General features: G+C 47.4%; 62 protein-coding genes, 1 pseudogene and 1 riboswitch (1 of these 64 cut by a window edge). Of the genes and pseudogenes, 10 read left to right on the top strand and 53 right to left on the bottom strand.

From position 1 onward, the window contains the following. The 10 genes from ACFO8Q_RS11730 to ACFO8Q_RS11685 all read right to left on the bottom strand — a co-directional run. A protein-coding gene (locus ACFO8Q_RS11730) for an HD domain-containing phosphohydrolase (RefSeq protein ID WP_380025963.1) crosses the window boundary here: on the bottom strand, positions 1–2,021 show its 5' portion. It extends 31 nt beyond the left edge of the window; 2,021 of the gene's 2,052 nt are visible here — the first part of the coding sequence; it begins with the start codon at positions 2,019–2,021; its stop codon lies off the left edge, out of view. Beyond that, entirely contained in the window at positions 2,018–2,545 is a 528-nt protein-coding gene (locus ACFO8Q_RS11725; protein WP_380026098.1) for a DUF5317 domain-containing protein, read from the bottom strand. Before ACFO8Q_RS11725 ends, ACFO8Q_RS11730 begins: the two co-directional genes overlap by 4 nt. A 169-nt stretch (positions 2,546–2,714) precedes the next feature. Next, positions 2,715–2,803, bottom strand: a riboswitch (cyclic di-GMP riboswitch). A gap of 78 nt (positions 2,804–2,881) precedes the next feature. Continuing rightward, on the bottom strand, positions 2,882–3,193 hold the full coding sequence (locus tag ACFO8Q_RS11720) for an STAS domain-containing protein (RefSeq protein WP_380025962.1): 312 nt from the start codon (positions 3,191–3,193) through the stop codon (positions 2,882–2,884). A gap of 16 nt (positions 3,194–3,209) precedes the next feature. Beyond that, positions 3,210–5,207 carry a flagellar assembly protein A gene (locus tag ACFO8Q_RS11715; RefSeq protein WP_380025961.1) on the bottom strand — a complete coding sequence of 666 codons (1,998 nt, stop codon included), beginning with the start codon at positions 5,205–5,207 and terminating at the stop codon, positions 3,210–3,212. Next, a complete protein-coding gene (locus ACFO8Q_RS11710) occupies positions 5,204–6,007 on the bottom strand; it encodes a PP2C family protein-serine/threonine phosphatase (protein WP_380025960.1) in 804 nt (267 codons plus the stop codon). Before ACFO8Q_RS11710 ends, ACFO8Q_RS11715 begins: the two co-directional genes overlap by 4 nt. 5 nt (positions 6,008–6,012) lie before the next feature. Then, positions 6,013–6,324, bottom strand: a complete 312-nt coding sequence (locus ACFO8Q_RS11705; protein WP_380025959.1) for an STAS domain-containing protein — start codon at positions 6,322–6,324, stop codon at positions 6,013–6,015. 75 nt (positions 6,325–6,399) lie between these two features. Next, positions 6,400–6,975 (bottom strand): HD-GYP domain-containing protein, encoded by a 576-nt coding sequence (locus ACFO8Q_RS11700; RefSeq protein WP_380025958.1) that lies wholly within the window; start codon positions 6,973–6,975, stop codon positions 6,400–6,402. Between the two features lie 254 nt (positions 6,976–7,229). Next, positions 7,230–9,380: a LuxR C-terminal-related transcriptional regulator gene (locus tag ACFO8Q_RS11695; protein ID WP_380025957.1), complete on the bottom strand. Its 2,151-nt coding sequence runs from the start codon at positions 9,378–9,380 to the stop codon at positions 7,230–7,232. Continuing rightward, the gene (locus ACFO8Q_RS11690; RefSeq protein ID WP_380025956.1) at positions 9,365–9,616 is read right to left on the bottom strand and encodes a hypothetical protein; all 252 of its coding nucleotides are present in this window, start codon (positions 9,614–9,616) and stop codon (positions 9,365–9,367) included. Before ACFO8Q_RS11690 ends, ACFO8Q_RS11695 begins: the two co-directional genes overlap by 16 nt. Before the next feature lie 18 nt (positions 9,617–9,634). Then, positions 9,635–10,465 (bottom strand): RAD55 family ATPase, encoded by an 831-nt coding sequence (locus tag ACFO8Q_RS11685; RefSeq protein ID WP_380025955.1) that lies wholly within the window; start codon positions 10,463–10,465, stop codon positions 9,635–9,637. A gap of 155 nt (positions 10,466–10,620) precedes the next feature. On the opposite strand from ACFO8Q_RS11685, the gene ACFO8Q_RS11680 reads away from it, so the two are divergent. Continuing rightward, a complete protein-coding gene (locus ACFO8Q_RS11680) occupies positions 10,621–10,833 on the top strand; it encodes a hypothetical protein (RefSeq protein WP_380025954.1) in 213 nt (70 codons plus the stop codon). Between the two features lie 37 nt (positions 10,834–10,870). Here ACFO8Q_RS11680 and speD read toward each other — a convergent pair whose 3' ends face one another. Then, positions 10,871–11,269 carry an adenosylmethionine decarboxylase gene (gene speD / locus ACFO8Q_RS11675; RefSeq protein ID WP_380025953.1) on the bottom strand — a complete coding sequence of 133 codons (399 nt, stop codon included), beginning with the start codon at positions 11,267–11,269 and terminating at the stop codon, positions 10,871–10,873. Between the two features lie 471 nt (positions 11,270–11,740). On the opposite strand from speD, the gene ACFO8Q_RS11670 reads away from it, so the two are divergent. Beyond that, on the top strand, positions 11,741–11,995 hold the full coding sequence (locus ACFO8Q_RS11670; RefSeq protein WP_380025952.1) for a hypothetical protein: 255 nt from the start codon (positions 11,741–11,743) through the stop codon (positions 11,993–11,995). Between the two features lie 17 nt (positions 11,996–12,012). Here ACFO8Q_RS11670 and ACFO8Q_RS11665 read toward each other — a convergent pair whose 3' ends face one another. Both ACFO8Q_RS11665 and ACFO8Q_RS11660 read right to left on the bottom strand, forming a co-directional pair. Beyond that, positions 12,013–12,558, bottom strand: a complete 546-nt coding sequence (locus tag ACFO8Q_RS11665) for a PadR family transcriptional regulator (protein ID WP_380025951.1) — start codon at positions 12,556–12,558, stop codon at positions 12,013–12,015. Between the two features lie 13 nt (positions 12,559–12,571). Continuing rightward, positions 12,572–14,101, bottom strand: a complete 1,530-nt coding sequence (locus ACFO8Q_RS11660) for an MDR family MFS transporter (RefSeq protein WP_380025950.1) — start codon at positions 14,099–14,101, stop codon at positions 12,572–12,574. Between the two features lie 210 nt (positions 14,102–14,311). Between ACFO8Q_RS11660 and ACFO8Q_RS11655 the strand changes: the two genes are divergently transcribed. Next, positions 14,312–14,509, top strand: a complete 198-nt coding sequence (locus tag ACFO8Q_RS11655; protein ID WP_380025949.1) for a cold shock domain-containing protein — start codon at positions 14,312–14,314, stop codon at positions 14,507–14,509. 48 nt (positions 14,510–14,557) lie between these two features. Here the strand turns inward: ACFO8Q_RS11655 and ACFO8Q_RS11650 are convergent, their stop codons facing one another. The 3 genes from ACFO8Q_RS11650 to ACFO8Q_RS11640 form a co-directional block, all read right to left on the bottom strand. Then, positions 14,558–15,463: a hypothetical protein gene (locus tag ACFO8Q_RS11650; protein WP_380025948.1), complete on the bottom strand. Its 906-nt coding sequence runs from the start codon at positions 15,461–15,463 to the stop codon at positions 14,558–14,560. 209 nt (positions 15,464–15,672) lie between these two features. Further along, positions 15,673–16,509: a family 1 encapsulin nanocompartment shell protein gene (locus ACFO8Q_RS11645; RefSeq protein WP_380025947.1), complete on the bottom strand. Its 837-nt coding sequence runs from the start codon at positions 16,507–16,509 to the stop codon at positions 15,673–15,675. Between the two features lie 27 nt (positions 16,510–16,536). After that, complete coding sequence (locus ACFO8Q_RS11640) at positions 16,537–16,833, bottom strand: hypothetical protein (protein WP_380025946.1); 297 nt, start codon at positions 16,831–16,833, stop codon at positions 16,537–16,539. Between the two features lie 134 nt (positions 16,834–16,967). Between ACFO8Q_RS11640 and ACFO8Q_RS11635 the strand changes: the two genes are divergently transcribed. Beyond that, positions 16,968–17,387, top strand: a complete 420-nt coding sequence (locus tag ACFO8Q_RS11635) for a hypothetical protein (protein WP_380025945.1) — start codon at positions 16,968–16,970, stop codon at positions 17,385–17,387. A 10-nt stretch (positions 17,388–17,397) separates the two neighbouring features. Here the strand turns inward: ACFO8Q_RS11635 and ACFO8Q_RS11630 are convergent, their stop codons facing one another. From ACFO8Q_RS11630 to ACFO8Q_RS11605, 6 genes are all read right to left on the bottom strand, one after another. Continuing rightward, positions 17,398–18,405, bottom strand: a complete 1,008-nt coding sequence (locus ACFO8Q_RS11630) for an extracellular catalytic domain type 1 short-chain-length polyhydroxyalkanoate depolymerase (protein WP_380025944.1) — start codon at positions 18,403–18,405, stop codon at positions 17,398–17,400. Between the two features lie 507 nt (positions 18,406–18,912). After that, the gene (locus tag ACFO8Q_RS11625) at positions 18,913–19,191 is read right to left on the bottom strand and encodes a ferredoxin family protein (RefSeq protein ID WP_380025943.1); all 279 of its coding nucleotides are present in this window, start codon (positions 19,189–19,191) and stop codon (positions 18,913–18,915) included. Next, positions 19,188–20,492, bottom strand: a complete 1,305-nt coding sequence (locus ACFO8Q_RS11620) for an FAD-dependent oxidoreductase (protein ID WP_380025942.1) — start codon at positions 20,490–20,492, stop codon at positions 19,188–19,190. The genes ACFO8Q_RS11625 and ACFO8Q_RS11620 overlap by 4 nt, the downstream gene beginning before the upstream one ends. After that, on the bottom strand, positions 20,489–21,601 hold the full coding sequence (locus ACFO8Q_RS11615; protein ID WP_380025941.1) for an electron transfer flavoprotein subunit alpha/FixB family protein: 1,113 nt from the start codon (positions 21,599–21,601) through the stop codon (positions 20,489–20,491). The genes ACFO8Q_RS11620 and ACFO8Q_RS11615 overlap by 4 nt, the downstream gene beginning before the upstream one ends. A 15-nt stretch (positions 21,602–21,616) precedes the next feature. Continuing rightward, positions 21,617–22,465 (bottom strand): electron transfer flavoprotein subunit beta/FixA family protein, encoded by an 849-nt coding sequence (locus ACFO8Q_RS11610; RefSeq protein ID WP_380025940.1) that lies wholly within the window; start codon positions 22,463–22,465, stop codon positions 21,617–21,619. Between the two features lie 108 nt (positions 22,466–22,573). Beyond that, positions 22,574–23,029, bottom strand: coding sequence for a hypothetical protein (locus ACFO8Q_RS11605; protein WP_380025939.1), 456 nt, complete (start codon positions 23,027–23,029; stop codon positions 22,574–22,576). 361 nt (positions 23,030–23,390) lie between these two features. Here ACFO8Q_RS11605 and ACFO8Q_RS11600 point away from each other — a divergent pair, with 361 nt between their 5' ends. Further along, positions 23,391–24,806, top strand: a complete 1,416-nt coding sequence (locus tag ACFO8Q_RS11600) for a PIG-L deacetylase family protein (protein WP_380025938.1) — start codon at positions 23,391–23,393, stop codon at positions 24,804–24,806. Between the two features lie 137 nt (positions 24,807–24,943). Further along, positions 24,944–25,552 (top strand): DedA family protein, encoded by a 609-nt coding sequence (locus tag ACFO8Q_RS11595; protein ID WP_380025937.1) that lies wholly within the window; start codon positions 24,944–24,946, stop codon positions 25,550–25,552. Between the two features lie 8 nt (positions 25,553–25,560). Here ACFO8Q_RS11595 and ACFO8Q_RS11590 read toward each other — a convergent pair whose 3' ends face one another. The 5 genes from ACFO8Q_RS11590 to ACFO8Q_RS11570 form a co-directional block, all read right to left on the bottom strand. Next, the gene (locus ACFO8Q_RS11590; RefSeq protein WP_380025936.1) at positions 25,561–26,937 is read right to left on the bottom strand and encodes a sensor histidine kinase; all 1,377 of its coding nucleotides are present in this window, start codon (positions 26,935–26,937) and stop codon (positions 25,561–25,563) included. A 3-nt stretch (positions 26,938–26,940) separates the two neighbouring features. Continuing rightward, on the bottom strand, positions 26,941–27,648 hold the full coding sequence (locus ACFO8Q_RS11585; protein WP_380025935.1) for a response regulator transcription factor: 708 nt from the start codon (positions 27,646–27,648) through the stop codon (positions 26,941–26,943). Between the two features lie 37 nt (positions 27,649–27,685). After that, positions 27,686–27,856 (bottom strand): twin-arginine translocase TatA/TatE family subunit, encoded by a 171-nt coding sequence (gene tatA / locus ACFO8Q_RS11580; RefSeq protein ID WP_380025934.1) that lies wholly within the window; start codon positions 27,854–27,856, stop codon positions 27,686–27,688. An 87-nt stretch (positions 27,857–27,943) separates the two neighbouring features. Continuing rightward, entirely contained in the window at positions 27,944–28,708 is a 765-nt protein-coding gene (locus tag ACFO8Q_RS11575) for a C39 family peptidase (protein ID WP_380025933.1), read from the bottom strand. A gap of 83 nt (positions 28,709–28,791) precedes the next feature. Continuing rightward, the gene (locus ACFO8Q_RS11570; protein ID WP_380025932.1) at positions 28,792–29,451 is read right to left on the bottom strand and encodes a hypothetical protein; all 660 of its coding nucleotides are present in this window, start codon (positions 29,449–29,451) and stop codon (positions 28,792–28,794) included. 110 nt (positions 29,452–29,561) lie between these two features. Here ACFO8Q_RS11570 and ACFO8Q_RS11565 point away from each other — a divergent pair, with 110 nt between their 5' ends. Then, on the top strand, positions 29,562–30,251 hold the full coding sequence (locus tag ACFO8Q_RS11565; RefSeq protein WP_380025931.1) for a DUF4931 domain-containing protein: 690 nt from the start codon (positions 29,562–29,564) through the stop codon (positions 30,249–30,251). Positions 30,252–30,291: 40 nt separating this feature from the next. Here the strand turns inward: ACFO8Q_RS11565 and ACFO8Q_RS11560 are convergent, their stop codons facing one another. The 8 genes and pseudogenes from ACFO8Q_RS11560 to ACFO8Q_RS11525 form a co-directional block, all read right to left on the bottom strand. After that, positions 30,292–31,401: a stalk domain-containing protein gene (locus ACFO8Q_RS11560; RefSeq protein ID WP_380025930.1), complete on the bottom strand. Its 1,110-nt coding sequence runs from the start codon at positions 31,399–31,401 to the stop codon at positions 30,292–30,294. A gap of 15 nt (positions 31,402–31,416) precedes the next feature. After that, entirely contained in the window at positions 31,417–32,637 is a 1,221-nt protein-coding gene (locus ACFO8Q_RS11555) for an ABC transporter permease (RefSeq protein ID WP_380025929.1), read from the bottom strand. Further along, complete coding sequence (locus ACFO8Q_RS11550) at positions 32,634–33,350, bottom strand: ABC transporter ATP-binding protein (RefSeq protein ID WP_380025928.1); 717 nt, start codon at positions 33,348–33,350, stop codon at positions 32,634–32,636. Before ACFO8Q_RS11550 ends, ACFO8Q_RS11555 begins: the two co-directional genes overlap by 4 nt. A 14-nt stretch (positions 33,351–33,364) precedes the next feature. Continuing rightward, complete coding sequence (locus ACFO8Q_RS11545; RefSeq protein ID WP_380025927.1) at positions 33,365–34,846, bottom strand: efflux RND transporter periplasmic adaptor subunit; 1,482 nt, start codon at positions 34,844–34,846, stop codon at positions 33,365–33,367. Positions 34,847–34,917: 71 nt separating this feature from the next. Continuing rightward, positions 34,918–36,300 carry a sensor histidine kinase gene (locus ACFO8Q_RS11540; RefSeq protein ID WP_380026097.1) on the bottom strand — a complete coding sequence of 461 codons (1,383 nt, stop codon included), beginning with the start codon at positions 36,298–36,300 and terminating at the stop codon, positions 34,918–34,920. Positions 36,301–36,305: 5 nt separating this feature from the next. Further along, positions 36,306–36,992 (bottom strand): response regulator transcription factor, encoded by a 687-nt coding sequence (locus tag ACFO8Q_RS11535; protein WP_380025926.1) that lies wholly within the window; start codon positions 36,990–36,992, stop codon positions 36,306–36,308. Between the two features lie 180 nt (positions 36,993–37,172). After that, positions 37,173–37,496: pseudogene (queF, locus tag ACFO8Q_RS11530) on the bottom strand (preQ(1) synthase); the annotation flags it as partial. A 90-nt stretch (positions 37,497–37,586) separates the two neighbouring features. Further along, positions 37,587–37,937: a hypothetical protein gene (locus tag ACFO8Q_RS11525; RefSeq protein ID WP_380025925.1), complete on the bottom strand. Its 351-nt coding sequence runs from the start codon at positions 37,935–37,937 to the stop codon at positions 37,587–37,589. A 137-nt stretch (positions 37,938–38,074) separates the two neighbouring features. Here ACFO8Q_RS11525 and ACFO8Q_RS11520 point away from each other — a divergent pair, with 137 nt between their 5' ends. Both ACFO8Q_RS11520 and ACFO8Q_RS11515 read left to right on the top strand, forming a co-directional pair. Beyond that, complete coding sequence (locus ACFO8Q_RS11520) at positions 38,075–38,482, top strand: hypothetical protein (RefSeq protein WP_380025924.1); 408 nt, start codon at positions 38,075–38,077, stop codon at positions 38,480–38,482. Positions 38,483–39,005: 523 nt separating this feature from the next. Continuing rightward, positions 39,006–39,179 carry a hypothetical protein gene (locus ACFO8Q_RS11515; protein ID WP_380025923.1) on the top strand — a complete coding sequence of 58 codons (174 nt, stop codon included), beginning with the start codon at positions 39,006–39,008 and terminating at the stop codon, positions 39,177–39,179. Between the two features lie 54 nt (positions 39,180–39,233). Here ACFO8Q_RS11515 and ACFO8Q_RS11510 read toward each other — a convergent pair whose 3' ends face one another. The 7 genes from ACFO8Q_RS11510 to ACFO8Q_RS11480 all read right to left on the bottom strand — a co-directional run bounded on the left by ACFO8Q_RS11510 (position 39,234) and on the right by ACFO8Q_RS11480 (position 44,813). Next, positions 39,234–39,374: a hypothetical protein gene (locus ACFO8Q_RS11510; protein ID WP_380025922.1), complete on the bottom strand. Its 141-nt coding sequence runs from the start codon at positions 39,372–39,374 to the stop codon at positions 39,234–39,236. Between the two features lie 148 nt (positions 39,375–39,522). Then, positions 39,523–41,217, bottom strand: a complete 1,695-nt coding sequence (locus ACFO8Q_RS11505) for a CocE/NonD family hydrolase (protein WP_380025921.1) — start codon at positions 41,215–41,217, stop codon at positions 39,523–39,525. Positions 41,218–41,332: 115 nt separating this feature from the next. Beyond that, a complete protein-coding gene (locus ACFO8Q_RS11500; RefSeq protein WP_380025920.1) occupies positions 41,333–42,262 on the bottom strand; it encodes a hypothetical protein in 930 nt (309 codons plus the stop codon). 60 nt (positions 42,263–42,322) lie between these two features. After that, positions 42,323–43,186, bottom strand: coding sequence for an S-layer homology domain-containing protein (locus ACFO8Q_RS11495; protein ID WP_380025919.1), 864 nt, complete (start codon positions 43,184–43,186; stop codon positions 42,323–42,325). 197 nt (positions 43,187–43,383) lie between these two features. Beyond that, positions 43,384–43,896, bottom strand: a complete 513-nt coding sequence (locus tag ACFO8Q_RS11490; RefSeq protein ID WP_380025918.1) for a hypothetical protein — start codon at positions 43,894–43,896, stop codon at positions 43,384–43,386. Positions 43,897–44,117: 221 nt separating this feature from the next. Beyond that, positions 44,118–44,612 (bottom strand): N-acetyltransferase, encoded by a 495-nt coding sequence (locus ACFO8Q_RS11485; RefSeq protein WP_380025917.1) that lies wholly within the window; start codon positions 44,610–44,612, stop codon positions 44,118–44,120. Positions 44,613–44,618: 6 nt separating this feature from the next. Continuing rightward, positions 44,619–44,813 carry a hypothetical protein gene (locus ACFO8Q_RS11480; protein ID WP_380025916.1) on the bottom strand — a complete coding sequence of 65 codons (195 nt, stop codon included), beginning with the start codon at positions 44,811–44,813 and terminating at the stop codon, positions 44,619–44,621. Between the two features lie 309 nt (positions 44,814–45,122). Between ACFO8Q_RS11480 and ACFO8Q_RS11475 the strand changes: the two genes are divergently transcribed. Beyond that, entirely contained in the window at positions 45,123–45,620 is a 498-nt protein-coding gene (locus ACFO8Q_RS11475; RefSeq protein ID WP_380025915.1) for a VanZ family protein, read from the top strand. A 77-nt stretch (positions 45,621–45,697) separates the two neighbouring features. Here ACFO8Q_RS11475 and ACFO8Q_RS11470 read toward each other — a convergent pair whose 3' ends face one another. From ACFO8Q_RS11470 to ACFO8Q_RS11420, 11 genes are all read right to left on the bottom strand, one after another. Next, positions 45,698–46,753 carry a type IV pilus twitching motility protein PilT gene (locus ACFO8Q_RS11470; protein WP_380025914.1) on the bottom strand — a complete coding sequence of 352 codons (1,056 nt, stop codon included), beginning with the start codon at positions 46,751–46,753 and terminating at the stop codon, positions 45,698–45,700. Between the two features lie 30 nt (positions 46,754–46,783). Then, positions 46,784–48,442, bottom strand: a complete 1,659-nt coding sequence (locus tag ACFO8Q_RS11465; RefSeq protein ID WP_380025913.1) for a GspE/PulE family protein — start codon at positions 48,440–48,442, stop codon at positions 46,784–46,786. A gap of 29 nt (positions 48,443–48,471) precedes the next feature. Next, on the bottom strand, positions 48,472–49,179 hold the full coding sequence (locus tag ACFO8Q_RS11460) for a hypothetical protein (RefSeq protein WP_380025912.1): 708 nt from the start codon (positions 49,177–49,179) through the stop codon (positions 48,472–48,474). 30 nt (positions 49,180–49,209) lie between these two features. Next, positions 49,210–49,722 (bottom strand): hypothetical protein, encoded by a 513-nt coding sequence (locus ACFO8Q_RS11455; RefSeq protein ID WP_380025911.1) that lies wholly within the window; start codon positions 49,720–49,722, stop codon positions 49,210–49,212. Then, positions 49,712–50,662: a type IV pilus biogenesis protein PilM gene (pilM, locus tag ACFO8Q_RS11450; protein WP_380025910.1), complete on the bottom strand. Its 951-nt coding sequence runs from the start codon at positions 50,660–50,662 to the stop codon at positions 49,712–49,714. Before pilM ends, ACFO8Q_RS11455 begins: the two co-directional genes overlap by 11 nt. Positions 50,663–50,695: 33 nt before the next feature. Continuing rightward, on the bottom strand, positions 50,696–52,168 hold the full coding sequence (locus tag ACFO8Q_RS11445; RefSeq protein ID WP_380025909.1) for a hypothetical protein: 1,473 nt from the start codon (positions 52,166–52,168) through the stop codon (positions 50,696–50,698). A 14-nt stretch (positions 52,169–52,182) separates the two neighbouring features. Continuing rightward, a complete protein-coding gene (locus ACFO8Q_RS11440; RefSeq protein WP_380025908.1) occupies positions 52,183–52,704 on the bottom strand; it encodes a PulJ/GspJ family protein in 522 nt (173 codons plus the stop codon). 30 nt (positions 52,705–52,734) lie between these two features. Then, positions 52,735–53,199: a prepilin-type N-terminal cleavage/methylation domain-containing protein gene (locus ACFO8Q_RS11435; protein WP_380025907.1), complete on the bottom strand. Its 465-nt coding sequence runs from the start codon at positions 53,197–53,199 to the stop codon at positions 52,735–52,737. 25 nt (positions 53,200–53,224) lie between these two features. Continuing rightward, positions 53,225–53,998 carry a prepilin peptidase gene (locus tag ACFO8Q_RS11430; RefSeq protein ID WP_380025906.1) on the bottom strand — a complete coding sequence of 258 codons (774 nt, stop codon included), beginning with the start codon at positions 53,996–53,998 and terminating at the stop codon, positions 53,225–53,227. 46 nt (positions 53,999–54,044) lie between these two features. Beyond that, positions 54,045–54,551, bottom strand: a complete 507-nt coding sequence (locus ACFO8Q_RS11425; protein ID WP_380025904.1) for a type II secretion system protein — start codon at positions 54,549–54,551, stop codon at positions 54,045–54,047. Positions 54,552–54,618: 67 nt separating this feature from the next. After that, entirely contained in the window at positions 54,619–55,842 is a 1,224-nt protein-coding gene (locus ACFO8Q_RS11420) for a type II secretion system F family protein (protein ID WP_380025903.1), read from the bottom strand. Positions 55,843–56,026: the final 184 nt, after the last annotated feature.

Below are 56,026 nucleotides of genomic sequence, written 5' to 3'. Positions count from 1 at the left end.
GATTCATGAGAAAACTCCATGAGTATGCTGGTCCCTCTTGTTGATGTGTACACTGTGACCTTGTGCGCGGACTTGCTCATAACCGAAAATCCCTTTCCCAACGAACGTTTACTGCTGTACCCGGAGACCAAAAGTGTCTTGGGAATTTCGTGCAAAAGGATCCCGGAGCCCTTGTCCGAAATCAATACCTGAAAAGTACTTTCTTTCGAATAAAGAGAGATCTCCCCATCTGTAGCGTGTTTGATCAAATTCGTAGCCCCTTCGCTTACAGCCAGCATAATTTTCATATGAAATTGAGGCTTCAAAAAATCCGGGATGTACTTCGATACAAAATTCCTGCTTATCGGAACGTCCGCGGCACTGTTCACCTGCATCGAATCTATATACTCGCCCAAATGTCCCTTCAACTCTGCTTCACTCGTACATAGGACGATCTTTTCGTCAGACAACGTTCGGATCACATCTTGATAAGATTCCAAGACTTTTCTGGTTGTTTTCATTCGATATTCGAGCATGGGGGTTAAATCATGCACAAAAATAAGAACTTCAGTGTTCGAAGGATAAAAGTGAATTTCCATTGTCTTTTCATTATAGGCAATTGTCTCATGAAATGTCTGTTTCGTCTCTCTTGAAAGTTTAGCCAATCTCGAAACCTCATCTATGGGCAGAGCATTGTCATGGTTGGCCAGTTGATTGTCGGAGGTATATTGCAGAAAAAATGATCTCCCAATATGACTTTTCTCCTCATTCCGGGAATCTTCATTAGTTTCAATCGATTCGTCCATTTGTGAGTGACTTTCATACGACAGATTTTCACGAATATAAGAAATGGTGGATATATCAATCTTTGCCGTCAGCAGCGGATCCAAAACCGTTCCGCTCATCTCTTGGAGCAATTGATAAACGGTAGTATCGTCCCTGTGTCGGGTCATAATATGGTCAAGTTGATTGCATAAAGAAAGTATTCGTGACTCGAATGGAATGTCGTTTTCTTTCAGTCCACTTGGAAACCCTTTCCCATCCCACTGTTCGTGGTGGTAAAGAATCCAATCAGCAAACTTGTCATTTGGGAAGGTGGACCGTACAATCTCTGCCCCTTTTTCGCAATGACTCTGATACTCTTTTTCCTCAGAGAGAGTCAGAGCTCCCCTTTTCCGAAAAACGTGTGATGGCAAGAGGGATTTACCGATATCATGGATTATTGCCATTTGAATGAGGTTATGTTTCTTGTTTTTGGGATACCCCAAATCCTCAATAAGCATGTCGCAAATTAAGCCAACTCTTGCCCCATGGCCCGCCAGGGACGGAGTTATTCGATTTTCCAGCAGGCGTATGAATTCATTTGAAGTGTGTTGCCGTATCGTAATTTGATTAATGAATTGGGTAGAAAAGAAAATAATTATTAAAAGGAAAAACGCAGTATATAGCAGTTCTACTACCAGCTGAGTTAGATCAGGGACAAACAGAAAGCGTGGTATAACGATCACACATACAAAAACCGGTACAATCAGCTCCCGTAATTTGTCCGTAAAGTGATGAAAGATAGGTGTACCCATCAAAGATTTTCCAATTCCGGCTAATAAAAGCGTGTTTAGCACGTCGAACGTACTGGCTGTAAGCCACACGGAAACAAAGATACTTAAATCATCAGTCAACTGAATAACGACTGATGATATGGATGCACAGATAAAATACATTCCGATTGTCACAAAATAACGAAACCAATTGATCTTTCGAACGGAGCGGTATCTTTTCAAAAACGCGAAAAATATGCTTATGGTTATTGAAATAATTGAAGCGGTTAAACCAATGTGATACAGAAGTAACAGACTTCCGATCGTACCCGCTGCGTATTCATCGCCACTTGGAAGTTTAATCGGAAAAAGATCTAATACAACTATCAAACCGGTAATAAGTAAAAGCACCGGCCAGTGGTCAGTTTGGTGAATATAAATCGCATGGAACAGAGCATAGATACCTATCAAAAAAAGAGAACCAGTATACCAATTCAGATCTCTCATGAGGTATAACTCCTCTTCTGCGAATTCCTTACAAGGAAGACAAAAATTCCTATCGCCACTAAAACATCACCCGGGCTCCAAACATAATTTGTGCCAACAGGTGTTAAAAATGGTATCCAGTCTCCTAACCACCAAAAAGCCGTATCTTCCATGAGGTAATGACGTGAATCAGCATCAAACCCCGCGTTGTCCAAACCTGATATTTTCATTGCAGCAGCCGATACAGGCATTAGTCCTCCGTGCAGAAGGAGTGCAAGAAAATTAAGTGATGCTCCCCCAAGTATCCACTTTATCCCGGACAGATGGCGATTCCAGAACAAACACACAAGTATTCCCAAAAAGGTAATGTTTAGAATGATCGGGTATTGTTGATTCGTTTTTGCTGCAATAATAGCCAGAAGTATTTGTACGCCTAAAATTCCGATCATTACATAACGAGCTTTTAATTCTATATGAAGAATTGTCATTGGATTTCGCTTTGATAGAAAAGCCGCAACAATTCCGGCAAGGACGACATATGTCATCTTTAACACTCCCCCTCACATAAGACAGAAAGAACTGGGGGTAATCCACCCAGTTCTCCCCGCGAGGAAAATTAGAACCAAGGCTTGCCGATAATTGTCGCAAGCGCCATCGCAGACAGTGCTGCGAGGGTTACGATAGAAGAAATCTTCTTCATCGTGATATCCTCCTTTCGGTAACTGGCTGGCATAGTAGGATCACCTACCTTAGCCCCTGTAGTTTTGCGTCCTTCGGTTTCCCGAAGTTTGCCTTTTTCGCCTTGCTCTAATTCATTTCTACATTTAATTTGTAATTCCTTCTTATAAAGTAAAATTTTTCACGGAAAATATTAATATTCTCTATTGTTCCCCATGCGCCATCAAGTCCTCTAACCCTATAATCGAAAAGATCTCACGAATGTCATCTTGGACGTTTACAATTTCATAGATCAATTCATGTTCATCCAGCATTCGAATCAGATTCAATATGGAACCGATACCGGTTGAATCAATAAAATTGACTTGATTGAAATCAATATGAACGGTAGTAACGGATGACAAATCAATTTCAGCAATCATCCTCTCGAAAATATCCACCCCGCTAACGTCCAACGCGCCCTGCAGATCGATTTGCAGATTTTTGTTTTCAATCGCCGTTTTTGCTTGAAACATTGTTTTCCCCCCTAGCCTATCTAAGAACCAGGCTGCCCTGGTCATTTATTCTCATAAATACAGATGATTCCTCATGTATAAACTTTTTGGTCAGCTGAGCGATCCGGATCATCGTATCAGGCCATACCTGGTCAGCCTGAACATACCCGTCAGAATTTGTAACCCAAACAACTGCGGAACTTCCACTGATCGATCCAATCTCTTTTACTTTTACGAAATGCCCAGCTTCAACTTGCCCTCCACGCAGTTGCTCCTTTACCCGAACTGTCCCCTTTGCCTGAATATTCGACCCATAACAAAATCGCTCCACTTCCACATCCCAAGCAGAAATCACTTTACTGTTTGTCAGACTTTGTACGTTGATGTTCATCTTTTTATTCGAGTCAAACTCAGCGGCGAAAATTATAGATTCCATTCGGGCAACAAGCGATTCCATCTGTCCCAAGTCGGAAACCAGGGGATGAAAATAGAGAAAAGCTTTTTCCAAAAAATCGACAATCAGTTGCATCTCAGAATCAAAGATTTCCTTGTCGTTTTTGGCAAACCCGCTTATTTTACGAATATGCGAAGGCAATTCTTTGAACTTGACTTCAGTGAGAAGTTTGATTAAGGGCTGCAATCCCATCTTGGCAATATCCTGGCGGGAAAACGATTTGTTTGATTCAAGTTGCCGAATCGCATTGATTAACTGAATGATTAACTCATATGTTGATTTAAAATGCGGGAGCATGTTATCCCACACAAGATTGGAGTACCCGCAAATAATTGTCGATCCTGTCACTGCTCCATTGATAACCGAATCACCGCCGGTACGAACGGTTGCATTCGAGACTCTCCCCAGTATATGCAAATTTCCCCCAGCCTCTACAATCATGCCGTCCTCCACATTCCCCAGGATGAACACATCGCCGTGAAACCGAATATTGCCTGTTCGAATATTGACGTTATCATTGTGTACATATTGTGGAATAATGCTGAAACCAAGCGTATTGTTGGGGTGTTGTGTAATTTTAATCCTGCCTGCTTCAGTCGCGACTAATTTACGATTCTCACCATGCAAAATGGTACCGGTACCGGTCAAAACCGTAAGTTCCTTAACTTCCGGGGCAGGTACTTCATGGCCAAATACATTCCATCCGTTCACGCCGGGTTTTGCAGCTACAGGATAGCCGATGACTTCACCCGCTTGTACTGACGGCAAGCTGAATCGTTCCTTCCAGTCTACTGTATCAGTGATGATAAATTGTTCCTTCTCTTCCCGCCTTTTTTGGGAAACGAGTTCAAACACGCCATCACGTCCCGGAATCGGATCATACCCTTTTGCTATCACACATTTAATGGGTTCTCGAGATCTGCATGCACGCTTTATCTCGTCATGTTCGATCCCCATCTTCACACCGATTTTCTCCAGTTCCTGATAAACCATTTCTTCTGTAATGCTTGTTTTAACAGTTCTTGTTTCCATCACTTCCAGAGTCAGTTCTCTGCTTGGCGGCATATCTTTCAGAGATCTGGTGATTGAATATCCGGGTACAATCTCAAGAAGTACTTGCATTTGGTCTTCGGAGACCGTTAGAGAAATCTTTGTTTCTCTCAAGTGATTATGCAGTTCCAAGTCAATCACATCTTCTTCAGCCACGATCGTAGTACCTGTAACAGCTTGACCATTAACAGTTAATGTGAGTCCGTCACACGGAGTAAGCATAGCATACTGATAGCTCCCGTTTTTACAGAAAATTTTCCCGTCTTTCACCCAGACTGTCCCATATTCGGACTGGATTTTTGCCTTTGACGGAGCTGACAGTATGTCGACCGTTGTTGGCGATTCCTCTTCTTTTCGGACGGATTTCCTTACAAAAACTTGAATAATGGCAGGACGTTTACGAAACAGCCCGCGATAACCTTCATCGATTACTTCAAACTGAATCTTTTGGGGAGAGATCTTCAGATGCTCGGATGCTTTCGAAACCGCCTCTTCGATCGTCTTGGCACGAATTGTGATTACATCACTCATCCAGACCCGGCTCCTTCCTCACAACGTAGCGCAACAAGTGCGACATCATCCCGCCTGTAGTCCTCCGCATAACGCTTTACATCGTCCGAAATGTATTGGATCAAGTCGGACAGGTCTTCATTCCTATTTGCTTCAATAATTTTTTTAAGCATCTCATAACCGTAATGTTTTTTATCTTTATTCATTGCTTCAAGAACACCATCGGTACAAAATACAATCAGATCTCCTTTTGACAGCGCGACCGAAAAATCATTGTAGCGGCGATTTTTTAATACCCCAATGATCGTGCCCCTTCCTTCGAGCCGTTGTGCCAATGGCTCATCTTTCTTGCTTAAAAGGGGACTCGGATGCCCGGCAGACGCATAAAAGAATTTAGAGGAATGCACATCAAACATTCCACAAAACAAGGTTGAAAATGAACGCAAACGAGTCATGTCTTTCCAAAGAAGATTATTTAACGCGTATAACAATTCACCAGGTGTCTTGTGGATTGAGGTCAGACACCGCACGGTCGAACGGACCATCACCATCATCAGCGAGGCGGGGATTCCCTTTCCCATTACATCACCAACCAGAACCCAGTAGCGCCCATTTTGTTCGTCAAATATAAAATCATAGTAATCACCGCTCAGTTGATAAGCGGGAATCGAGATACCCACACAAGACAACTTCGTGCAGACCGGTATATCATCATGCAGCAGCATCTGTTGAATCGCTTGTGCTGCCGCAACTTCTTGCGAAGCATCCTTTACACCCTGCATGTACTTTTCAAATTGATGATGGAGTTCATTCGTTCGCAAATGGGCTACCTCCCATTTAATTCGTCCAAGATTTCATAGATTCCCATTTCATCCAGGATCGCATCAATCGGCTCGGGTACGGAATCGAATGTTACATTGATTCCTTGTTCTTTTAATTCAACCATTTTACGCAACAAGAGTCCGATACCGGTTGAATCAATAAAAACAAGTCCTTCACAATTCAAAACAATAGTTTTCGCATTGCATTTCTCAATTGCGGCGAGCAGATGGTCTACAGTGAAAATATCCACTTCACCCTCCACTTTTACCACTGCCGATTGTGGAGAAGCTTGTGTAACCTGTACAGATAGACTCACTCAATTCACCTTCATTCAAACAGTTTCAAACAGTTTCAAACAGTATTGAGATGAAAAATATAACCTCTCGGTCGATCATCCAAAATATCTCTCCTGAATATACCGCTCGAATATTCCAACTGCTTCCAAATCAAAATGAACATCGCTCCACCGAAACAACTCATCTATCGCCCGATCCATACTTTTCAGCTGATTATAAGCACGCATGGTGGTCATTGCGTCGAAACTGTCGGTAATCCGTACAATACGGACAGACAGTGACAGAGCTCCTCCGGTCAATCCAAATGGATAACCTGTCCCATCCATATTTTCATGATGATAAAGAATCACCTCCGGATCGACTAAACCACTGTAACTGAATTCCTGTACAATTTCAGCGCCGTATTGTGAATGTAGCCGCAGATTCAACCATTCTTTTTCATCCAACTTGCCTTTTTTATCAAGAATTTTCCTTGGTATTTTCAACTTTCCCACATCGTGCAACAATGCAGACCGCACCAGCACATCCAGTTCCGGATCGGAAAATCCCATCATTTTCGCAAGTTCAAAACTATAGTGCGCAACACGAAGGGAATGCACATACGTATAAGGATGATGTTCTTTTAACCGCCTCATTAAAAAAGCGGACTTGTCTTCAATCGCAAAATTCATTATCTTCTTTGGAACATTATCTAATGTAAGCAGTTCCCTCAGTGTTACTCCCCTCCCCTCCTCACCACAACGCCCCCTGTGAATCTTGTTACGTTTATTCTGCCAAATAAAAACTGGAAAGAAAATCCCTGAGTCTTCCTATTTTTCGACATAACAGAACGGGAATCGACTAGGAAACCCTTCCTATTCCCGCACAACCACAACGAAAAAACCTCTCTCCTGCAACACGCAGAAGAGAGGTTTCAATTTACCTATCATTGTGTTTTGCCATATCCGCTTTGATACACCATGGCAATCACCTGAGTCCGGTCGGAAACGCCCAGTTTCTGAAACATATTCGACATATGATTCTTGACCGTATGTTCACTGATATATAACTTTTCCGCAATTTCCCGATTGCTTAACCCTTGCACAACCAGATGCAATACTTCTTGTTCACGTGAGGTGAGCGGCATTGATTCTTTCATCCGTTGCATCAGCAGAGGATCTGATTCGCCATCTGCCGTCGGCCCTTGATCACGAATCGAAACCTCACGATCGACAACTTCCCGACTGAGTAAAAAAGCCTTGAAATTTTCAAGCAACTGTCGATTCATATAGGTGATTTGATCGAGAAATTCCGGCTGTTCACCGTGACTCAAATAACGCCAGACAAGATAAAGGATCTGACTGCCAATACCGCAGGAGGCATTGCCCATCGGCTTGTTGTCCGACTCCTCTGCAAAATTCGAAAACTCTTGCAGAATATTCATTAGCTCCTGGCTCGGCAGGGTTTCGTTCAGGAAATCAAGTTCGTAACGGAAAAGCAGGGAGGCATTCGCGATATGAGTAATCTCCGTCGCAGGAAGTCCCAAATACCGGGAAAACGAAACGACCAACTCTTTAGCCCGCAACGTCAATTCATAATCCTCACGGTTCCATTGCTTCATAGCCCGATGCAACGTGATTACCAGTTGATTGATCTGATTCAAACCGGCTGCTTCTTGCACACGTTGGATCGCCATCCCCCCAATTGTCGTCAGACTGGAAAGAAGGGCTTGAAATTCGTCCATCTCTTTTTGAGAGCGTAATCCCACACATAAAAACCCCTGAATTTCATTGTTCACCTTCAGAGGGGATTCGATCACCGCTGTTCCCCAGTCGGTTTCGTGAACGCCATTCTCGCTGAAATGATTCTTCTCCGCACTTTTTGATGACAGATGCCGTCTGAACAAATCCTGGGTATAATGGTCAATCTGTTCAGAGTCGAGCCCCCTGGATACTATCTGAACTTTAGATTCTTTGTCTCGTTGTTTTAACACCACGCATGAGAACGACCCCTGTACCAAATTGAGACTCATATCAACGAGGATAAGCAGAATTCGTTTGAGATCGTCAACAACGGTCATTACCTGACAGATCTCCATTAAGGCAGATAACCGCAGTATATGGTTGTTTCTATCTTCTTGCAAAGATCGATTCGTCAATTGAACCTCAAGTAACCTGGCAATCGTTTGGCCGAAAGAAAGGACATCCGGTTGAATAACCGAAGAGGTATAACTTCCTCCAAACAGAAGACCTGAAACTTTCGCTTCCCTTCTAACCGGCCAACAAAATAACAGATTGGGATATATATCTTTTTGTGTAAAAAAAAGCGTTCTCGGATCTCGTGCAATATTTCCCCAGAATCCAAGTTGTCCTGTCGCCGCCACATGTCCGAGAAAACCTTCACCTGTTGAAAAAGAAGCGCCTGCTAAGGCCAAAGCATTTTCTCCCAGCATATGGGAAACTCGAAAAAGTTCATTGTCTACGTTCTCGGCAAAACCGACAAAGTCAATTTCTTTAAACAGCAAGAATTTTTCCAATACATGCGGTATCGTACTGTTTGGTTGGGTAATCAGAGTGGATACATCGTTAATGATCCCGAGTTTCTGCTTACGCTCGGCAGCTTTTAGATGCAAGGACAATATCAAAGCCATCTTATCGATGTGTTCCAACAGCACTTCCTTCGACAGAGCTGAAGTTTCACCTAGTGTATCAAGCGCCTCTTTCCACTGGACAGGGTCTTTTGTAGAGGTGTTAAAGTAATCTTTAATCAGTTCACGGGAATGCTCTTCGATAATGACACCGGCTCCTATGTAATACTGGGTTTTGTCGCCTGTTCTTACTGACGCCAAGATAAACTTTAATCCTGGACGCATCTCATATAGAATCGGTTTCGTGATTTGTGAGAAATTAGCCAACGCATTGCGGATTCGAACGGAAAATGACAGATCATCCCCTTCCAGCAACAACTTCGACAATGGCGTAATATTGGACGGACGGGTTATAAGTTCCCCGTTGGAATCTGTAGTAAAAATCGTCAAATTACATAGAGAAGCATATGCATCTTGCAAATCCTGCATTAAATCTAAACTTGTTCCCATACTATACCGACCTCGCTCGTCACAACTGGGTGATTATAGCGGTATATGGCTCGTTCCCCTTCACCAATCTCCTCAAGAATCGACAGAGAAACAAGATGCTGCAAGGCTGGTCGGATATCCTCCGGTTTTCTGCCCAAACGCAACGCAAGACCTGCTAGAGTCTCAAGCGTATATGGATTCTCTTGAAAGAACAATGTACACTCCATCTGCAGGGGAAGCATATTCGTTTTATCCATCGTTTTCCCCTCCTCACACTAACCGAACGAACGGTTTCTATAGTTTGCTTTACTGTTTGTATCCAAGATAAATACAGAACCTTTGGGAATTCCTCCTGAAAGCAATTGATCCAGACGGGGTATACCTGTTGACACAGTTTGCTGATCTCTGGCTATGATTGTATCCTCGACCATCGACAACGCTGGAATTAAATGAATTCCCTCATCCGTGATTCGATAGATATGTTCCCCTTCTGAAATCCTTGCTCCCCGCATCTTTAATACTTCCAGTGTACGCTTTCGGTATTTCTGCAGATGCTGTTGTAAAGACAGACGGATTAGCCCGTCCGCCACATAATTTTCGAAAGGCATTTCGCCTGAGTCACCATGAGTTTGTTCGCGGATCAACAAGGATGTCAGAGAAAACTTGCGCAACATATTTCGTAAACTGTATATGGCTTGTCGGTGAACACCTTTTCTGTCACTGCCGTATTGAAATAAACTGATGCTGTCAATCACCACGCGCCGACATTGAATCTGTTTCACCATTTGTTCAAACAGACCGTTCGGTGTCATCATCTGCTCCAGCAGTACTTCAGGTGATGTACAGATCACCCGCAATTGATTGTGTTTCTCCAACCGGCGAAGATCCCAGCCAAAAGACAACATGTCCTTGTACAATTGTTCCGGCAATTCTTCAAAAGTAATATAGATTCCCGGTTGATCACAGTTGACAGCCCCATGATAAAGAAATTGAAGGCCTAAAGTTGTCTTACCGGTTCCCGGAGCCCCTTCAACTATAATTGATGAGCCCCGAGGAAAGCCACCGGATAAAATATGGTCAAGACCTGAAATTCCCGATGATACCATACTGTCCGATTCCACCTTATGTATGTATTTCCCCGAGATTAAGTTTCCCCGCCACAATTAAACTTTAACACAAAAATCCCAATCATTCATTAATTATGTTTTTTTATACATAGAACACCTTAGAAAGTAAAAACCTACTGAATGGAGGGATCACGATGGACAATCAAATTCAAAAAATGGAGCACGAGATCGAGGCATTGAAAAAACAGCTCAACGAGCTGCAGGAAGAGGCGCCAAACGCAAGTCCTCAACCGCGGTTTATTCAACCGGAACTGCATGCTCCCACCGGTGATGACGCGTTATATGAAGCGGGACCTGTGCAAGGGATGCAATTCGACAATTTCGAAAATTTTACCGGTGGGGAATAAAAAAACCGAAAATAAAAAAAGCCTGCGTATGCAGGCGTTACCTTACCGCTTCAACCGGTTCAACAACTACGATTGGACCTTCTCCGCGCTTAAGCATTTTAGGGTATGTTTTTGCAGGTTTCAATACAGAGATCATATAATCCATCGCTACTTGCGGATCGACCGTCTCACCGCAGGTGTAGCAATCAAGCGCCGCAAATCCCTTTTCCGGATATGTGTGGATCGAGATATGGCTCTCCGAAAGCAAAACCAATACAGTTGCCCCTTGAGGCTCAAATTGTTTGGATTGAACGGATAATACCGTTGCACCACATTTTTCTGCAGCTTGTACCATCATTTTTTCCAAAAATTTGGCATCATTGAGCATGTTAAAGTCAGCACCCCACGTGTCGACAGCAACATGTCTCCCAAAAGTTGAATACTCTTCTTGGATCATGAGCTTTCGGCCCCCTTCCTAAACGAAAAATTGTAACTTAGATTTTTCGCTAGGACCTACGTCATTCACCACGGGGGAAAGTTAGTCCGGAGAGGTCCTAACCCTTTAAGTGAATCCTGGTTCCTAATCCTTCTTGCTTCGTTTTTTACCCAAACAAATTTCAACGAAGAATAAAGTATCACATCTTGAACGAGGTTTCAATAGTTTTCCACAACTTTTTTGAGAAACATTCTGGAAGGCTAATAGAATGGGTAACGGAAGCAAGTTGTTCATGAAATCCTATCACATCGGCTAGTCAAAGTAAACTGGAAAGTTGATCCTCCATGACCAGTATCCAATGATAAAGGTCGCTCATAAAATATGAGCTTTTATACCGATTCGTACCTGTACAAACACCCAAATACTCCGATCACGGATAGGGAAGGCCGAGTTGGCACACAATGGAGATATGCATAAAGGAGGAGGGCTGGCATGAATATTCAAGAATCTGTAGACTCGTTCTGCCAAAAGATCTGGGATGAATACGAATCTCGACCGGACTCACTGCCGGCTGAAGTAACGGTGAACAATGTGAGCACCGGGATCATCGCAAAGGCAGATGAAGATGGCTTGTTCTTTGAAGCAAACGGTGACGAGTTTGATATCGAAGAATGGTTTATGACGAACAATTTTGCCTCCGATACGCTGGACATACAGCCAATCAACAAAGAACACCGGCCGAGTTGAGCCGGTGTTTTTATTCTTCATTCTCTGCGGTCCAAACGTCCTTTTTCCACTCCAAGCAGAAATTCTTCCAGCCAGGCCAATTCGACTTCACTGTGCATCAGCGCGTTCTTGATCAGCATAACGACTCCGTACGGATGATCCGATACCTTGCATTGGAAAAGGGTGCGAAGAAATTCCACGGTCTCCCGCCGCTTCTCGATCTTCTCTTTGATCGCAGCTTTCACTTGATCTGCATCGGCAAAATCCGCATTCATCAAAGCCGGGTACAATGGATGAAACATTTTGGACTCAGTCCGAAACGCCTTGTGCAGCATCTTTTTAAATTCGCTGCGCCCTGTCTCCGTGATCCGGTAAACCTTTTTTTCGGGTCGTTTCTCTTCCTGAATCACTTCTTTGACCTCGATCCACCCGTTTTTCTCCAGCTGTTCGAACGCATAATACAGGGTTCCGTAGTTTACCTTGATGTAATCGTGGACCTGGCGCATTTTTAAAATCTGTAAAACTTCATAGGGATGGAGATCCTGGTCGCATAGAAGTCCGAGAATTAACAGCCGCAGTTCCATCCAAAACCTCTCCTTATAAAGAACTATCCCCAACCGGTTGCGATTTCATGCTTTGTTTGCGTGTTTCCAGCCGGGAATTTCCCAGGAAAAACGAGATGACAACACCGATCACGGCGGCAATGAACCCAAACAGAAAAACATACGCGATCGCATCAGCCAAAGCTCCCTGCAGTACAGATAACACAGGAGCCGGGATGGCCGCCCTCGCTTCCGGCTGCAGCAATGCTTGCGGATCCTGCAATACTGCTCCATCCATGGAAATACCGGAAAGTTTGTCTGCCAGGGAAACCGTCATATGATGTGTGATAATGGCTCCCATCACAGCTACGCCAACAGTTCCTCCAATTGAACGAAAGAAAGCTACACTCGAGGTTGCAACACCACGTTGGGAGGCATCAACCGCTCCCTGTACCGCAGTCATGGTAACCGGCATTAATGGGCCGATTCCCAAGCCCAAAACAATCATGGAGAAAGTCACTTCGAGCGAAGAGGTGTCCACACTCAACCCGGTAAGCAAAAACGAACCAAGTGAGATCACCGCCATCGCAGCCACCGTAATTGTTCGATAGCTGAATTTGCGCATCGCGAATCCGGCCAGAGTGGAGCCGACAACAAGCGAAAGCATCATCGGTGTCAGGATATAACCCGCATTTGATGCACTGCCGCCGAGCACCCCCTGCACAAAAAGCGGAATGTAGGAGGCGCCTCCCATCATAGCAATTCCCTGTATAAAGGTAACCAGAGTTACAACGGTCACTACGGGATTCCGAAACATGGTAAGCGGCAGCATCGGTTCGCTTGCTTTCCGTTCCATTACCAGGAACAAGATCAAAAATAGCAGCGACGCTCCAAACAGCCCGATAACCTGCCAGGATGTCCATGCGTACTCTTTCCCGCCAAAGACAAGTCCGAGCAGTAAAGTAACAATCGAGACAGCCATCGTGCCTGCCCCAAGATAATCCACCTTTGGCATATAGCCCTCTGCTCTCGTCTCCGTCAGAGAGAACCACAAGATCATGAAAGAGAGAATCCCTAACGGCAAGTTGATGTAGAAGATCCAGTGCCAGGAAATCGATTCGGTAATGTAAGCGCCGAGCGACGGTCCGAATACGGAAGACATACCGAAAACAGCACCAAAAATCCCCTGCATCCTTCCTCGTTTCTCCGGGGGAAAGATTTCAAAAATGATGGTAAAGGCGGTTGGCATAAGTGACCCGGCCCCAAGACCCTGCAGGCCTCGATACAGGACCAGTTCAGTCATTGAATCGGCAATCCCGCAGAGTGCGGATCCAATCATGAAGATTCCAAGTCCCAGAAGAAAAAACAGCTTTCGACCATACATATCGGACAGTTTCCCGATAATCGGCATAACGGTTGTCGAGGTTAACATGTAAGAAGTAAACACCCATGAATAAATATCCATTCCTTTTAATTCGGACACAATGGTCGGCATCGCTGTCGCCACAATCGTCTGGTCAAGCGAAGCCAACAAAAGAGCGAGCATCATAGCCGCAACGGTCCATCCGACATGTGTCTTTCTCATAGCAATTCTCCCCATTTCGTCACATACTATAATTTGAGTAATCTACTCTAATTATAATACTTAAATCAGAATATATATGGCAAGACAGTTCAGCATATTTTTCAGGAAAATTTTTGTTTGATTTTCCTGATTTTTTCTGCTAGACTCAAATAAAGGCTCTCAGAGAGAAGCCAGTTTTAAGCTGTTTAGCTTTAGGAGGTTAATGGTAACATGCAAGGAATTGTTAAATGGTTCAGCGCTGAAAAAGGGTATGGATTTATCCAGCGTGAAGATGGCGGCGACGTATTCGTGCATTTCTCCGCAATCCAGTCTGAGGGCTTCAAAACTCTCGAAGAGGGCCAACAGGTAGAATTTGAAATCGTAGAAGGTGCGCGTGGACCTCAGGCAGCCAACGTTGTAAAACTATAATTGATGATGAACATATATAAGGGGGAGTACTTCGGTACTCCCCCATTTCTATTGTTTTTCCTCAAATGAGCCAAGCGGAATCGCGAACATCTTGATCACAAGCTTCCCTTGCTCCTCCGCGCCCATTGCAAAAAGGAACAGTTGTCCATCGTAGCCGATCGCATGATCAAGGTGCTTCACATTATAACCTTCAGGCAGATCCAAGTGGATGCCATAGGTCTTTCCTTTCACGGTTTTGTCACCTTGGGCTTTTACTGCCTTTAAGTTCACCGCCTGATCGAGGCGGGGTTCCAATTCAAACAGATAAGAACCGTAAGCAAAATCCGCTTTTTCATAAAACTTTTTCTTGGTTTGACCGGCAAGCAGATATTCATGATTCTTACGGTCGAATATAAAACCTTCTTTTGTATAAACATACCCTTCCTGTGTATGTACAGGATCCTCTTTTCCCGGAAGCTTGAACTCATCGAGCACAACCCTCGAATGTTCCATCTCCGATTTGTCCACTTCCGAATAATGGAAGCTATCCGTATTGTACTTAATCGCCGTGCTGTCCTTAAATCCGATATACAGGATTTTCTGGTTCAGGACCGCCTTTTGCAGCTTATAGCCGGGAAAAGTTTCATGTTTCACGGTTCCGTCCTGGGCCATAATTGCTAAGTTTACAGTTCCATTTGACTCTTCATATACAAAAATGGGTCTGCCGTCGGATGTTACAAATGCGAAGCGCAGCAAACCGGGATCGAACAATCCCTTCATCTCAGCCAGAACTTTTCCTTTCAGAGGGTTTGCCTGGGTATGTTCCAATACTTTGTCAAAAGTGGTCTTGGGAGAGGTCGCCGATACAGCGGGCTTATTAAATAAGGCCGGAGTCCATGCACTGAGAGGCTGACACCCTGCTGTCAAAGCTGCAGCTGCTGCCAGAACAAAAACACACCTTGCTTTTACCTTCACATGATCACCTCGGGGATTCTACTCTACTATTAATCTAGCACAACACATGACAAGGAACTAGACTATTCAACACATTTCGACATAGATCGATCAAACAAATAAGGCGGTCTGAACAACCAGGCCGCCCTTTTGTCGTCTTCAGTCGGTTGCAAAAACAGGATGGGAAAATTTGAAAGGCTTGGAAACAAAGATCCAAGCCTTTCAAGTACCTACGCTGAAAATGAACAAATTGCAGACGGCCGTTTGATTCTCGGTACCAGACATTCGTATACACGGAACGGATGATTCATTCTTTCGGCACCCAAATAAGTCACAGAAAGATCTTCCGTAATCGCAATATCAAAATTCTGTCTTCCAACCGAGACAATCACACCTGTATTCTCCTTCATAACCGGCGATTGGTATACTCCAGCTGTGACAAGTTCGCGAATATGTTCAATCTCCAACACGTTCGTACCTTGGTGGACACGTAACATTTTCGCGTATAATGCTGGATGAACTGCCATCGCATATGGACCGAATTGACCGTTCTCGATCAGCTTTGTTGTCATCTGGACTACATCCGCATAAGCTCGTCCCGATTCCGTCCAATCTTCAATCATATGAGTTAATCGTCCGGTCGCATTGGTCACCCCTTCAATTCCAAACTCTGCTTTCCCATTGAATATCAGGTCATCTTCCTTGGTTGCTACAACAGAGGCAGCACCAGCTGCCGCACTGAAATCGATGTCGGTTCCAATCTGTCTTGCGAATTCAATGTCCCGCCAATGTAAAATAAAATCCTTGTACAAAATGGGAATTGGGAGTTGAACGCGATGCCCTGTACCAAACGCCTCCCCCTCTGTCTGGCCCAACTGATCAGCTGCCGCAAGTTCGACGTTTTCAAACCGGTCAGCCGGAACCCCTTGAATCCCTGCCCCCAATGGCCCATAAATTTCAAGTATCCGCCTGCCAATCAGTTGACGTCTCGCTGCTTCCACCACAATACTTTGTAATCGTTCAATCTCATTGGTATGTAACGGGAATTCCGAATCAAATACTCCCACGTGATATCCCTCCTTCTGGGATTTCTATTAATATCCGATTAGACTGCCGACTGTCAATTTTTTGTCTCTTCCGGCAGATCGGAAACTTTCATCGTTTGATGCGGAAGGTGCATGATCGTCTCCCGAGTTCCATTGACGCAAACTCTCGATCAGATTGTTTACCGTAGCCAACCTTTCATGTTCTTCTTCAACCAAGTGAGAGAGCAATTCCTTCGTGAGGTTATCTTCCACATTGTTTAAGATAACTCCCATATGTTCCACAAAATGCTCCATATTCTGCTTTTGCCCTTCCGCCATCTGTAAAAGTTGTTGGATAGGATGCATGGTTCCGCCCCTTTCAATAACAAAATGTCTTTCAGTAATTTTATCAAACTTTTCTGATTACATACAAGACAAACCTTACTGAATATGATATTATAAAATGATATTGATTCTCATTTCCGGAATGGGGGACGAGAATGCAACTGTTTGGATGGATTGACTTTTATTACGGACTGGGGAAAACCAAGGAAATTGGCGGATGCATTGAAGCAGCTTCCATTGTACTGACAAATGGGATCTCCTATCGCAACTGCGTAATTACACGTGTCGACTATATTGGCAATCGCATCTACTCATTCGGCTTCATGGATGAAGATGGAACGGTTCGAGTGGCCAATGTGGATCAGGTTAGTCTGGTAGTCAATCCTGAGCATAAGAAGATTCGCGACGCTAATAACCTCTTTTATAAAAAATGGCCCTGTGAACAAAAACAATCCCGTTTGCTTCGTTTGCTGGAAATCAGTAAGGAGGCTTCCCGTTCGTCCTTAGAAAAACAAGTGGACAGTATTCTAGACGATCTTGGGATCGATCAATTGCAAAATTTTAGTTGGCCATAAGTCAACACACTTATTTATTTTTTGGATGTTCAAAAAAGAACCGGGTCATTTCTCTGCTTGCGTCGGGACCTTTTGGATCGTTATAGGGAATCCCCGCGGTGCCGCCTGACCACGCGTGGTCCATTCCTTCCACGATCCACTTCTCCATCAAGGGATTCCCTTTAGGATCCTTGTATACAGATACCGTATAGGAATGTCCGTCCGGCACTTGCCCGTTTGAAACAGAAGACGGTTGATCCGTAATGTTTTGATTGTCCAGCCCGTCAGAGAAAAGATCATTGGTTTGGGCGAATTGGGAGATTACCTGCTCTCCATTCACCACAAAGACTGTCTTATCCAAGGCCCCATGGAAAACGATCAGGGGAATCGCTCTTGCATTGGAACCCGCTGCAACATAGGCAAGAACCCCTTGCCGATTTGGGTCCGGCCCCCCCAGTTTCATCGCCTCCAATGCGGATATCAGATCGGTGGCCGCCTTATATTCCAACCCTGCACTGATCCCAACCGCCGCAAACAAGTCAGGATAAGCGGATCCCATAATGGCGCTCATCGCGCCGCCAGCCGACATTCCAGCGACATACGTTCGATTTTTATCGATATGGTAATTGTTCATGACTTGTTTTGTCATTCCCGCGATCAGTGACAGTTCCCCCTTGTCCCGCTCCTGATGTTCCGGTAGAAACCAGTTCCAGCACTTCGATGCGTTTGCCGAGGAAGGCTGTTCCGGGTACAAAACCAAGAATGTCTGCTGTTCGGCCAATTGATTCATTTTGGTGCCAGCCGCAAAAATCGTCGGGTCTTGGGTACAGCCATGCAGCATAACAAGCAGCGGAACCGCCTGTCCTCTATAACCGCTTGGGATGTACAGCTGATAATTGCGGGTACCATACTCATTGGTATAAGAACCGGGTAAAAATTTCCCTTCAGCCAATGCGATCTTCTGGCTTCCCGCCGGGGCCGACAGAACCAGAACAACCGCCAGCAAAAACACAAAAATACGGACACAAACGGATCTCATGATCAAAACCTCCTTGTTGCACTTGTTTTTTTATATAGAATATCACCGCCCGGTCACAGCAAAGTTGCAATCCGCTTTTCAACCTACTTGCCATAAAAAAGAGCCTTTGCGGCGGTACCGGCAAAGGCACGAGAACGAGAAGCTTTTCAACCGGATCCGATTATTGAGCGTGGGGTGAGTTTGTGACAGGGGAGGGTTCGTCATTCCAGGGAGATCCGTCTGCGGTTGCGTGATCAATCCAATATAAGTCGTCAAAGTCTTTCATACCAATCACCTCTGATTTTTAGTGTTGTGATGCATGTGGCAATACGCGAATTCTCGGGAAGCATCAACCTTGAGTCCACCTCCTGTTTACTCTTATGTCTGAATAATATTTTGATTTGTCTGACTTTTCAACTAATTATGTCACAATAGATTACATGGAATCGCACGTCGCCACACAAGATGGGGCTGTCCCAAAGCAGGTAATCTACTTTTGGGACAGCCCCATCGAATTGCAATAGTTGATTAACCAAACTTGTAAGTAATCCCGTAACCGCCTTTCGGATATACCCACTCGATGTTATAAGCGGGACAACCGAGACGGCAGGTCCCACATTCAATGCAGTTTTCAAACGCTACGGATGTATGGTCCCCTTCCCATTCATACACATCCGCCGGGCAGAAGTGGGTGCATTCCTTGGTCGTGCATTTCATGCAAACATCCTGATCGACGATGATCAGATGCGATTGCTCATCCACTTTGTAGCGGATGGTAAACAATTTCTCTTCAATCGTTGCACTCATCCGTTAATCGCCCTCCATCCTTTATACCCGAGTTTCAACATTTCCCACGATCCGCCTGCCGCTTCTTTCAGTCGCTTAATCGCATAGCGCTGTTTCTCCGCCTTGGAAACGCCGTTTACAAGGAGCATTTCATAGGCTGCATCATTCAGCGCACGCGGCATGCTTTCAAACAGCACCTTCGGATCGATTTCATTCAGGAGGCTGTGCAGCCCCTGGTACTTCTTAAGATCCTTATGAATGAACGACTCCTTCACCTTGGCGTCATAGAGACTCAAGGTTTGTCTGGAATAGTCACCGACTTTCTTCGCCTCGATAATCGCTTCGGCCGCGTACCGCCCGGATGTCATTGCCAGGTTGGTTCCTTCCCGGTGCACAAAGTTGACGAGTTGGGCCGCATCCCCACAAATGACCCATCCGTTTCCGGACAGCTGGGGAACCGATTTTAAGCCGCCTTCCGGAATCAAGTGGCCTGCATATTCTTTTGTTTCCCCGCCTTGAATCAGCTTGCGGATCGTCGGATGCTTCTTGACGCCTTCCAGCAGTTCATACGGCTTGATTTTATTCTTCTTGAGGTCGGAGACCATGACACCGATCCCGAGCGAGAGAGATTCTTTATTGGTATACAGGAATCCGAGACCGGTCATTCCCAGTGAAGTTTCACCCACGAACTCGATCGTGACCCCTTCGTCTCCTTCCAGATTGAAGCGATCCATGATTTTTTCTTTCGGCAGGAAAATTTGCTCTTTCACCGCGAGCGACACTTCATGCGGCAGCCATTCCTTGTGGACTCCGAGCGATTTTCCCAAGAGCGAGTTGACACCGTCGGCGATTACGACCACATCGGCAAACAGATCGCCATGTTCCCGGTCTGTCCGGACGCCTACCACTTTGTCGCCTTCCCGGATCAATTCCAGCGCAACAGTCTCATACACCGGGATCGCTCCGGCCTGTTCCGCCTTGGATGCAAACCACTGGTCGAACTTCACCCGCATTCCTGTCCAACAGTTGTAAGGCTCTTTGAACGCTTCGTTTCGATGGCCGAAGGTTACGACCGACTCAGGCCCAAGTACCCACAGCCGCTGTTCTACGATATGCCGCTCGAGCGGAGCTTCTGTCCAAAATTCAGGTATGATGTCCTCCAACTGTTTCCGGTAGAGTACTCCGCCAAAGACGTTCTTCGCCCCCGGGAATTCTCCCCGTTCCAGCAGTACTACCGACAGACCGGCTTTGGCCATGGTAAGCGCCGCAGCCGCTCCGGCTGGTCCTGCTCCAACAACAATCGCATCGAATTTCATCGTCATACCCGGATGCCCCCTTCCTCGTTTGCAGCAGTGTTTGCAGCTGCGGTTTCCTGTTGAAGGAACGAAAGCCCGCGGCGTTTGCGAACCTCTTCTGTTATCGCAGGAACGATTTGGAACAAGTCCCCTACTATACCATAATGCGCAACCTTAAAAATCGGTGCGTCCGGATCCCGATTGATTGCAATAATCAAGCCTGAGTTCTGCATCCCCACAAGGTGCTGAACCGCACCGGAAATGCCCACCGCGAAGTAAAGCTTCGGTCGAACCGTATACCCGGTCTGTCCCACCTGGTGTTCGTGTTTGATCCAGCCGGCATCGACAGCCGCACGGGAAGCGCCTACCACCCCGCCTAATTCATCCGCCAATTCTTTGAGCATTTTGAACGGTTCCGGTCCTCCAAGGCCGCGGCCCCCCGCGACAATGATTTCCGCTTCTTCGATGTTAATCTTTGACTGATCTTGAATAAAATCAAGCACTTTTGTCGCAATTTCCGCTTCGTCCATCTCGAATTCTACGTGTATGATTTCCCCTTTACGGGAAGTGTCCTTCGGCAGCGCCTCAAACACTCCCGCTCTGGCGGTCGCCATTTGCGGACGATACTGTTTGCACAAAATCGTCGCCATCATTTTCTCGGAAAACGCAGGACGGGAAGCGAGAAGCAGACGACTCGGGTGCGGTTCAACGTCAAGCTCCGTGGTGTCGGCCGTTAATCCGGTGGGAAGGTGAGTGGCAATCGCCCCCGCCAAATCACGACCGGTCGCCGTTGCTCCGAAAAGCACAATTTCCGGCTTTATATCATGAATCACTTTCATAGCTGCACGGGAATATGGACGGGTCCTATAGTTTTGCAGTTCCTTCGCGTCACACACATAAACCCGGTTAGCCCCGTACGCAATCGCTTCTTCCGCAAGATGCTGGACGTTATAACCGATTACAAGTGCCATCAAATCGACTTCCAGCTTATCGGCAAGTTTTTTCCCCTGCCCCAAGAGCTGCCAGCCAACGCTCTTCGCAACTCCCTCGCGATGCTCAATATATACGAGGACACCTCGATACGCCGACCAATCCGGCATATCATCGACAGGCTGTTTTTTCACTTCTTCCGCCATTTCATTCCGCCCCCCTTATCCTTTAGCCTTTTGATCCCAACCGAAACGGGCCGGCAGGTCTGTTTGCCAAAGTTTGTCGACCAATGTAGCCGCTTTCACCTGAACATCGCGACCATCGATCATTTCCGTATTGGCTGCTTTTTGTTCAGGGACCCATGATTTGGCTACGATGGTCGGGGATCCTTTCAGACCGATTTTGCTGCGATCCAGGTTCGGAAAGTCCTGGGTGGTCCAAACGGTCGGTTTAAATTGTGCCGCCCGGAGCATGCCGGGCATCGGAGCACGGCGAACTTTATTCAGCTCTTTCAGAGCGGTCATCAAGACGGGCAGCTTGGTCTCTACCACTTCAACCCCGTCTTCCAAGTGGCGGTGCACGGTAATTCGGCGTGTGGCCATATCAATTCCCACCACTTTTTCCACATAGGTTAATTGTTCAAGATCAAGACGGCATGCAATTCCGGGTCCAACCTGTCCGGTATCTCCGTCCAGGGTTTGTTTCCCTGTGAAAACGATATCAACCGGCCCCCAAGTCTCTTCCACTTTCTTGATGGTTTCCGCCAATACATAGGAAGTGGCCAATGTATCGGCACCGGCAAATCCTCTGTCTGTAACAAGCACTGCATCATCAGCACCAAGCGAAATACATTGTTTCAACGCTTTTTCCGCCGGAGGAGGCCCCATACAGATCACTGTAATGCGTCCACCATATTTTTCACGCAAAACCAATGCCTCTTCCAATCCATGCAAATCATAGAAATTCACAATTGCAGGCACACCGATTCGTATGAGGGTGTTTGTCTTGGGGTCGATGCGGATCTCACGGCTGTCGGGAACCTGTTTCACACACACAACAATGTGCAGCATCTCTTTCTCCTCCCCTTTCCTTAACTAAGGAAAAAATGGTACTGAATCTCCTACTTCTATTCTATTGTGAAAATAGGAACATTTGTCAACAGATAATTCTGCCTATTGTTAATAATTAAAAAACACTTGTCCTCCAGCACTCTCGTATTTTGTTATGATTTCCCGCGCCTCCAGCCCAACTTTTTCCAATAATTGATTTCTCATCATGCTCCAGAACAAACTGGGTGACGCAGCAGGAACCATCTTATCCTGAATCACTTTCAAAGAATTGCTAAGCCGATCGATTCGCGACTGCACAACTTCCCCCAACTGCCCAAGCTCGCATTGGTACATTTGGCAGAAGAGATTTGCTTCTTTCCGATTGGGGATTGCCAGCAAATAGGGCCATAAAGTCCGTACTTCCTGATGCATTTTCAGCTCCGTTTCCAGATAACGAATCGCATAGATCAGCTTCTGGTCAACACTTGCCTGCAGGAAAGTTTTTGCGCAGAGAAGCTTCTCCAACGCATTTTGTTGCAAAACTTGCTTGACTTCATGACAACGATCCACCAGCGAACACGCCATGCCCATCCCCCTATCGTATCTGTTGTCTACTCTATATTTACTCCTCTCTCGTTACACTTTCCTCCTTCATTTCAGAATCAAACGAAAGCCTTATCGCTCCGGAAGGCAAAATGGTCGGCTGCCGTAAGCAAACTGAAGCGGTTTTGCATCTACTAGCATAAGCAACCTGCAAAGGGGGATTGAGGTGGACCAACAAACCGCCCTGTTGATCCGTTGGCTGGTCGCGTTCCTGATTATTTTCCTGCTTGTGATGCTGCTCGTTTTTTCGCTTGTGTCCGGAAAAAAGCCCGTTCTGCAATACTAGAACGGGCTTTTACACATGATACATACAGGAAAAATTTCAGGAGGGGGAAATGGGCTTTTGACACGCAGCCGACATCGCTATCTATGGTTTGCAGTTGGAGTAGTGCTCGTTACCATTTTTGCATACACATTCTTCCGCCCCTTTGCAGCCGACCTGCTGCGGCTTGCAAAAAAAATTCCTCCTCAACCTCCGTTTGCGATTGGAGATCGAACTTTAATTGTCGCTCCACACCCCGATGATGAAACTTTGGGTGGGGCGGGCGTAATTCAGAGAGCTCTCGCAGCAGGCAAGCGGGTAAAAGTGGTGATTATGACCAACGGGGACGGATTCAGGAGGGCAGCAGAAGAAAATTTCATGACAATAGAGCCAGGTCCGGATGACTTCCGAAGATTGGGACAAGCCCGTCGTCTGGAATCCCTGAACGCTTTGAAGCACTTTGGCGTACCGGAAGCAAACGTTGTCTTTCTGGGGTATCCCGATGGCGGAGTGAACAGTCTATGGGAATCGGACTGGGATTATGACCATCTGCATAAAGGATTGAATGGCAGTGTACGTTCACCTTATGACTTCAGTTATGAAAAAAATGCACCCTATTGTGGAGAGAATGTCTTGAAAAACCTCTCGGAAATCTTTCGAGAGTTCCAGCCGACAGACGTGGTATATCCCGATCCGAACGACCAGCACCACGATCACTGGGCGACCAGTGCTTTTGTAAAATATTTGCTTACGGAACAAAACTATCAGGTGAGAGAATGGACCTATCTGGTTCACCGGGGGGATTTTCCGGTGCCGTGGAGATACGAGCCTTCCCTGCCTTTGCACCCGCCTCATGTTTTGGCAGGCTTGGACACCCATTGGATTTATATCCCCGTGACGGAGCAGGAAGAGACCAAGAAAAAAGCAGCCATTGACAAATACGCGACCCAAACGAAAGTCATGGGTCCCTATTTGCATGCTTTTGTACGGGCGAATGAACTGCTGGGCACCTACAAAGACCCGGTTCTTCCCACCGTTTCAGGCACCCCTGATTTCAGCGATCCGAACAGGCTGCCCTACACCCTTTTCTTCGATGCTTACGCGGATACTTTCAGACGTCAAGTGGAACGTCAGGCCGACATAATGGCTGTCGGTGGCGTTCTCACCAATGAAAAGTTCCATATTGGACTGGAAACCGGCGGGCCGATCAGTCCACAAGTGATGTACAATGTCAGAATCCGCATCTTTCAGCCGACAGGTGTGAAAAGGCTGGACTTGACCGTGCAAAACTCAAAAGTGTCCGCCAGAAAATATGCGGGGAACAGTTTGGATCTTCCTTCCGGTACAATCGTGCAGGTGCAGGGGAACAGACTGTGGATCTCCCTGCCCCGTGACTCGATTGACGGGACAACATCCCTTTTGGTTGCGGCTGACACATTCATTGAGGTGGAACGAATCGATAAAACGGCATGGCGGTTGATAAAACTGACGAAATAACAAATGAAGAAGAACATATCGTATAATACAAACATGCATGTAATATAAACATGCATGTAATATAAACATGCATGCAATTGTCCCGTAGATTCGCTCTAACGATTCTGCGACTCCATTGCGGCGAGGGAGGAACACGATTGATTCAGGATAAAGTTTTGTATTTTATAGACCATTACGGATATCTCGGATTATTTGCCGCACAAGTCCTGGGAATCGTCGGGATTCCTCTGCCCGACGAGTTGTTAATGACATTTGCCGGGTTTCTGGTTTCAAAAGGGGAGCTCCGTTTCCTTATTACGGTACTGGTTGCCTTCGTGGGAAGTATTCTCGGAATGTCGCTCAGCTACTTTATCGGCCATCAATTCGGGCTTCCTCTTCTGGAAAAATACGGCCGGAAGATTTCGATTACTCCTGAAAAGCTGCAAAAAGCGGAGCAATGGTTTACCCGCTTTGGCAAATTCACGGTAACATTCGGATATTTTGTTCCGGGTATCCGCCATTTCACTGCCCTGTCGGCAGGTGTGAGCAAGTGGCCTTACCGAAATTTTATTCTTTATGCTTTGCCAGGCGGTCTCTTCTGGGTTCTAACTTTTGTTACCATCGGTTTTTATTTGCAGGAACATTGGCGGGTTTTTTCGGAAGCCCTTCACCAATATATGTGGGTATTGGTCCTTAGCGTCCTGCTTTTCTTGGTAATAGGATGGGGCACCCGCCAATTGATGAATAAAAGAAAGGCAAAACTATAAGCTTTGGTCTATTTCTTCGCTCTGAACTCAACCGTGAAGACGGCTCCACCGTTCGTGCCGTTATCGGCTTTTATTATGCCGCCGCTTTTTTCAATGATCGCGCGCGTAATCGCCAGTCCAAGGCCGGTATCTCCATCCTTGCCCCGGAAAAATCTTTCAAATATCCGTTCTTTGTCTCCCTCACGCAATCCGGGGCCATCATCCTCAACCGTAATCCGAACGACTGAATCAAAGCTCGCGAGCTCCACTCTCACTTGAGAATTCGCATGACGAATCCCGTTGCCGATCAGGTTTATGAAAGCCTGAATCATTTTGTCAGGGTCAAGCATCAACCGTTTGTCCAGGTCACCGTGCAAGTCAATCTGCACACCTTTTTGCCGGGCCAGGCTTTTTACCCGATCGATGCTTTCCTGCAAAATGAGTTTCAGGTCTACAGGCTGCGGATCAAACATTCCCTCCAAGGTTTCGAGCTTGGACAGGTAAATCAATTCATCGACCATTTTCTTCAACCGCTTGCTCTCGGTTGAGATTGCATCCAATCCTTTTTCCGCATCAGCCCCTCGAAAAATTCCGTCGCGAATTCCTTCAGCATACCCTTGAATTGCCATCAACGGCGTTTTTAATTCATGCGAGGCGTTTTGAAGGAATCGTCGCTGCCCTTCATCATATTTCTTCAATGCCACGGTCATGTCGCTAAACGCTTTCGAAAGCTCCTCCAATTCGTCTCCCGTCTTTACGATCTGAGGCGGAGTAAAATCCCGGTTCATCAGCCTCATCACCGCTTGCCTCAGATTCTGCAAGGGACGGGTCAAGGAACGCATCATGATATAAGCGACGATCAGCATCACAATCGCGGTAATGACGAAACCTTTTATCAGGAGCATGACGACTTCACGCGTTGCGCTGCGAATGTGCTGCAGTTCGGTGAAAAGCACCACTGCATGTGTCACCTGGCTGCCCTTTCCCAAATCCATTGGCAAAGCAACATATACAATGTCTTTGCCCTTTACTTGTGCCTCGCCTTCGATCCCTCTCCCTTCATAGACTTCCGATACGGGGAAAGGAGAACGGTTCAACTTCACGATATCTTTTGAACTGGAAGCAATCACTTGTTGATTGCTTTTCTGAACGATGAAATAATCGCTTTCAATTGTGCTTAGCGCGATTTTTGTTATTACCCGTTTTTTAATTGGGTCGATTACAGCCGCTTGGTCCGCACCCATAAGCTCGATCAGATGGCCGGCTTCGGTTCGCAGGCTTGATTTGGCTTCCTCCACCATATAATTTTTTATGAATGCGTTAAATAAGACACCGGATACTGCCAACGTGACACCAATTAAAACGAGATAAGTCAGAACCAGTTTCTTTCCGATCGAACTTTTCATGGTTTATCCTTCCAATTTGTAGCCGTAGCCCCATACAGTCTTAATCTCAACGGTTGAATCGGCCGCTTTCAGTTTCTTTCGCAGACGTTTGACGAGATCGTCGATCGCCCGTTCATCCCCTAAGTATTCGTACCCCCACACTTGATTTAACAACTGCTCTCTTGTAAAAGCTCTGTTGCGGTTCGCAACCAAAAAAGTCAGCAGTTCGTATTCTTTTGTGGTAAAGGGAATCTCCTGATCGTTCTTCACCACCCGCCGCTGATCAAGATGCAATGCCAAATCCTCAAAACGGATGACTTGCTGTTTGCTTTCTTCCGTCCTTTCGGATTGGAGGGAATTGATTCGACGAAACATCGTTTTCACACGTGCCACAAGTTCCCTGGGAGAAAAAGGCTTTGACAGGTAATCGTCAGACCCCATTTCAAATCCCACAATTTTGTCCACTTCCTCGTCTTTCGCAGAAACCATGATGATGGGAACCATACTCTCGGAACGAATCTTCCGACACAATTCATATCCGTCAATTCCGGGCATCATGATATCTATGATAAACATGTCCGGTTCCCCCTGCTTCCACGCTTCCAAAGCGGGTTGGGCACGCCCGAATGTGCGAACCTGATACCCTTCCGCCTGCAGGTACCGCTCAATGATTTCCCTGACTTTCTCGTCGTCATCCACTATAAAAATCGTTCTCGTTTGTTCTTCTGTCATCATGGGTCACCACTTTCCATTGTACCATGAAGCAATCTTATTTTTTCGGGTCGTGATCATCTTCGGTGATAGAGCGCATGGAATCCTTGAATTCACGGACTCCCTTACCGAGAGCCCGTCCGATTTCGGGCAATTTGTTGGGGCCAAACACAATCAGTGCCACGATTAAGATAAGAATCAAACCGGGAATTCCGATATCTTGAAACATTCTTGTTCCTCCTGCCTATTTTCAGGTATAAAAACTTGCATTCGGTAAGAGAAACAGCCGGCACTTCCCGCCAGCTGTTTCTTACATCTATCCTTTGAACGTTACCGCCTGCTTTCCTAATTGCTCCCAAGCGGCGATAAACGATTGTCGATCAACCGCTTTCCCGGCTGTCCCGTCCTGAGGATCATTAATGTAGACATGATTGGCGTCAAACCCCACAAGCAGTACTGCATGCTCGTCAAAAGTGGCGGTAACAGTTCCATGTGGCCCGGTCCACTTCACCCAGGAAGATGTCGGTTGAAATTCAACCGTCGCCCAAACCAATACAGGCTTTCCGGAGGCTACCCGCGACAAAACCTCATCAAATGGTTGTCCAGTGAGGTCCTCTGCCCCTTCTGACAAAAGAGTGTCTATCAATTGGGCGACCGGTCCGTGATAGACTCCATATCCCGGACTTTCACCCGTGATGTCTCCAACGAACCCTGAATTGGGATCTCCCCACGAAATGATAGTGTCGTCTTCATCCTCCTGCAGTGGTGTTCCATCCTTCGTGATCCAGTATGCCAGTTCGTTCTTGTCAAACGGATGCCCGGCAGCCGACAGCAGCATGGAAAGACTTGTCACTTCACAGCCATTGTACAGTTCAGCTTGTGACTGTGCCGGCACTCGGATGAGAATTTTACGATTCTGATCCTGGGGCGGAATTTTGGAAACATCCTGTGGGACATGACGAACCGCTTCCTCTCCTGAAGAGGGAAACAAGAGATCCGCGTTTACCTGCATTTTATGAACCAATCCGGTTATCCCAATACTCAATGCCAGTGCAAAGAATAAATTTCTTCTCTTTTTCATGATCATTCTCCTTCCCCAGGAGTGGTGCAGATGGAAGGAGAGGATGGCGGGCATTCTCTCCGGGAACGGGAATGTCGTTAGCGTTACTTCAAGAGCTCCTGTTTGGCCTGAATGATCTTTTTCTCCAATTCAATGGCCTTGTCGAGAACTGCCATCAGCTTGGCTTCATCGCCCTCTTTCTTGAATTGGGCCGCTTGTTTCAGAAGCTCCCGCTTTTCATGCTGCATTTGCTTGAGATGCTTGAACACGTCAGAACGGGCATCTTTCAGGTCTCCAAACTTCTCCTTCATCGACTTGCGGACTTCCTTGATCTTTGCAAGATCGTCTTTGATCGAGTCGCGCTTCGCCTTAATCCGCTCTTCAAGATCCGCAATGCGTTTCTTCAACTCTTCCGCTTTTGCTTCATCCTTGTTCTTCTTTGCTTCTTCCACCTGCTGCTTCAGTTCCTTTACCTGCTGATGGAGGGCTTTCACCTCTTCCATCACCGCTTTTACCCTGTCGCGAACCTCTTGACTGATTTCGCCCTTCTTATCCTTGACGGCTTCTTTTTTGTCCTTGTACTTCTCTTTCAATTGCTGATTCAATTCTTTTTCCTGCGCTTGCAATTCTTTCAGGACTTCGTATTTGTCTTTCGCGACATTGCTTTGTTCCGTCTTAACTGCCGCTCCGGTTTGGGCAAATGCGGATCCACTGAGCAAGAGCATCGCAACTCCCAATGATGCGGCTATCGGCTTCCATTTCATGTTCAACACTCCTTAGATCGGTTTTTATGTGATCCCTACCCTCATGTCCCAGTCTAACCAAAAATTGTGGAATAATTGTGGAAAGGTTGCAGGAATTTGGTAGGATTAAGATGCAGCAGCATGAAGAGGAGATTCTCGCTCAAGAAGGACCTATTTTGCTGGTCAAAAATAAATATCCCACCCTGGAAGACACATTTCAAACCGTAGTAATCGAGACCGACGATTGCGACTCGGAACTGTCAACCTATTCAAGAGAACATCTTCATAAACTGATTCGCTTCGGCGTTGAAAAGTGGTTGGAAATGGAAGCATCCGGGGAGTTTACATCGGTCATCTTTTATAAAAATCACGGACCGCTTTCCGGAGGCTCGATTCATCACCCTCATATGCAGATCGTCGGGCTAAAGCATATCGATTATCGACAGCATGTGAGGGCGGAACATTTTGAAGGCTTGGTCATTGACAGACGAAATGGGGTCGAGTTTAACATCTCAACTGCTCCACGGATGGGATTTTTTGAATTCAATGCCAGGCTGCCCGAAATGGGGCAATTGAATCAGATGGCCGACTATATCCAGATAGCTGCCCGCTATGTGCTGAACCACTTTAATAAAAATTGCAACAGCTATAACCTATTCTTCTACCAAATCGAAGGCCGGATTTTCGCCAAAATAGTCCCCCGCTTTGCTGCTTCCCCGCTGTTTGTAGGCTATTCGATCCCGCAGGTGTCGGACCGACTGGAGGAAGTGGCAAGGGACATACAGGGGAAGTATTTGCCCGCTTCACAACTGACAAGATAAATTCAAACGCTCCCGGAGAATCCCCCGGGAGTGTGTCACATCAATTTATGGAGAAAGCGCCCAATAACCGTTTGCCCTGCTGAAAAGCTTCATACACCTGGATCTTCGTGCCCGAACTGCTGTATCGTGACCAAGTAAGATTATTGAAAGTGATATACTGGTCACCGTCACCGAGAACCGGAACAGCTGCATTTGTGCTGGTTCCGACAGCATACCGGGTTTGCGCCACCGATTGACCGTTTCCGTCCACAACTTCAAAAATCAGTTCGGTTGCGTTGGGAAATGCATTGACATTGTCGGTTTTAGAGGTTTTCACATGGAGCTTGTACACCTGTGTGTAGGCTTTGTAATCGTAACTCCATGAACTAATTGAACCCAATTGAACCTGATAAGGTACCAAGTCAAAAGTAGGCGTGTCGTATCCCATATAAGAGGTACCGTTGGCTGCGGAACTCTGTAAAGGAACAGTTGCCCAAGGCTTAATCTTAGCCGGATACGTACTAAAATCAACCTTTGTAAGCTGGAACGTCAGATCGCTTTCCGCGACCCCTTTGGGCACAGTTGTGTAATACTGAAGAACGCGGGTCGTTTTGGGATCAATTTGGTAGTCGGACCCCTGCGGCACGTAAAGAGTTCCAGTGTATTGCGTACCGTCGCGATGGGTGAACGACGATTGGTAAGCTCCGAAACTGAACGGCTTCGTATCATCGTTTCGGACAGCAACCGACACCTTGACCAAGTTTGTATCTCCCGTGTCATACAGTACGGAATTCAGCGGTGTGAAAGTTACAGGCACGTTCTGTTCCGGTCGGGCAGACTGCCCTATCGGCAACGCCGGAGCTGAACCAACCACCGGTTTGCTGCCGATAAAGACGGTGCGGGTTGTCCCTTCCCATTCCACAGGGTATCCTAACGCCTCCGACACATATCTCACAGGGACATAGGTAGTTCCTTGATATTCTAAAGCTGCAGGCACTTGCGCAATCCCGTTCCAGAAGCTTCCGCCAGCCGGCGTTTTATCAACGCCGTTCATCATCAGCTTGACGTTTGAAATCGCCACCTGCAAACTTTCCGCCCCCGCGACAATCGGGGCAGTGGCTACACTGCCGGCAGCCATTCCGCATAGCAACCATAATACCGGTTTTTTCATTGGATTTCCCTCCATCTATTCATAACGCAGTGCTTCAATAGGCTCCAAGCGAGCCGCTTTTCGCGCGGGGAATACCCCAAACACGATGCCGATCAGGCCGGAGAATCCAAACGCTGTCAGGACGGCGCCGATCGAGAGTGTGGTCGCAAAATTCATCACCCGCCCCAACCCGAACGATCCGACCGCGCCGAGAATAATTCCGATGATGCCGCCGATTAAACTCAACACAATCGCTTCGATCAAAAACTGCACCAGCAGATCCCGCTGTCTGGCTCCCAACGCTTTCCGGATCCCGATTTCCTTTGTCCTCTCCGTTACGGATACCAGCATGATATTCATCACACCAATCCCGCCGACGATGAGAGAGATCGCGGCTACACCGCCCAGAAACAGCGTCAGAGTCTGTGTAATTCCCTGCGATGCGCTGAGAATGTCAGCCTGGTTCGTGATCATAAAGTCATCCGGCTGATTTGCTGTAAGATGGTGGGCTTTCCGCAAACTTCTCCTGACTTCAATACTGGCCTGCTCCATTTGATCAGCCGATTTTGCCTCTATTAAGATGTTTCGAACATTGTCAGTCCCAACCAATCGCTGTCTTGCGGTTTCAATCGGTATCAAGATCGTGTCATCCGTGTTCTGAAGGCCGCTGCTGCCTTTACTTTCCATCACGCCGATGATTTGGAAGGGAATTCCATTGATTCGAATCGTCTCTCCCACGGGGTTTACGTCTGCGAATCCAAACAGATTTTGCACCACCGTCGTCCCCAGAACAGCGACTTTGGCTGCACCGTTCTGCTCGTTCTCATTAAAAAATCGGCCAAACTGTGTATTCGCAGCCCGTACTTGCAAATAATCGGTCGTTGTTCCCGTAATTTGGGTCGTGGTGTTGCGCTGTTGATAAACCACTTGCACGGACCGCGACGTAATAGGTGCAACCCCTTGTATGGCGGGGGACGATTCTTGAATGACAGCCACATCGCTTATTTTCAAAGTGTTCGAACTTCCGACTCCCATGGAGACACCGCCCGAACTGGCCTGTCCCGGCTGCACGATCAGCAAATTCGAACCCAAGCCTTGGATTTGATTGGTCACATAGGAGGTTGCACCTTGCCCGATCGACACCATGACGATAACGGAAGAGATCCCGATAATAATCCCCAGCATTGTCAAGGTGGATCGCAATTTGTTTGCAACCAAACTCTGCAGAGACACCCTGATAGATTCGTAGAAATTCATGCGGTCCCCCCCTTTGCGCTCATCACAAAGCGGCGGTTCGATACCCTACTGTCACTGGCAATTCCGCCATCCCGAAACCATACAATCCGCTTGGTATGCTCGGCGACATCCGGTTCATGCGTAACGATGACAACCGTATGCCCCATCTCATTTAACTCTTGAAAAATGGCCAGGATCTCCTCGGTAGTCTGACTGTCCAAGTTACCGGTCGGTTCATCCGCCAGAAGGATCGCCGGATCATTCACCAACGCTCTGGCTATCGCTACGCGCTGCTGCTGACCGCCGGATAATTCGTTCGGGCGATGATTCATCCGATCGGCCAATCCCACGATCTCTAAAGCGCGAATCGCTTTTTCCCTGCGAATGGCAGCCGGAACCCGAGCGTACAGCATCGGCAGCTCCACATTCTCTAACGCAGTATTGCGCTTCAACAAATGGAAGGATTGAAAAATAAACCCGATTTTTCGATTGCGAATGGCTGCCAACTCATCATCTGTTGCCATGCTGATATTGATTCCATCAAGGACGTACTCTCCCGAGCTCGGCTTGTCAAGACAGCCCAATACGTTCATCATAGTCGATTTTCCGGACCCGGAAGGTCCCATGATCGAGACGAATTCCCCTTTTTCAATATGGAGATCCACTCCTTTCAAGGCGTGAACCTCCACATGCCCCGTGCGATAAATCTTGTGAAGGTCGCGTAATGTAATCATCAATGCACCCTCCCTTAACGGTTCCGTCCGCCGCTGCCACCGCCGCCGAAGCCTCCGGCACCCCGCCCGGCGCCGCTGCCAAAAGGATTGCCTTGCACACTCGATTGGGGGGCCGACTTTGTGCCAAGTACGATTTTTTGTCCTTCTGTCAGCCCGCTGCGGATCTCCACAGACGTTCCATCGTCTAGGCCGGTTGTGACATCGGTCGGGACAGGATTCTCCGAACCGGATTTATAAACAAGAACCGTCCGTTTATTGCCGACACCGCGGATGGCTTCACTCGGAACCGTCAGGACTTTATCCCGTTTTTCAATCAGAATTTTTGCCGATAGGCTTTGGCCGATCATGAGACCTGAAGTGTCACCGGTAAACGAGAGTGTGACAGCAAATGTAGTTACATTATTCTGGGTGGTTCCGACAGGCGCAATTTGCAGAACGGAAGCTTCAAACCGCTTCCCCGGCAAAGAGTCGGCAGTAACAGTTGCTGTCTGCCCCACTTTCACCAAGCTGATGTCCGCTTCGTCAACCGGAACGACCAGCTGGGGAGCGGAATCGGTTGATTGCAGAGACAGCACCGCTGCCGTTCCTCCTATTTGTTCCCCTTCATGCGGATTCACCGCAGTCACCACACCGTCAAACGGGGCGATCATCGTTGCTTGCGCCAGGTTGTTCTCCGAAGTTGCCAAAGCGGCTTGGGCCTGCTCTACAGCTGCTTGCGCCTGTGCCAGGTCGCTTGCGGTGGGCGGCTGTTTTTTGCTGTTTAATTGGGTTACGGCGGAGTCATAAGCTGCTTGTGCCGTTCGAAGCGCATTTTCAGCGGTCATGAGTTGTGTCTGCGCTTGCGTTGTATTCGACTGAGCGCTTATGGCGGCAACATAATTTTTATTTGCCTGATCGAGCTGAGCCTTCGCCATTGCGATCTGCACCGAGTCACCCGTTTTGCTTACCGTATCATAATGGGTTTGGGCCAACGAGAGCTGATTGGCCGCCCCTTGGACCTGGTTTTGCAAATAGCTGGAATCAGCATTTTGCTTGGCAAGCTCAAGATTTCGCTTAGCATTTTCCAGATCCGCCTGCGCACGGGTGATCTGGGATTGCAGGCTGGCCAAATCCCCCTCCGACAGACCTTGCTGCAGAGAATTCAGTTTGGCCTGGGCACTTTTCAGGTTAGCTTGTGAGGACGCCACCTGGTTGAGCAAGACCGATTTGTCCAGTTCGGCCAGCACCTGGCCTTTTTTTACCGTGTCGCCTGCTTGAACTTTGAGGCTTGCTATGCGTCCGGCCGTGCCGAAGCTCAAATTGACAATACTCTTGTTTTGAAGGGTGCCGGTGGCGGTAACGACTTTTGTTACGCTGCCGACCTTGGCTTCCCCAATCAGAAAATTGCTGGCAGCCGAGGCGGAAGATCTTTTGGCATAGGCGTAATACCCTCCACCGCCGCCCAACACGAGAACTGCGACACTTGCGATCAGAATCATTCTTTTCTTGCCCGTCACTTGTTTACCCTCCTATCATCGAATTCATAGATCATAGGATAGCATCTGTTTATGAACAGAAGATGAACAGATCAAGCCAACGGCAAAGTGAATTTGAATTCTGACCCTTGTCCCGGTTCGCTTTGCACATGAATACTGCTTTCATGCAGATCCAATATATGTTTGACAATGGATAGACCGATTCCGGTACCGGCTTTTTTTGATCTCGCTTTATCCTCTTTATAAAAGCGTTTCCAAATGTACTTAATGTCTTCAGGTTTGATACCGACACCGTAATCCCGGACTGACACGACGGCCCGGTCCATTTTTTTCAACGTGATGACCACAGTCCCCCCTGCAGGAGAAAACTGAATTGCGTTTTGGATCAGATTGACCATCACTTGATCAATCCGGTCGGGATCGGCAATCACCTCAATTTCCTGTTCATCGTCTTTCAGCAATCGGACTTGAATCTGGTGTTTGAGAAACTCCGGTTCCAACCGGGCAATCACTTTTCGAACCTGTTCCGTTAAATTAAACGGAACGGGGTTGATATTCAGCTGCCCCGCCTCCATCCTTGCCATATCCAACAAATCATCGACCAGTTTCATCAGTCGTTCCGTTGCTTCTTTCATGATCAAAAGATAATGCTGCTGCCGACCAGGCGGGATTGTACCGTCCAAAAGAGCTCCCAAAAATCCATGAATCGAAGTAAGCGGAGACCGCAAATCGTGTGATACGTTGGCGACAAAATCCTTCCTCATCTGCTCAATGCCGGATAGTTCCTGTGCCATGTAATTCATCGTGGCCCCAAGCTGTCCGATCTCGTCTTGCTTTTTCACCTTCACCCTTTGGCTGAATTTCCCCTTCGCAAATTGCAAAGCTACCTGATTCATTTCCCTTAACGGCGCCGTGATTTTTTTTGACACATAAAAAGTGCAGATTCCGGTGATTGCAAGGGTAATTACAATTCCCAACAGCAGCAAGTACTTGACTTGATTGAAATCCCTTTCAAACCCGTAAGAAACCATGACCAGCACTTTTTCCTGCATCGGAACCGTTCCCTTGACCGGCTGCGCCATTAAGATTACACGTCGCTCATCCTGCTCCAGTTTACGAATGATTTTGTCCCCGCGTAAAGCTGCCTGCACAATCTCGGGATCCAAGGTAAAAGCACTGTCGTTTTTGCCGGCTTGATACATCAATTTCCCGGTTTCATCATATAAATAGACAACCCTATCCTGCTTGGCAATGCTGAGTTCGAGCGAGGAAATCAAAGTCTCCCGGCTCCAGCCTTTTTGGTACGCGGTTTCAATGTATTGCACAACGATTTTTGCTTGATTCGAAAGCGAATCTTGATGTCTTTGGCTTATGTTATTTTGAAACAACCAGAAAGAAACAACGCTGAACAGGGAAAACGAAAGAAACAAAATCACCACGTATGTGATGAACAGCTTGAAAAAAATGCTTCTCACCTGGATCAATCCGACTTCACCTCAAATTTGTACCCGATTCCCCTGATCGTTTTCAGTGACCATTGTGTGTGGTCGCCCAATTTTTCCCGTATCCGCTTAATATGGACATCCACCGTTCGCGGATCGCCATGAAAATCAAATCCCCAAACTTTATCCAATAATTGCTGACGGGTGAAAACCTGGTTCGGGTAAGTGGCAAAAAAATAGAGCAGTTCCATTTCTTTTGGCGGCAGCGTGAACTCCGTTCCCCGGCAGATCACATGATACTGATTGGGATCTATCCTTAAGGAGGGAAATTCGATCACTTCTTTCGTTTCCGGCAATTGATTGCCCCTGCGCAAGACGGCCTTAATGCGAGCCATCAGTTCCTTGGGATCAAACGGTTTCACCATGTAATCATCCGCCCCGAGGTCCAATCCTTTAATCCTGTCGTAGCTCTCGCCTTTGCCAGTCAGCATGATAATCGGGGTAGGCTTGTCTGCCCGAATGCTTTTGCACAACTGCCATCCGTCCATTTCAGGCAGCATGATGTCCAGTATCACCAAATCGGGAGTTTCGTCAAAAAATCTTTCCAACCCTTCCATACCATCATAGGCGGATATCATCTGATAGCCGTTTGTTTCCCCATATAATTTGATTAACTCACAAATATGCGGATCATCATCTATGACAAGGATTTTGATTTGTTTCATCAACCCATCGCACTCCCGTATCCAAAAGTAGGCAACTGTATCATATCATCTGTTTATGAACAGGAGATGAACGATCCTCAAACAAAGCGGAAGCAAAATACAAAAATGGAGTGCCGGAACTCAAGTCGGTTCGCACTCCATTTCTCGTGTTATTCTTTTCTCCGCTTATACGGTTTTCTCACCATATTCCGCGGTCACCGTAGTATAGATTCCGCCGCGGACGTTGAATTTGCCAACCACCTGCATGTAGCGAGGCTCCAGAGCCTTCACCAAATCATTCAGAATCAGGTTGGTCACGTCCTCGTGAAAATGTCCCTCGTCACGGAAGCTCCACAGATAAAGCTTCAGCGACTTCAACTCCACAATGGAGGGGCCTGGAATGTACGAAATTTTGATTGTCGCAAAATCGGGTTGACCGGTTTTTGGACAAAGTGCGGTAAACTCCGGGCTTTCGATTTCCACCATATAATGCCGATCCGGATGCGGATTCGGAACGATTTCAAGTTCTTTTGACGGACGAGTTGACATGGAAGATCCTCCTTCTTTATGGATACCTATACCAGAATAGCGAAGGTTCTTTCCTTGGTCAAGGCATTAATACGTCCGCTGCATCGGATCGTTCAGCCCTCGCGAATAGGGGTCCGACATCACTGTCGTATCCGGGGATCGATTCTCATAGTCCAAAAGCAGCTGTGACAAATGGTCAACATGCTGCTTCAATTCGTTTCCAAGCTGCTTCATTTGTTCGAGCTGTTGCACCGTTTGCTGTTCAATCGGCATCAGATTTCCGACAGCACCAAACGTATTCGGGTTCGCCTGATCCTGCATCATTTCTACATTGCTTTGTTCCGCCCGCGCCAGAGATCCCATCATTTGACGGAGCATATTCACTTCAATTTGCAGTTTGGTAAGCTCACTTCGCAGTTGTGCAACGTTGGCTTCCATTCGCAGATCCCTCCGATTCAAAATTCCCTTCTTACAGTAACCAGCCGCAAAGAGAAGCATGCATATTTCTACCATGCAAAATAAAAAATAAGCGCGTGATAGAGACTGAGCACAAGCCGCTCCAAGGGGGATAACCGATGCAATACGACAGCACCGATTTGCAGTCAATCGCGAACGAACTCCAATCCGTTCAGCAGCAGGTCAATCAACTGCGCTCCATGGCGGAACAGATTGGACTGCAGGAGCAACAAAACTACATGCAGCTGCAATACTCAGCGAACAGCCCGGAACTGAACCAGATGAGGGTTGGGGAACAACAGGCATCGATTCTTTTGCAAAAAATACGGGATCTTTGTGATCACGCCAACCAGCATATTGCGGTGATCGCAAATCAGATTGTCCAAGGAGCGAATCCGCAGTGGTCGCCACAGGCAACCGATTCAAGAATTACCGGGGCTCCCGGGCAAACCCTTTCTGATCCCACCAATGAATACAGACCGGATCCCCAATATACAACCTACCCGTACGGTCGTTCCACAACATAAAGGGGGAAAACCACAAAATTCGCCATTTGCCGTTTTCACTCGGAGTTTTTTCGGAAAATTTCCAGGAGGGGAGCCGCTCCCCCTCCCCAACTCAAATTCAAACGTCTTGACTCCGAACTGCTGCATAAAAATATGGACCCGCTGTTGATGTTTCCACAGCCTCACTCGCTTGCTCCTCCTCCCGTAACCATCGTCCCGACAAACAGGAACACATGGGCCGTTTTTGTTCGCCGAACTCTCATTCGCCTTGCATACAGCACTCCTCCCAAGCCTGTCTATCAGAAGGATATGCATCGCAATGCTTGTCTTATTTGCTTGGAAGGAGCCGCCGGATGAAAGAAGCCGGCCCGCTTCGGACCGGCTTCTATATATCAACACACCGGGGAACCGGTATGTACCAATACTTTATTCGAGTTTCCATGCGATGGTTCTAGGAAAAATACACTTATACGTTGGCACAGACCTGGTTACAATGATACAATGGACAACGTACATCGGAACGGCAAAAGAAAGAGGGTTAAACATGAAGTTCAATCTTGATGAAATGGGCATTAAAGAAATTCAAAACCTAGCGAAAGAACTCCGGATTCCTCCTTCCTACAAAGAGGGCGGCGTACGGTTTCGTAAAAATAAAGCCCAACTTGTACGAGACATTAAGCGCGCCATGCGGAAACAGGGTGAAATCGCTGCCCAGTAAAAAAAGAGTGTTGGCACTGGAGCCGACACTCTTTTGTATTTCGAATCCGAATCATTACGATTCAATACGTTTTTCCAATTTGGAAAACCTGCGTTCAATTTCCAAACGCTGCAAATACTTTTTCAGTTCCACGTTGCGGTCGTCCCGCTGTGCTTCGTCTTTCCTTTTTTGCAATCCGTATATTTTATCCGTCATCTTCATCCCTCCTTTTCCGATTTTGAACAAAAACCCCGCGGCAGCTGCCTACAGGGAATCACGACACCGCTTGTAAATGTAATTATAGTTTACACGATTCGATTTAGCAAAGGACGTTTGAAGTCCCTATTATGAGGATTTTAAAGTGTTAGCGCGTATTTTCAGAATAAACAGGTATCTGTACAGATGACGGGCGGGTCAAGTCATGATACAGCCGAATATACACAGTCTCTTTATCCGGCAGGAAAAATGGGGTATCGCTTGGCGACAATTCCAATTCAATCGTATGTCCCGCCTGAAATACATGGTGAGTATGAAATAAATCAAAAGTCACTTCTGTCGGAACAGTGATACCGGTGTCGCGAGCTCGCGTCGCTCCCCGGGTGACCAAGGTTCTTTGTCCATTCGCAGCCACATCGAAGATCCGGGCAGTAATCATCGCTTTCGGGTTTGCAGATGCGATCCACAAGGAAAGATGGATCGTCCCCATCACAACCGTATCTTGCGTCAGTGGATTCATTCGGTACCTTAATGACGCCGGAGCGGAATTTTGCTGCAGGGTATCTGCCCCTGTTCTGACCGCCGGAGAGAGTACACTCCCCACAATCGCATCATCCTGCACCCCTGTAACCGGATTGTTGACCATCGTTTCCGGTTTTGTAGAAACGCTTTCATTCAAGAGAAGAGTAGGCGCAAAGTGCATTTTCAATGGCTTGATATTCGGCCACGCAGCCATCGGGCGAATATGTTTGGGCAGGTCTGTCGCAGCGTTTCTCCGGTTCTCGGGTGGAAATTGATAAGATTGGCCGGATGGCCAGGTTTCAGTTCCAATCAGTACCCGATAGTCCTTTTTCATGATCCCATTCTGCTCGCCTTTTAGCCAGTAATTGAACCAAGCCAGAACTTGAGTGACAACAAAATGAATTTCATCCTGATTGTTGAGGCTGGCTCGCGGATGTCCAAAACCGCCGGCATACAGCTTAAGATTTGGATTCTGGCCCTGCAGAACGTCAAAAAGTGTGGTGACCTGTTCAACGGGAAACAGTTCATCCTTCCAGGCCTGAAGCGCATAAATCGGAACCTTGTACAGCCTCTCCGGATGGTGGATAACGGATCGAAGAGCGGTTTGCTGTTTAAAATCCGCCTTGTTGACACCTGATGCTCCCTCCACAAGCCAGGTGGGCAGATCCGGATTATAGTTCTGCTTATCGGGCTTGTAGCCTCCGGCAAAGAGGGCTAAGTCATACGAGGCTTTCATCACGTCATCGGGATACAAAGCGGATGTCAGGTCACTCCAGCCCATGATGGGAGCGATTGCTTTCACTTTCGGTCCGACATACCCGGGTTCGTTCGTATAGGCAGCCAGAAGGAACGATTGGCCTCCCCCGTAGGAAATACCGCTGGCTCCGATTTTATCGGCGTTTACATGGAAACGATCAATCAGATACTGCATTAACTCCTTGAGATCCTGCATTTCCCGAGGACCGGCAAGCGTTGTCTTGCCCCCGGATTTGCCGAATCCACGACAATCATACGTCATTACAACGTAGCCGTTCTGAGCAAAGCCCGGAGCAATGGAGTTATACGTACTGCGATCTCCTCCCCAACCGTGAATCAGGATCACAGCGGGCCATCCCCCAGCCGGTTTCTGTCCGACCGGATTGTAGATGGACGCCGTCAGATTGATTCCGTCACTCATGGTGATGGAAGTGTGAACCGGTTCGATCACGGCAGCCACTGCCGCTGTTTCGGAAGCTGAAGCGGTGTGTACCTGCCAGGCGGGAACGACAATCAGTGCCAACAAAAGCAAAAGCACGGCAACATTCTGCAATCCTTTTCTCATCAAGATTCTCCTCACCGAAATGGTTTTCATTGCATCAGTTTAGAAAGAAATAAGGAAGCTCGACTTTGAGCTTCCTCTGTTTCTTCTTGTTGGTTTCCTATATCTATTTTGAATCTTATTTTGGTGGAATGGAGATCTCTTGCGACTGATCGGGAGTTGTGATCTGGATTGTAGCGCCAGAATTCGTCCCTCCGAGACCGATCGAATAAGTTCCTTTGTCTGGAAGGGTAACCGAGATTTTCGTTGAGCCTGAAAAAGACTGGGATCCTCCGCCGGGATTCGGAGAACTTGGCGGTGTTGGCACTTTCGGGAGTTGATTGCCTCCTTCTCGCAGCTTCGTCTGAAGCTCGCCAAGATTTTTCTCGAGATCTTGCTTGCCCTGCTCCATTCCCTGCTTGAGCTTATCGGCTCCACCCTGTAAGGGGTTGTCCCCGCCGGACGGAGGCTGCATTTTTTTGAGTCCCTCTTCAAGCTGTGCCTTCCCTTTGTCCAATTCCGCTTTCAACTTATCGACCGCTTCCTGCAGCGGGTTCTGTCCGCCAGAGGGCGGCTGCATCTTTTTGAGTCCCTCTTCAAGCTGTGCCTTCCCTTTGTCCATCTCCGCTTTAAGCTTATCGACCGCTTCCTGCAGCGGGTTCTGCCCACCGGACGGCGGCTGGGCTTTTTTGAGGCCGTCCTCAATCTGGGCCTTCCCTTTTTCCAATTCCGCTTTCAGCTTATCGATCGCTTCCTGCAGCGGGTTCTGTCCACCGGAGGGCGGCTGGACTCTTTTGAGCCCATCCTCAAGCTGCTTCTGCCCTTTCTCCAACTCCGCTTTCAGCTTATCGATCGCTTCCTGCAGAGGATTCTGTCCACCGGACGGCGGCTGAAGTTTTTTCAATCCGTCCTCAAGCTCTGCTTTTCCTCTGTCCACCTGATCCTTCAGCTGGGCGGTCGGCGACGAGCACTTGCAGGGCTCCTCCGTACTGGAAGCGGTTGCGTACGCTGCAATAGGTATCGCTACAACACCTGCCGCGATCAATCCGATTGTAATTTTTCTTTTCATCCTGTAACCCTCCCCGTTTCAATGGAAAATGAAATTATGATGCAGCTTTGGCAGCTGGAATCAATAACGCTCTGTCAATTCCGGACGGTATTTCACTAAACATTCTTCGGTTCCGGTTCGGATCGACTCGTGAGCCTCCACGGCTGCTTCCTCGACCCAAGGGAACGACCAATGATCTTTTTTGACGTCGGAAAAATGTTGTTTCACAGGAACCTCCCCATCTGCAAGCGGACCGCGCTGGAACGCAACACAGAACATTCTGGCTGCCACTTGACGTTCTGTCGCGTCATCCGGCATGAATTTGTTGTCTCCCATTCCGCTGACGAAACCTAACGACCTCGCCGTAGCAATCATATCTGCTGCCCAATGATGACCAGTATCGGAAAAACCGGTCTGGCCGGGCATTGGTTCGATGCCTCTTACCTCAAGAACCAGGGCCACCAGTTCCGCCCGGGAAATCGGCTCATCCGGATGAAAGGTGCCGTCCGGATATCCTTTCATGTAACCCGCCTTGGTCACACTGGTGATGTAACGATACGCCCAGTGATTTGACGACACGTCCTGGTAGGGTTTCTCAAGCGGAGCGTCATATTTAAGCTTTTTCACTTTGGCTACCACAGTCGCCGCTTCTGCTCGTGAAAAAGAGCGCTCCGGGTAAAACTTCCCATCCGGGAATCCTACCATAAAGGGCTGGTGAATTTCGCTCTCCTCCCCAGGAAGATGCCCAGGGAGAGGCCCGATTGATCCTCCCACGTCTCCGCCAACCTCTCCGGATCCCCCGCTTTCCTGCGTGAACTGAGGTGGAATCAAATTCTGCAGGCTTGGAGTCTGGGCTTGCGACACCGATGCCGGCAGAAGCATGGTGCAGACGAGCAGGGTTGCACAAGCCAAAGTACTCGAAACAGTTTTCATGGACCTAAACATTGTAATACCTCCCCCACAAACAAATTTCATAAATGTTCAGATATCCATTCCTCTTATAGGGTTCTTAACTGACTAGTCAGTTTTTGGGGGTTGGATTTTGTATTTTTTTGCAATATTTTGTCGATCAATATGCAAAAAATAAACGGATTAGCCTGTTTCACCAATCCGCGTTTCAACATAAGAATTCGGTTGACTTTTTAGACATGCCGCAATCGAAACTCCATTCCGAAAGGATGAATCTCAAACCAGGGCACGTGTGACGATTCCTGATCAAAGGCCTCCATAAAATCCGCTTCCTGATCGAACGCTTCCTGTTCCATAGAGGCGGCTGTTTCTTCAATCGACTGCTCCGCAAAGGACTGCCCCTCAAACAAGCTTGTTCCCAATTGATTGAAAAGCATGATCATGCGATTCAGAATTTGTTTTTGTGTAAAGCCTGCCTGTTCGCATTTGGCTGCAAACTCGATGGCAATTCCCGTCTGAATTCGGGTTTGAACCGCCTTCAATTCGCCCCCCATTTCCATTGTCTCGTCGAGCAGCGTGTCTGTTAACATGCTGGGGCCCAGTTCGTTGAAGAGCACAATCATGCGATTCAGAATTTGCTTCTGTGTAAAGCCTGCCTTTTCGCACTGGGTGGCAAACCCGGCAGCAATCCCCGCTTGAATTCGTGTTTGAACCGCTTTTTCCTTCTCCTTCAATTCCACCACCATATTCATCCCCCCGAAATTGATCCTATCCCTATATTTCGCTACTTCGGCCGGGAATTTCCTTTGGAGAATCTGTAACCTTATTAGAAGTTTTGTCGAAGGCCACGAAGGACAATGTTTGAAGTTTTTGCGGGTGCAGAGAGATGGAGAGGAGTGAAAATGATTCAAACGCCCTGGCGATGCGGACAGATCAGTATGTATTGTTTCATGGGGATGCAAGGTTATCAGTCTAATTTTAATGCCATATTCACTAAATTCTTATCTTTGCGGCCTAAATAAATGAAATCATACTTCTTGTAGAATTCAACGGTGCTATTTAACGATTCGACCGTCACAAAATTACAACCGCTTATAATCGATATTTCATAAATGACTTTAATCGCTTCGATCAAAAGGTATTCTCCGTTCCTTTTACCCCGGTATCTAGAATCCACCCCTAAATAATGAAGTTTTACTGCTGGAAAGTATTTAAATTCCGGAAGGGCCCATTCGTTCTTTACGACCTGTTCTTCTCTTATTTGTACATGATCGTTATATAACGTAAAATACCCGACTAAATTCTGATGATCATCAAAATAAAGTCGAGTAATAGCAGGCCCCAAATGTTGTAAGTTTATTGCATATTCTTTAAGAAAAAGCTCAACACCAACTTCATCTTCGCATCGGAAAACGTCAATTAATTCCTTATGATCCTCATTAAGATATTGAAAAGTAAGCACTAGTTCTTACTTCCGCTCCTTAGCGGGTTTATGTTTTTTCAATAATGCTTTTAAGTGCGAACGTTCAGGAGTTTGTGTTTTTCCTAATGCGTAATTAAGAAATTTTTTCTCTTGAGCTTCATCTTCGAATTCAACGATTGTAGGACGAATAGGCTTCACATGTGCTATCATGTTTTTACGTCCTCCTTCCCCCTGCGTCATAATTCATCCCTCCTAGTCCTAGCATCGGTTAGAAAAGCCTACGCTATACTTGGAACGGTTAGAACTAGTGACGTCCCTCTTCTCCAAATCTACTTTTTGTATTTTTTAAACTACACGTTTTTGTATTCTTTATACTACATGTTCGACAGTTAAGTGTAAACACCTTTTTGAAATTTCTGCAACAATAGCACTCATTCGGTGGTGACAAGGACCAAGCCGAGCCGGTCTTTTTTTAATGGGATTATCAAAATCTAGTGGTTATCTGCTTCCTCCCTTGGCAATCCTGTGTATTGGAAGGAGTGGATCCCGATGCGCAAAAAATACTCTCTCTTCTTGCTGCCCCTCTGTTTGTGGTTGACGGTGATTTTCACCTTTTCGTCCCAAACCTATCACCAGCAAAGTATTCAGCCGTTGTTACGTGAACACTTCTCCCATGAATCAGTTCGCGACCTGCTTCCCGATATCAGGTTTCAGTACCATCAATCGACCATCGACATAAAAAAAGACCCGATCAAATCCATCGAGTTCTTCGTTCGAAAGACTGCCCATGTACTGCTGTATGGGATATTGGCCGTTCTCGCGTACCTCACCCTCCTGCCTGCTGAAAAAGGGGTTTTGGCAAAGGGGACACTGGCTCTTCTAACCGTAGGAGTTATCGCATCCCTCGATGAGTGGAACCAGGCACGAAACTCTTTTCGGACGGGGGCATTGGAGGATGTGCTGCTGGATTGGATCGAGGGATGTTTGGGACTGGCGTGCTGCTTACCCATCTGGATAGGACAGGCCGGCCATCCGCGCGATCCTTGAAAGAAGGCATTTTGAAGGTCTTATTTAGAGTTTTCGAACCCCAAACTGCCAACAAACGTCGGACAGCCCCGTCCCATCTAAAGAGTATCTGTTTCTGACTGACGCAACTCAATCAGAAGATCCTCGATCTCTTGTGGGTTCACTTTGCCTTCTTGAATCAGAAAGTTCACGGCCTGTTCCATGGTTTGCATGCCATATCGCACGCCCGTTTGGATCAGATTCTTGATCTGATGCACTTTATCCGAACGGATCAGGTTTGAAACAGCAGTCGTGTTCACAAGCACTTCAACAGCGGCCACCCGTCCGATTCCGTTCCTGTGCGGTAACAGCTTCTGCCCGTATATGGCGACAAGGACATTGGCCAGTTGATTGCGAACCTGGGTTTGTTGATTGGATGGGAATACATCGATAATCCGGTCAATTGTCTGAGCCGCATCCGGTGTGTGCAGTGTCGCAAAGACCAAATGTCCTGTCTCGGCAGCAGTAATAGCCGTCGAGATAGTTTCCAGATCACGCATCTCTCCAACAAGAATCACATCTGGATCCTCGCGAAGTGCCGCACGCAGTCCGGTGGAAAATGTCCCAGTATCGACTCCGATTTCGCGTTGTACGACAATGCTCTTTCGATGGGAGTGCAGATATTCAATCGGATCTTCCAGCGTAAGGATGTACCGTTCCGCCGTCTGATTAATCCGATTGATCATGGCAGCAAGCGTAGAGGACTTGCCGCTGCCGGTAGGTCCGGTGACAAGCACCAGCCCATGGCTCTTTTTAATAATGTCCTTAGTGACAGAAGGCAGTCCAAGTTCCTCCAGGGTCGGGATGTCAAATTTCACTGTTCGCAAAGCCAATGAAATGGTGCCCCGCTGGCGAAAAACATTGATTCGAAACCTTGCGACACCCGGCAATGAGTATGAGCAATCATACTCCCCCTTCCTGTCGAAGATCTGCCATGCTTCTTCCCGAAGAATTTCCCTCGCAAGTTTCTGGCACTCCTCAACAGTCACCGGCGGCTGTTGAAGAGGTGTGAGCCGGCCATTGATTCGCAGATAAGGCGGAATACCGACTGTAATATGCAGGTCAGAAGCGCCTCTCTCCACTGTTTCCCGCAGTAACGCTTCGATTCTTGCCATTCGAATCCCTACTTCCCGCTCGATATTCGATTACATCTCACGAATGACAACCTGGAAGACCTCTTCGAGAGTGGTAAGCCCTTGAGCAGCTTTTTCCAATCCGTCCTCCAACATGTTTTTGTAACCATGCTGCTTCGCCCACTCTCGATATGCCTTTCCTGCTTGCTGCTGGCTGACCAGGGTACGTACCGGTTCTTCAAAAGGCACCACTTCATGAATGGCCAGGCGCCCCCGATATCCCGTACGGTTACAAGCGCTGCATCCTTGACCCCGCCAGAGCTGATCCGCAAAAAAGCCATGTCTGTCGAGTACTGCTGTCTCGTCAGGAAGAGGTCGATAAGCCTTCCGACATTCGGTGCAAATCTGGCGGACAAGCCGTTGTGCTACAACTCCCCGGATTGTGGAGGCAATCAAATACGGTTCAAGCCCCATATCCATCAAACGGGCGACGACGCTTGGCGCATCGTTCGTATGCAGTGTGGAAAGAACCAAATGTCCCGTTAATGCCGCCCGAAAGGCAATTTCTGCAGTCTCCTTGTCCCGGATTTCACCCACCATAATAATGTTCGGGTCCTCGCGCAGGATCGACCGCAAACCAGTCGCAAAAGTGAGACCGGCAGCCGGATTGACTTGAACTTGATTGATACCGTCAAGTTGGTATTCGACCGGATCCTCAATCGTAATCAGATTCTGTTGTTCCGTATTGAGGTGATGCAGGGCCGCATAGAGGGTAGAGGTCTTTCCGCTTCCGGTCGGTCCCGTCACAAGTACGATTCCGTGTGCCGCACTGATCATTTGCAAAAACGCCTTTTTATTAACTTCTGAAAAACCCAGTTTTTCAACTTCTGTGATTGCATTCTTCATGTCAAGCAGGCGCAGTACGACCTTCTCTCCAAAAATGGTCGGTAAAGTGGCAACACGAACATCAATCGGTCTTCCGCGGACTTGCATCTGGATGCGGCCGTCTTGCGGCAAACGCCGCTCGGCGATGTTCAAATTCGCCATGATTTTGATTCGAGCCGTTACTACCGGCTGCAGGTGTTTGGGCAAACTCAGCTGATTCATAAGAATTCCGTCAATCCGAAAGCGTACAACCACACCGGTCTGCTGGGAGTCAAAATGAATATCGCTGGCCCGTTTGTCGACAGCCTGTTCGATTAACTGATTGACCAGACGGACAATGGGAGCATCTTCGGCACGAACATGTTCTTCGACAATCTCCACCGGCTGACGATCCATGAGTACTTCGGAAATCGATCTCTTTAAGCTGTAGTACCGTTCAAATGCCCGATGAATGCTGTCCCGGGTTGCAATGACCGGATGAATCTGCAACCCGGTGGTCATCTGAATATCATCGATTGCAAAGTAATCAAAAGGATCCACCATGGCCAGGGTAAGCCGATTTTTATCCCTTTTCACAGGTAGAACATTATAACTGCGTGCAAATTCCTCCGGAACCAGCTCGATGACCGGTCTTTCGATCTCGAAGCGATCAAGGTTCATGTGCGGGATACCAAGCTGGAATTCGATTACTTCAATGAGTTGTTCCTCTGCAAGCAAGCCTCTTTGTGTCAAGATTTCACCAAGAGGCTGCTTGGTCACTTTTTGTTCGGCCAAGGCCTGTTCAAGCTGATCATCGGTAATAAGACCAAATTCAATCAACAGGTCACCAAGTCGTTTACGCGACATATCGCTCCCAGCTCCTTCCGATCCAATAACTAGGGATTTCCGAAAGCATGATCATTCCCTGCCGGCAGCACGGGAAAAGGCCATTCGACGGATGCGGCAGGTTTCGAATCCCATGGTGCCCGCGAATAGATCGTGAGTTTCAGGGTCAGCGCTGCGATCGATCCAGTTCCGGCCGATGCCCCGCCTTTTTTCTCGAAGGTCAGGTTATACTCCTTGATCCAGACAAATCGGGGCATTCGCTGCAGCTGATCGACAAATGACAACAGATCCACCGGATCCCCTTGTGCCGTTAGGGCAACTTCGAGAGCAAACACACCGGAAAGCTCAGGCGGCGGGCTGGAAAGATCCGCTTCTCCGCTGCTTCCTTGCTTCGCGGGCGGATTGGCAGCAGTACCATTCTTGGCAGGTTGTTTCTCTACGGGTTGACCTGGGGCTACTTGTACCAAAGTGACTTGACTTTGCTTGGCGGCCGTCGTCAAATCAGCGAAAAACCATCCGATTTCCCATTCAGTAGGGATGGCACGGCCCAATTTTACCAAATCGGGTGGATTTACCTTCTGCGCAGCCTGTTTCTGCAAGAGATTCATCTGCACTGTTACGGCATCCGCTCTGGCTTGGACTTCCGTGGCGATCCTCTCTTTTTGCCAGGAAAGATACCAGAAGGCACCACCTGAGAGCAGCAGAACAACGGAGATGAGCAATAGAATTTTTTGCGGGAAAGTGAAAGATGAATACATGCTGACCTTTCCTTTCTGTCCTTCTCTCCATTAGCGGGAGATGGTTACCTGAAACTCCAGCTTCTGGATGCTGTTTTGCCGTGTTGCCGACTTGACGCGGACTGCCGCAATTCTTTGATGATTCCGCAATTCATGCAAATACGTTGCAACGGATTCCATATCAGGCAGTTCGGCTTGCAAATCATAGACTGCAGTTCCGTTATAACGGGCCATTGTCAAATAGCTTGCGGTCGGCAATAGCGACGAAAGCAACTGCAGCTCCTCTTGAAAAACAGGGTGCTTGGCTGCCCATTTCTCCAACGCTTGGGCCTGCCGATCCAAATCCTGCATTTTTTGCACCTTTGCGGCCTTTTCCTGCAGCTTGGACAAACTCGCATTTTGGGTATCGAGAATTGATTGGGCCTCTTTCTGTTGGATTGAATACTGTACCCAGTTTACAATGCCGAGCAGATTCCCAAGCAGCAAAAGCCCAGCCAGAGAAGACAGTCCGATTGTCCGATAAGTAACTGAAGCAGGCTGATAAGGCAGCAGGTTAATCTGCATCGGATTTCACCCCCCTGAGTGCGGCACCCGTTGCGGATAAACTTATAACATTTAGCGGCTGGTTCAGTTGACGGTCGGCCGGCTTATCCAGGATTTTGACCGCAATATCCAACTGTGTGGCAAGACATTCCGCCAATCGTTCACCATCTGGAACATGCCCCGTCAAAAAGATCGTATCGATCGCAGTGTCCCGTTGTTTTAAAGAATACTGAACGAAGGAGATGGAGCGCTGAATCTGATAACTCAAATCCCTGGAAAATGAATCCGGATAATCGGGCTGCTGGACATAATCGTCTGCTCGTATGTCAAGCGGACGTGTCATCAACAAACATCCTTTTTTATAAAAATGGGCATCGATCCGATGGACTCCGAACTCTGCAACGATCGTCTCCGTTTCCGGAAGCTTGTCCAGTGCTTTCACTGCCCGCAGGATACTAAACCCTTTTGCCTCAATGGCAGCAAGCCGGAGTCCCGCCTCTCGAAATGCTTCCACCAAGCCGTTCACCAGATCCCGGGGGGTTGCGACCAGCAGAATCGTGTCTTCCGAATGGAAAGAAGAAGGATAAGAATCAAAATCATAAACCGGATCCGCAAATGGCAGCCGTATCTCATTTTGAATTTGAAACTGCAGCATCTGTTCCATTTGTTTGCGATTGACTTTCGGCATCGAAAGCATTCGTAAAGCCACCATGGAAGACGGAAGGCTGACGGTTATCCCTTTTTTCGGCAGGTCGTACGTATCGAACAGAGCGCTCAATTCCGAAGCAAATCGCTGGACATCGCGGATGCGGCCATTGTCGTACACGTTTTTCGAAAATGGGATTGCCGCATGGGCCATCACATCGACAATTCCAAGGCTGTCCCGAACACGAACCACTTCCACCCGATCCTCGTCCAAGCTGATTCCTATGCCGAAATGACGTTGTAGTGTGAACTGCATGCGATGCCTCCTCCAGTCAATCCGATTCTCCTGTTAATAGGACAACACCCAATTTCCAATCTGACTCACCTTAAGTCCTGTAATGGTGGGAACCCCATCCGGCGGATTCGTAACAAACTTCTCATCATGCGTGATTGTTAAACGAGCAGGTTTATCCAGGGTTTGCTCATCAAAAACCAACAATCCGAGCCCAGTACTCGTGTTTCCCCGTACACCGTTTAAAACAATATTTTTCGCTATGACACCGCCGTTAATCTGCAAGTTCGAGATGACTCCGTAAAGAGCCAAATCATCCTGCTGTGTCCATAAAAATGCGTTTAAAACAGCCGGCGAAGATTGAAATTGGTTATTGTTATACACATGAATGGAACCCTTTGCGACAATGGCGGCTGGAATCGGATTGTTCGTGTGAATATTCCGGATGGTTACATCTCCTTCTACATAAAACGTACCGTTGATCTCTACATTTCCATCGATGACCAGATCGCCGTAAATATACCAAATCCCGTTATAGGGCCCTGTACCTTGCAGGGTGTTGCTGCCAATCAAATAAGTTGTGAAGTGCTCATTTCCAAGCAGATCTGCAAGAGTGACGTAGTGATATCTGCTGTCCGTTTTTGCTTTCGTCCGAATTTCCTCTCTTTTTTTCGCAAAATCGATCTCCGGCAATGTAACCTCCTGTATTTTAGTAAGTTGAAAGCTGCCGTTCAGATAGTCTTTCGCCCTGTCGGAGTCTATCAGAATCCCCTCTTGATCCACATTGTGTTTCCCTTCAATGCTGTATTCATTGACTAATTGCACATCCAATACCGGAACGCTGATCGTTTCCTCCGGAATGTAATAAAGGGAGTGGATCGGGCTTGAAACATCTCCGGAACTGATTTTTCCATTCACTTCCGGAAAAATGGATTCTTTATAAAGTCCGAAATGAGCGAATTCATGCAGCGCCAGTTTGTTCTTTGCATAGATATCGCCGTTTATTTTCACTCCGCCATTCAACCAGATCGTGTCGCTGGCACTCATTGCGAAACGAAAAACATCCGCAAGACTTGAAATCTGAACTTTGATCCTGACGGTTGACGTTTTTCCTTGTGAAGTCCCAGTCCCCTCGATGTAGCCGGAGACAATGTAAAGCCCTTGATCCGGCTTCTCAACCTTGGGTGGGAGTTCCAAGACCAATTGGTATTGATAGGTTTCATCCGGCTTTGTGGGATCGGGGGCGGCAGGAGACCCCCGAAAATCTTTGCTGAGTGACGAAATCTCTTTAGTGACATCAGTCCAGTCTGAACTGTGCAAGTGAGCCAACCTTTGCTGCAAATCCCAATAACCCGCTTTCGCTCCCACCTCAGCCAGATATCTGGATTTTGTTTGATTCTCACTAGCCTTAACACTTTTGTGACCATTCAAGGTAACAGTTAAAAGAGCAACTCCAAGAATGGAAGTCAACAGGACAACCAGCAGGATCGTGACCAGTGCGGATCCTTTTTCACCTTTCGTTGCGATCACTGTCCTCACGCTCCCTACTGCCCCAGAAGATAGCGGGCAGATGCATCGAGTCGATACACATGACCGCGGGGCCCTTTTAACTCCAGATGAATCAGGATGCGATTGCCGGAAAGTGCAAATGCAGATCCTGCAAAATTCGTATCTTCCAGACTGACAGCCGTACCGGACGGATTCTTGAGTGTGCCCCGATACAACCGGGTAACCGAATGGTTGGTCGAATCAGGGCGAAACTCAAAAACGATTTGGTCGGAAACAACGGGAGGAGTGACAGATTCCCAAGCTGTCCGAATCTCCAATCTGCTGCTTGATACACGGACGGCGTTTTCCCCGTTTGGAGGAGTTTGTGCCTGTGTCAGGCTTTTCTGAATGTACGCCATTGCGGTATTCGCTTGATTTCGCAAATTGGTTTCTTCCGATGTTTCATGCCACACACGAGTTCCGTGCTCCAGCAGCAGGTAGATGCTCCCGATAACAATTGTAAAAATCAGCAGGGCCGCCATGACCTCAACCAGAGTCAATCCGCGATCCGACTTCATCACGAGTAACCTCCTCCCTCTATGGGTTTCCTAAGGTCCTGGAGGAACAACCAAACCATGAAGGGAGACAGAGATACGATTCTTGCTCTCAACGGTAACCGAAACACGAACAGGACCATCCAACGTGTTGTTTGAATAGTGGAAGCGAATGATCGGCGAGAAGCCCTGGTAGGTAAGACTTGTCCAGATTCTTTGCAGAGTTGGGTCCGTCAAATCGCGTTCAATGGTTGCGTTCGGTTTGCCAGGATGATTTTTCAACGCATTATTTAACTCTGCATAATTGTTTTCCGGTAATGCAGTCCACTCTTCCAAAACGGTTTGCGCCAAATGAGTGGCCGCTAAGCGTTCATTATCCCGTACGGAAGTCGTACGGCTCTGGCTGTACGTTACCAGAACGCTTCCTGTTACCATCGACAAAATCACCACCGCCGCAAGAACCTCGACCAACGTCATTCCTTTTTCGAATGTACGGGAAAGCCCAACCCTGTTTTTCATCGGGTACCCTCACATTATAAATTCTTTAGTAGAAAAACAGATTCCAAACAGATTCGCCGAACAAATAGGAAACAAGTCCGCCCAACGCCAAAAAAGGGCCAAATGGAAGATACTCCTGTTTCGCTGCTTTGTTTTTCGTAACGACAACAAGTCCAATCAGAAGACCGATCAACGAGCTGATAAAGAGTGCCAAAATGGCCCCTTGCAAACCCACGACGAGACCAATTCCCGCCATCAGTTTCACATCCCCCAGCCCCATTCCTTCTTTGCCAAACAGATAGGGACTCAGCCACCAAAGAAGAAGCAAAAGGCCTGCCCCCAACAGGCCGCCTGCCAGATACGACCGGAACGGCTCGGAGCCTATCAACAACCTGCCCGTCAAAGCCGCACCGATCAAGGGGAATGTGAGAACATTCGGCAGGATCATTTCATGGATGTCGATCACCGCAAGCGGCAGCAGGAAACTGACAAAGAGGAGTCCAATGGCAGTTTCCCACGACCAACCAAACCGCCACGCCACCATCCCCCATAAGAAACCGGTTATCGCCTCAACCACCGGGTACTGCCAGTGGATCGGAGCTTTACAGTAGCGGCATCTGCCGAACAGGAACAGCCAACTAAAAACCGGGATCAGATCCAGCGGTTTCAAGCGGGTATCGCAGTTTGGACAATGAGAAGGGGGATGTACGATCGACTCCCCCTTTGGAATTCGGCAGGCTACGACGTTGAGGAAGGAACCAATAACAAGACCAAATAACGAAGTTAGTAATATGAAAAAACTGATGCTAGTTTCAGACATAGGCCCCTGCTTTCATTTAAAAAATCACCCCATAAGGGGACATGGTTTAATATGTTATTGTTAGCACTGCCACTGCATTGTTACCACCTGTTAACCCCACAGTATTTGCAGGTAGATTTCCGGTATAAACATGTTGGCCAGTAATGGTGATTCTCCTATTTGCTGTATCAACCGCAACAGTATAATCTGCTGTTCCTCCATCATTCCCTGTATTCCAAGGATCATCTATCTGCTGTGGCAAATATGTCGGCACCAGATCGGAAGTTGCAGCAGATTGCCATGTCAAAGCATTGCCTGTAAAATTCGGATTATCCATCATGTAACGCATGGCCGCATCCGCAATTGTCCTGAAGTTTGCCACATCTGCCCTTTCTCTTGAACTTTCAATCTGCCTATTCACCATGATATACCCAACACCCGCCACAATTACCAGAATAACCACGACCGCCAGCATTTCGATCAGCGTAAATCCTTCTTGCCGTTTCCTGCACTTCTGTTGAACCGCCTCTTCCCGCTTGACACCTTGTTCATTTTGCACTTTTGTTTTAAACATGCTGTTTCCTCCCCTTTTCCCCCATTGCATGTTATATGTACTGCCCCTGTACTCCCACCAAGGGCAGTTACCGAACAAAGTTCATCATCGTAAACATTGGCAGGTAAACAGAAAGAATAATCAGCCCCACAATTCCCGCCAGAAACAAGATCATGAACGGTTCCAACAGCGAGCCGAGTCGAGAAGACATCTCCGTGACCTCGGATTCGTAAAACTCAGCCAGATTTCCTGTCAAGCTCTCCAGTTCCCCTGTCTCTTCTCCAATGGCAACCATCTGAGTTACAATCGCCGGAAACAGAACCGGATATTTTCCTAATGCAGCAGACAACCGTTCCCCATTCCGGACACTCTGCTGAGCTTCCATCATAGCTTTGTCAAAGAGCTTATTCCCAATCGCTTTCCTGATTAACTCAAGCTCGTCCAGAATCGGTACCGCACCCGCTTCCAACGTGGAGAAGGTACGGGCGAAACGAGCAATCATACTTTTCTGATAGAGCTTGCCAAAAATCGGAATCCGCAGCTTTACCGTGTCCCAGAAAAGGCGCCCCCACTTGCTTCGAAGTATTCCTGCAATAGCCAAAACGGAAAGGATTCCGAGAATCAATACCAAATACCATCGATGAAGCAGAAAGTCGCTTATACCAAGCGTGATCTGTGTCGGGATCGGCAGTTCCACTCCCTGGGCTGCAAAAGTTTGAGTGAAAGTGGGTACAATCGACAGGAGCAGAAAAAGACTTACCCCAATCGCAATCAAGAAAACAGTTATCGGATAGGTCAAAGCCGAGATCAGTTTTTGTGAAGTGAGCAATTGACGTTCAAAAAAGGTGGCCGCCCGATCCAGCATGGTGTCCAATTGTCCAGAATGTTCTCCGGCTCCCACCAAGTTCACAAAAATCTCCGAAAACGCCTTTCGATGATGAGAAAAGGCTTCTTCCATAGACGTTCCTTGACGAATCTCCTCGCGAACCCCTTCCAATGCTTTCTTCAACGTCCGATTTTCCGTCTGGGCAGCCAGGACCTCGAGAGATTGTGTCACGGAAACACCCGCCCGAATCAACGCAGCGAACTGACGGCAAAAAGGCACAAAATCTTTCTGTTTCACCCTTCCGTAGAAAAAGGAGCTGAGGTCAATTCCCCGTTTCCGATTTGTAAAATTTATGGGTGCAAGTTTAGTCGGAAAAAGCCCCTGTTTTCGTAGTTCGGCTGAGGCTGCTGCTTGATCAGAGGCTTCTATCTGTCCGCGGAGGTTTTTTCCAGTATGATTGAGAGCCTGGTAGCGAAATTGAGCCACGTCACTCACCTCTCTAAACTGACTGACTAGTTAGTTTATTTTGTATTTTGATTATAGCCCAACGTTAATCAGAATGAAATAGTAAATTAAAAAACAGAGCATCTTCTCGAGCTCTTGTATTTGTCAACTGAAAATTCCGCCATTCGCTCATTTAATTTTCCCCCACCTGTGAAAACAGGAACTT

Source organism: Effusibacillus consociatus (assembly GCF_042652925.1).
GTDB classification, from domain to species: domain Bacteria; phylum Bacillota; class Bacilli; order Tumebacillales; family Effusibacillaceae; genus Effusibacillus; species Effusibacillus consociatus.
Note: the sequence above shows the minus strand (reverse complement) of the source record. Positions and strands in the feature narration are given on the sequence as shown.

Coding starts and splice junctions, on each gene's coding strand:
- ACFO8Q_RS11725 (WP_380026098.1), bottom strand. CDS start 2,545: ATGACATATGTCGTCCTTGCCGGAATTGTTGCGGCTTTTCTATCAAAG.
- ACFO8Q_RS11720 (WP_380025962.1), bottom strand. CDS start 3,193: ATGTTTCAAGCAAAAACGGCGATTGAAAACAAAAATCTGCAAATCGAT.
- ACFO8Q_RS11715 (WP_380025961.1), bottom strand. CDS start 5,207: ATGAGTGATGTAATCACAATTCGTGCCAAGACGATCGAAGAGGCGGTT.
- ACFO8Q_RS11700 (WP_380025958.1), bottom strand. CDS start 6,975: ATGAATTTTGCGATTGAAGACAAGTCCGCTTTTTTAATGAGGCGGTTA.
- ACFO8Q_RS11695 (WP_380025957.1), bottom strand. CDS start 9,380: ATGGGAACAAGTTTAGATTTAATGCAGGATTTGCAAGATGCATATGCT.
- ACFO8Q_RS11690 (WP_380025956.1), bottom strand. CDS start 9,616: ATGGATAAAACGAATATGCTTCCCCTGCAGATGGAGTGTACATTGTTC.
- ACFO8Q_RS11685 (WP_380025955.1), bottom strand. CDS start 10,465: ATGGTATCATCGGGAATTTCAGGTCTTGACCATATTTTATCCGGTGGC.
- ACFO8Q_RS11680 (WP_380025954.1), top strand. CDS start 10,621: ATGGACAATCAAATTCAAAAAATGGAGCACGAGATCGAGGCATTGAAA.
- speD (WP_380025953.1), bottom strand. CDS start 11,269: ATGATCCAAGAAGAGTATTCAACTTTTGGGAGACATGTTGCTGTCGAC.
- ACFO8Q_RS11670 (WP_380025952.1), top strand. CDS start 11,741: ATGAATATTCAAGAATCTGTAGACTCGTTCTGCCAAAAGATCTGGGAT.
- ACFO8Q_RS11665 (WP_380025951.1), bottom strand. CDS start 12,558: ATGGAACTGCGGCTGTTAATTCTCGGACTTCTATGCGACCAGGATCTC.
- ACFO8Q_RS11660 (WP_380025950.1), bottom strand. CDS start 14,101: ATGAGAAAGACACATGTCGGATGGACCGTTGCGGCTATGATGCTCGCT.
- ACFO8Q_RS11655 (WP_380025949.1), top strand. CDS start 14,312: ATGCAAGGAATTGTTAAATGGTTCAGCGCTGAAAAAGGGTATGGATTT.
- ACFO8Q_RS11640 (WP_380025946.1), bottom strand. CDS start 16,833: ATGCATCCTATCCAACAACTTTTACAGATGGCGGAAGGGCAAAAGCAG.
- ACFO8Q_RS11635 (WP_380025945.1), top strand. CDS start 16,968: ATGCAACTGTTTGGATGGATTGACTTTTATTACGGACTGGGGAAAACC.
- ACFO8Q_RS11630 (WP_380025944.1), bottom strand. CDS start 18,405: ATGAGATCCGTTTGTGTCCGTATTTTTGTGTTTTTGCTGGCGGTTGTT.
- ACFO8Q_RS11625 (WP_380025943.1), bottom strand. CDS start 19,191: ATGAGTGCAACGATTGAAGAGAAATTGTTTACCATCCGCTACAAAGTG.
- ACFO8Q_RS11620 (WP_380025942.1), bottom strand. CDS start 20,492: ATGACGATGAAATTCGATGCGATTGTTGTTGGAGCAGGACCAGCCGGA.
- ACFO8Q_RS11615 (WP_380025941.1), bottom strand. CDS start 21,601: ATGGCGGAAGAAGTGAAAAAACAGCCTGTCGATGATATGCCGGATTGG.
- ACFO8Q_RS11610 (WP_380025940.1), bottom strand. CDS start 22,465: ATGCTGCACATTGTTGTGTGTGTGAAACAGGTTCCCGACAGCCGTGAG.
- ACFO8Q_RS11605 (WP_380025939.1), bottom strand. CDS start 23,029: ATGGCGTGTTCGCTGGTGGATCGTTGTCATGAAGTCAAGCAAGTTTTG.
- ACFO8Q_RS11590 (WP_380025936.1), bottom strand. CDS start 26,937: ATGAAAAGTTCGATCGGAAAGAAACTGGTTCTGACTTATCTCGTTTTA.
- ACFO8Q_RS11585 (WP_380025935.1), bottom strand. CDS start 27,648: ATGACAGAAGAACAAACGAGAACGATTTTTATAGTGGATGACGACGAG.
- tatA (WP_380025934.1), bottom strand. CDS start 27,856: ATGTTTCAAGATATCGGAATTCCCGGTTTGATTCTTATCTTAATCGTG.
- ACFO8Q_RS11575 (WP_380025933.1), bottom strand. CDS start 28,708: ATGAAAAAGAGAAGAAATTTATTCTTTGCACTGGCATTGAGTATTGGG.
- ACFO8Q_RS11570 (WP_380025932.1), bottom strand. CDS start 29,451: ATGAAATGGAAGCCGATAGCCGCATCATTGGGAGTTGCGATGCTCTTG.
- ACFO8Q_RS11565 (WP_380025931.1), top strand. CDS start 29,562: ATGCAGCAGCATGAAGAGGAGATTCTCGCTCAAGAAGGACCTATTTTG.
- ACFO8Q_RS11560 (WP_380025930.1), bottom strand. CDS start 31,401: ATGAAAAAACCGGTATTATGGTTGCTATGCGGAATGGCTGCCGGCAGT.
- ACFO8Q_RS11555 (WP_380025929.1), bottom strand. CDS start 32,637: ATGAATTTCTACGAATCTATCAGGGTGTCTCTGCAGAGTTTGGTTGCA.
- ACFO8Q_RS11550 (WP_380025928.1), bottom strand. CDS start 33,350: ATGATTACATTACGCGACCTTCACAAGATTTATCGCACGGGGCATGTG.
- ACFO8Q_RS11535 (WP_380025926.1), bottom strand. CDS start 36,992: ATGAAACAAATCAAAATCCTTGTCATAGATGATGATCCGCATATTTGT.
- ACFO8Q_RS11525 (WP_380025925.1), bottom strand. CDS start 37,937: ATGGAAGCCAACGTTGCACAACTGCGAAGTGAGCTTACCAAACTGCAA.
- ACFO8Q_RS11520 (WP_380025924.1), top strand. CDS start 38,075: ATGCAATACGACAGCACCGATTTGCAGTCAATCGCGAACGAACTCCAA.
- ACFO8Q_RS11515 (WP_380025923.1), top strand. CDS start 39,006: ATGAAGTTCAATCTTGATGAAATGGGCATTAAAGAAATTCAAAACCTA.
- ACFO8Q_RS11510 (WP_380025922.1), bottom strand. CDS start 39,374: ATGACGGATAAAATATACGGATTGCAAAAAAGGAAAGACGAAGCACAG.
- ACFO8Q_RS11505 (WP_380025921.1), bottom strand. CDS start 41,217: ATGAGAAAAGGATTGCAGAATGTTGCCGTGCTTTTGCTTTTGTTGGCA.
- ACFO8Q_RS11500 (WP_380025920.1), bottom strand. CDS start 42,262: ATGAAAAGAAAAATTACAATCGGATTGATCGCGGCAGGTGTTGTAGCG.
- ACFO8Q_RS11495 (WP_380025919.1), bottom strand. CDS start 43,186: ATGTTTAGGTCCATGAAAACTGTTTCGAGTACTTTGGCTTGTGCAACC.
- ACFO8Q_RS11490 (WP_380025918.1), bottom strand. CDS start 43,896: ATGGTGGTGGAATTGAAGGAGAAGGAAAAAGCGGTTCAAACACGAATT.
- ACFO8Q_RS11480 (WP_380025916.1), bottom strand. CDS start 44,813: ATGACGCAGGGGGAAGGAGGACGTAAAAACATGATAGCACATGTGAAG.
- ACFO8Q_RS11475 (WP_380025915.1), top strand. CDS start 45,123: ATGCGCAAAAAATACTCTCTCTTCTTGCTGCCCCTCTGTTTGTGGTTG.
- ACFO8Q_RS11470 (WP_380025914.1), bottom strand. CDS start 46,753: ATGGCAAGAATCGAAGCGTTACTGCGGGAAACAGTGGAGAGAGGCGCT.
- ACFO8Q_RS11465 (WP_380025913.1), bottom strand. CDS start 48,442: ATGTCGCGTAAACGACTTGGTGACCTGTTGATTGAATTTGGTCTTATT.
- ACFO8Q_RS11460 (WP_380025912.1), bottom strand. CDS start 49,179: ATGTATTCATCTTTCACTTTCCCGCAAAAAATTCTATTGCTCATCTCC.
- ACFO8Q_RS11455 (WP_380025911.1), bottom strand. CDS start 49,722: ATGCAGATTAACCTGCTGCCTTATCAGCCTGCTTCAGTTACTTATCGG.
- pilM (WP_380025910.1), bottom strand. CDS start 50,662: ATGCAGTTCACACTACAACGTCATTTCGGCATAGGAATCAGCTTGGAC.
- ACFO8Q_RS11440 (WP_380025908.1), bottom strand. CDS start 52,704: ATGAAGTCGGATCGCGGATTGACTCTGGTTGAGGTCATGGCGGCCCTG.
- ACFO8Q_RS11435 (WP_380025907.1), bottom strand. CDS start 53,199: ATGAAAAACAGGGTTGGGCTTTCCCGTACATTCGAAAAAGGAATGACG.
- ACFO8Q_RS11430 (WP_380025906.1), bottom strand. CDS start 53,998: ATGTCTGAAACTAGCATCAGTTTTTTCATATTACTAACTTCGTTATTT.
- ACFO8Q_RS11425 (WP_380025904.1), bottom strand. CDS start 54,551: ATGTTTAAAACAAAAGTGCAAAATGAACAAGGTGTCAAGCGGGAAGAG.